Genomic DNA, 57671 nt, shown 5'->3' on the forward strand with positions numbered 1-57671 from the left:
GACCAGACGCGGTCCGTCGAGGTCGAAGGTCTGCGTGACGTCGGGGCGTACGTCGTACCCTCGGCCGTCGCCGGTGACGCAGAGGACGGTGCGGACGCCGGTCAATCTCAGGCCGTGCAGTTCCTGCTCGAGCACGATCCGGTTCCGATCGCGGCACGATAGCGTAATCCATGGCGTGACACCGCTTTCCAGCAGCAACCGACCCATCACCGTCGGAGGAAAGTCGGGCCGGTTCTGGTGTTCGCCGACCAGCACGGCGTCACACGATCTCGCCAACAAGGCCGCAGTTGCGGCAACGTCCGCCGGATCGTAGGGAGCACAGCTGAAGTCGGAGAGAATAAGAGGTGCCTCGACCAAAGGGGCGGCGACGTCGGGACCAGGCCAAGCCACGATGCCATCGAAGGAGCATGGGCCGGCACGCATTTCGCACTGCCCATCAGGTCTGACCCCTCCGCAGGGTCCGAATTCCATCCGCTTGGGGCAACTCTCGTCCATCGACTTCTCCGCCGAGTTAGGGCTTGAGGATGATCTTGACGGCGTCGTCCTGCTTCTTCTGGAAGATGTCGTACGCGTGCGGAGCGTCGTCGAGCGGGATGACGTGACTGGCGAAGGTGTCAACCCCCAGGGGGTCGTCGTCGGTGAGCAGCGGCATGATGTCGTCGACCCAGCGCTTGACGTTCGCCTGGCCCATCCTGACCTGGATCTGCTTGTCGAACATGGTCAGCAGGGGAAGCGGGTCCGCCGTGCCCCCGTAGACACCGATGATCGAGACCGTGCCACCGCGCCGGACGACGTCGATCGCCGAGTACAGCGCGTCGAGACGGTCGACGCCGGCCTTCTCCATCATCGGCTTGGCGATGGCGTCGGGGAGCAGGGCGGTCACGTCTTGGACGGCCTTGGCCACCGGCGAGCCGTGCGCCTCCATCCCGACTGCGTCGATCACGGAGTCGGTGCCCCGGCCGTCGGTCATCGAGCGGATCGCGTCGCCGACCGGGAAGTCGATCTCCCGCAGGTCGACGGTGCGGATTCCGCGCGCGGCGGTACGGGCGAGCCGCTCCGGCACCATGTCGACGCCGATGACGTCATAACCGAGGTGGTGGGCGATGCGCGCCGCCATGTCGCCGATCGGCCCGAGTCCCAGCACCGTCACCGATCCACCATCCGGAATCCCGGCGTACTGGACCGCTTGCCAAGCGGTCGGCAGCACGTCGGACAGATACACGAAGCGCGAGTCCGGCGGGCCGTCGGGCACCTTGATGTGGGTGAACTGCGCCTGGGGGACGCGCAGGAGCTCGGCCTGCCCGCCCGGAACCGCGCCGTAGAGCTCCGAGAACCCGAACAAGGCCGCACCCATTCCCTGATCGCGCACCTGCGTGGTCTCGCACTGCGTGTAGAGCTGCGCATCGCACATGAAACAGCTGCCGCACGAAATCTGGAACGGGATGACGACGCGGTCACCCACGGAGAGGTTGGACACGCCCTTTCCCACCTCGCGGACGATGCCCATTGGCTCGTGACCCAGCACGTCGCCCGGTGTCATGAAGGCGCCGAGCACCTCGTAGAGGTGCAGATCAGACCCACAGATGTTGGTGGACGTGATCTCGACGATGGCGTCGGTCGGCTCCTCGATCTTCGGATCGGGAACCTGCTCGACCCTCACATCGCGCTTGCCGTGCCAGGTGACTGCCTTCATTACCACTCCCGTTTCGTCGTCCGACACTCCCAAGGGGGTGTCCATGACTGCCACGTACCCGTGGTGAGTGAGCCAAAACGTCGGTGCGGGTGGGCAAAAACGGAATGTAGTGAACTCGGTTGCCTAGTAACGACTTTGACGAACCGCTCCGCCGCGCGGCGGGCTACTCGGCGACGAGTTTATCGCTGTCGACGAAGACGAGGTCGTCATCGTCGAGCATGACTGCCCAACGGCGTGCCGCGGGGGCAATCTGATGGCCGCCGATTTCGACGGCGACGCCGACGAAATTCCCGAAGTCGTCGACCACGACACCGTGGGCCTCACGCTCGGTACCGGGGAACACCCGTACCCGCGCGGTGATCGCGACGCCCTCGGGCGCGTTCCCATCGCCCGCCTCTGCGACTTCACTCATGACCCGTCCTGTCTGCGAAAGTTCGCTCGTCGTTCGCATTCTCGGCCAACCGGGGGCGAGTGAGGGGCACTTCGGTGGATATTGACCCCAACGCAATCCACCCGGGCATCCCACGGGGTCGATCGTCGGGCCGGGGAACGCGGGCACAGCCGGGGACGGGTGGACTCCCGCAGGCGCTGCTGCTCGGCGCCTCGACTACCACCCGCAGGGTCGATACAGGTCATCGACGTCCTCGGCCGACACGTCCAAGGCGACCCGATCGGCGGGGCCGGTCGATGGCCGGCGTCAGCTCAGGATCGAATCGGGATATGAATCGGACAGTGCGGCAGTGCCATTGGCGGACCGCAAGCTACGCATGATTCGCTGGCGCCGGAAGGCGACCCGGGGTCCGGGGGCGCCCATCGTTCGGTGCGCCCTTGGAAGCACGATTGCAGAACCGCCAAGGGCTGGAGAGTTCGCATTCCGGAATACGTTCACTCCGTGGCTGACGCTACACGGTTTCACACCGCCACGAACAGGGGCTTTGGCCCCGATCCTCCAAATACTCTGTTGGCTGGTCACTTTCACCGAGACGTCGACTGCTCGCCGATCCCTAGTTCACCGAGCCGGGCGCGATAGACGTCGACGTTGCGCAATTTGACGTCCTCGTAACCCCGGACCAGATCGGGCAGAGCGGCCACCTCGACCGCCCAGTCATAGTTCGTCGGGCCGAGATCCGCCGCCAGCGCCATGACGATGTCGACGTACTCGGCGACCAGGTGGCGCTCCACCTTGCGCACGTGCGCATACCCGAACGGATCGAAGACGGTTCCGCGCAATCGCTTCCCCTTCGCGAGCACGCGCAAGGCGATGTGTGTTCGCGGCCCGAGACCGATCTTGCTCTTCCGCCCCAGCGCCTTCAGCATCGGCGGATGCAGTTTGTAGGTCAGGTTCGCACCGTTCGGGGTCTCGGCCCGGACGTGCTCGACGAACTGCGGATCGGTCAGCAGGCGCGCCACCTCGTATTCGTCCTTGTACGCGGTGAACTTGTAGAGCCCGCGGGCGACCGCCTCGCTGAAGTCGGTGCGGTCGGACACCGCTCGTTCGACGATCCAGATCGATTGCAGGATCTCGACGTACCGTCGGGCCACCTTCTCGCTCTGAAAGGCGACCAGATTCGCGGCGCGCCGCGACACCAAGTCGTCGACTTGCCCGGTGAACGTCGTGCCGGCCAGCACGTGCTCCGGAGCCGCCACCGGTGCCCGCGGCCGTTCGGGTGAGGTCGCATCGCCGAAGCGCGCCGGGTCGGCGATGGCAACGCGGCCCCAGCGGAAGGCGGCCAGGTTGGCGTCGACGGCCACACCGTTCAGCTCGATGGCTTCTTCGATGCAGGGTGCCGGAATTCGCAGGGCCCCAGTTTGATACGCGGCGCCGATCAGCAGGAGGTTGGCGGAGGAGGTGTAGCCGAACAACGCCTGGGCGGCCGCCAACGCGTCGAAGGAGTGCACACTGCGGGAGACCTGGCTCAACCGGTTCAGCAGATACGGCGTCTCGGGATACGCGACGGACCTGTCGTACACCATCTCGCCGGTGGGCGTCTTGCTCGTCGATACGATCGACACCGTCCTGCCGGCATCGCCGTAGCCGAGGTTCTTGCCGTCCGCCGCGGTCAGCAAGTCGAACGCGACGAAGCAGTCCGCGCTGCCCGGCGTGAGCCGGTTGGCGGGATCCAGCCTGCCCGCGGCGAATCGCAAGTGCGACACCACCGGGCCAGCCTTCTGGCTGAGCCCGATCTGATCCAGGCACTCGACCTCGAAACCGGCTCGCAGGGCGGCGGTGGCCAGGATCTGGTTGGCCGTCACGATGCCGGTACCGCCGATCCCGGCGAAGAAGACGTTGTGCGTGGAGGTGATTGGTTCGACCGCAACCTCCGGCAGGGCCGGCGGCTGGGGCGGGATGCGACGGGGCGCCCTGGCCGCCGGTGAGACGTCCACGGTGACGAAGGACGGGCAGTCTCCCTCGAGACAGCTGTAGTCGGTATTGCACGAACCCTGGTCGATCCGCGTCTTGGAGCCGTACTCGGTGTCGACCGGCTGCACCGACAGGCAGTTCGACTTCACGCCGCAGTCACCGCAGCCCTCGCAGACGGCCTCGTTGATGACCACCCGGGTGGTGCGCACGGGCAGGGTGCCGCGCTTGCGTTGCCGCCGGGCATCGGCGGCGCAGTGCTGGTCGTAGATCAACACGGTCACGCCGGGGACGTCGCGCAGGCGCTTCTGCGCCTCGTCGAGTCGGTCGCGGGGCCAGACGATGACGCCCCTGGCGAGGGTCCGGCGGTCATGTCTGCCTGGTTCGTCGGCGCAGACGATGATCTGCTCGACACCTTCTGCGGTCAGCTTGTGCGTCAGCTTCGCGACGGTGAGCCCACCCTCGGCGTTCTGGGCGCCGGTCATGGCGACGACCTCGTTGAACAGCAGCTTGAAGGTGATGTCGACCCCCGCGGCGACGCAGGCCTGCACCGCGAGTTGGCCCGAGTGGAAGAACGTGCCGTCACCCATGTTCTGGAAGAGGTGACCGACGTCGGTGAACGGCGCCTGCCCGATCCACTGACTGCCCTCGCCGCCCATCTGGGTCAGCCCGACGACGGCGCTGTCGGCGCGCTGCGACATCGTCACCATCGTGTGGCAGCCGATGCCGCCCCCGGCCAGCGATCCATCGGGGACGGCCGTCGACCGATTGTGCGGGCAGCCGCTGCAGAAGTACGCCGCCCTGCTCGCCGGAAGCACGTCGAGCGTCAGGGCCGACGGCGGGGTGGGCTTCAACTCGAGCCGGTGCGTGAGGATGCGGCGCAGCGGCGTCAGCAGACGGCCGGCAGTGAGTTCACCGCCCGCGGGGATCAGCGGCCGTCCTTCGGCGTCCATCTTGCCGAGGATGCGTGGCGCACCCGTCCGGCCGTACAGGATGTCGCGCATCTGCGACTCCACGAACGCCGTCTTGTCCTCCACGACCAGCACGTCGTCGAGTCCCTCGGCGAAGGACCGCACCGTGTCCGGCCCCAGTGGGGTGGGCATGCCGATGCGGAGCAGCCGGACGCCGGCGCGGTGCAGCGCGGCGTCGTCGGCGCCGAGATCGCTGAGGGCCTGGCGCACCGCGTCGTAGGTCGGCCCCGTCGCGGCGATACCCATCGTCGCATCGGGCGGATCGAGTTCGACGGCATCGAGACCGTTGACCGACCCGTAGGCGCGGACCACCTCCGCGCGGGGCCCGAAGAGGTCCTCCTCGGCGGCGAGGCTGGCGGCGGGGGCGGCCATCGGTCGCTGCCGGTAGACGAAAGGTCTTCCCTCCCAATGCACCTCGGGAACGATGATGTCGACGTCGGCCACGCTACTGTCGACCGACCACGCGCCGTCGGCCACGTCGGCGACGATCTTGAGCGCGACGACGCAGCCCGAGGCACGCGACATCGCCACGCCGTGCATGGCCATCGCGACGATCTCGCGGGCATTGCGCGGAAAGAGCACCGGGATCCCCAGCGCGGCCAACGACCGTTCGCTGACGGCCGGGACGGTCGAGGACTTGGACCCCGGGTCATCACCCACCAGCAGCAGCACCCCGCCACGCGGATTGACGCCGTACATGTTCGCGTGCCGCAGCGCGTCGGTCGCCCTGTCCAGCCCCGGCCCCTTGCCGTACCAGACGCCCACCACTCCGTCGTGAGTCGGCGTCCCGGCAGGGAGCTCGGCCTGACTGCCCCACACCGAGGTCGCCGCCAGCTCCTCGTTGAAACCCGGGACGAAGGTGATGTCGTGGGCCTGCAACACGTCGGGCATGTCGGCCAACATCCGGTCCACGCCACCGAGGGGGCTGCCCTGATACCCGGAGATGAACGTGGCCACCCGCGCGCCTGCGCGGGCATCTCGCTCGTGTTGTTCGACCAGCGCCCTCGCAATGGCCTGCACACCGGTGAGCAGTACGGGACCCGATCCCGGCCGGTACCGGTCGCCCAGCGCATAGGGCAACCGGTCCGGTCTACGAACGTCGAGCTCCGTCAGGGGACTCACCACCTCGATCTACGAATGCGCGTAATGCTCCCTCCAGGGAAGCATCGGGACGCAGATCGAGCAAGCAACGGTAGTTGTGTTGAGCAAGTCGCGCAGTTTCGCCGGGGTGTGACGTGCGATACTGGGCGACATGACGAGGCTCGACCGCACTGACGCGCGACTCCTTCTCGCGATGTGCGACGCACCGCGCGCGACCGGGGTGCAGTTGGCTGCCACTCTCGGTCTCGCGCGAAACACCGTGCAGGCTCGACTGTCGCGGTGGGACCAGGAGAAGGTCCTGGCACCCATCGACCGATGCGTGTCACCGCGTGATCTCGGCTATCCCCTGAAGGCGTTCATCACCGCGGTGGTCGACCAGCACCGCCTCGAGGAAGTCATCGGCGCACTGGCGACGATCGCCCAGATCACGCAGGTGACCGGGCTCTCGGGGGCAGCCGACCTGATGATCGGTGTCGTCGCCACCGATGCCGATGACCTGTACCGCATCGCCGGACTGGTTCTCGCGGTGCCCGGAGTGGAACGCACGACGATGTCGGTGGCGATGCACGAGGTGGTCGCCTACCGGACTCGGCCCCTGCTCGAAGAACTGGCGCGGTCGCCTCGAGCGTGACTAGCCCGCGGCCAAGCGCTCGATGCGCTTGAGTGCTACGGCGCAGACGGTCAGATAGACCGGCGCCCAGATCGGTACGCCGAACGACACGCGGCACCCGCCGGGCAACGGTGTCACCGAGTGGCGGGTCGCAGGAACCCCGGCGACCTTCCACGCCCACGCCCGCCCGTCGTCGAACTCGGTGATCTCGAACGGCAACGCCACCCCGATCGGGGTCCACACCTTGCCGCGCGATCCGAGCCGCAACGGACCGGGGTCGACCAGCTCGGCACCGCTGACCGTCGGACCCCACTGCGGCCACGCCGCCAGGTCGGTCAAGACGCCCCAGGCCGCCGAGGCGTCGACGGCCATGGTGCGCGCGGTCGTCAGCATCCGTCGCCGTTCGGGGTCATGGCTGTCCAGTATCCCCGGGCGCCCGTCGACCAAACCCGTGGACCGAACTCGTCAGCCGTACCGCTGCTCCGGGCACAGCTGGCAGACACCCGCGTCGTGCCGTTCGTCCAGGTACCGGCTGACCCACTCCGAAGACACGAACTCGCCGAACCGTCGCGGATTGTCGATCACGTGACTTTCCCGGTGCCCTACTCCATCCCGGCTGGTCATGACCACCGAGCCCACGAAGATGTTTCCCACGAACGTGAGGCGCCGGGTGCCGCCGTCGCAGCCCGTCGTCTCCACGTGATAGCGCACCTGTCCCGCCTCACCCGCCGTCCGTTCGATGTGACCGCATGTCGAATCATCCGACCCAGGCAATCGTCTTCCCCTCGTCACATCCCCTTGCCACTAGAATTGGCGATCCTCGGGTGGTCGTCAACAGTGTTGACTTAAGGAGTGATTTACGCGTGACCGAACCTCCGAGACAGCAGGCGACGGGACGCCGACGGCGACGCACCCGAACCGGTACCGACCTCTCGCAGGAGGTCTACGTCGACGCGGCGGTCAACCTGATCGAGCGTCGGGGCGCCGCCGTGCTCAGCGCGCGAACCCTTGGCGCAGCCGTGGGCGCCCACCCGTCGGCGCTCTACCGGTACTTCGCCGGAGTCGACGACGTGTTGCGCGCAGTCGCGGACCGGATGATCGGCATCGGCTTGCAGCGATGGTCCCCCGCCGAGGATTGGCTATCGTCGCTGGCCAACCTCGCCCGTGCTCTCCACGGTGTCTACGTCTACGACTTCCCGCGCGCCGGCTATGCCTTGGCGAATCGAACCACCGGTCTGCCCAACGAGATTCGTGCCGTGGAGCTCACGCTCGGGTTACTGGCCGACGGCGGTTTCGACAACGCGGCCGCCACGAAGTGCTTCGTGGTGATGTCCGACTTCCTGCTCGGTCAGGCGATGCTCGGGAGCGCCGTCGTCACGCTGCCGTCCGAGATCCGGGACGCCGACGACGGATCCTGGGTGGACTTGACGAAGCGACTGCCCGCCACCACCCCCCATACCGAGGCCGCGGCCCCGCACCTGCGCTCGATGATGGTGCAATCGTCGTTCGAGGCGTCGCTCCAAATGATGCTCAGGGGCCTGGCCGCGTCGCCGCGCACCTGAGCGGTCACACCGCGGTGGCGGCCCGTCGGTCGGCGTGGCGGTCTCGCACCTCGGCCAGGAACCGCGAGACCTCGACCGCGCAACGCCGCGCATGCGACGAATCCACGAGGTCGAACGCATGTCCGGCGCGGGGTATCTCGCAGTACGTCACCGAATTGTGCGAGACGGCGCTCAGTGCGTCGTGGAACTGCCGCGCTTCGTCGACCGGGATGATCGCGTCATTCGCGCCGTGCATCAAGAAGAACGGCGGTGCCTCTGGGTGGATTCGTGCCATCGGAGATGCCGCGGCGAAGATCTCCGGGTGACGGGACTGGCTGCGCCGCACCACGACCCGTTCCAGGAAGCCCTGAAAGTTGCGGCGGCTCGGCGTCGAGCGGTCCTGCCAGTCGTAGCGTCCGTAGATTCCGACGACCGCGTCCACCGACGTATCGGCATCCTCGGCGAGCTCCCCGCGGAACTCGGGGTCACCGGGGGTGAGACCGGCTAGTGCCGCGAGGTGTCCACCGGCGGAACAGCCTGCGATGGAGACGAATTCGCGATCCCCGCCGTACTGGTCGATGTTCGCTCGCGTCCACGCGATCGCAGCGTTGACGTCGGCGATGTGTCGTGGCCAGCGGTTCACCGGGGACACCCGGTAGTCCATCGTCACGCATACCCAGCCCTGTTCGACCAGATAAGACAACAGCGTATGTCCCTGCAGCACACGCGTGCCCTGCACCCAGGCGCCGCCCGGCACGAACAGCAGCACCGGCGCGTCGGGTGCCAAGTCGGGCCGCCGCCAGACGTCGAGCAGCTGTGCTGGGTGAGTGCCGTATTGAATCACGCTGCGGTACAAACACTTCCGACGTTGACCACGGGCCCGCAGGTAAGGCGGGACGCGACCGACAGTGGCATCCGCCTGCGGAAGCTCCGCGTCCAGTGCGGCGCGCCGGTCGATCGCGGCACGCACCGCCGCGGGTGCGTAGTGACCGCCCCACAGCGCCAACGCAGTCAGCCCGGCGAACGGTTCGAGGTGCTTGCCCACGACGGGCAGGGCCGAATACATCCTGGTGGAGGCCAGGAGGAGGTCGACGGGATGAAGTCGCGCGATCAGACTTCGCGACACCGCTCTACCCCTTCGCCGCGTCGAGCGAGACGGTCGCCTCCGCTGGGCATGACGAGCAGTCGGCGGAATCGACGTTGAACTGGCCACAGGCCGGGCAGATGAAGGGAATCACGACGAAGGTCCTTCGCTGGCAGGAGTCGGACGCCGACCTGGCTGCAGCGTTGGCTGCCCTTTACCCGAATCCCCGCTGGGACAAACCCGCGTCGTGCGTAGGCTCGACGGGGTGACGAACGTTCGAACGAAGGTGCTGGTCATCGGGGGTGGGTTCGGTGGACTCTTCTGCTCGCGCCGACTGGGTGACGTCGACGTCGACGTCACCCTCCTCGACCGTGCCGCCTGCCATGTCTTCCAGCCCCTGCTGTATCAGTGCGCCACCGGCACGCTGAGCATCGGGCAGATCAGTCGCTCGCTTCGAGAGGAACTGGCGGGGCACCGCAACGTCACCACCCTGCTCGGCGAGGCGGTCGACCTGGATCCCGAGGCGCGCCGCGTCACCGCCCGTCGGCCCGATGACAGCACCTTCGTGCTCGACTACGACGTGCTGATCCTCGCGGCGGGCATGCGGCAGTCGTACTACGGCCACGAGGAGTTCGCCGCCTGGGCGCCGGGGATGAAGACACTCGACGACGCCCTCAGCATCCGGCGCCGCCTGTTCGCGGCCTTCGAGATCGCCGAGACGCTGCCCCCCGGCCCCGAACGGGACGGCTGGCTCACCTTCGCGATCGCCGGTGGGGGCCCGACCGGCGTGGAGCTGGCCGGCCAGATCCGCGAGATGGCCACCCGCACACTGGCACACGAATTTCACAGCATCGAACCCGAGGACGCCAGGGTGCTGCTGTTCGACGGGGGCGAGGTCGTCCTGGGCGGCTTCGCGCCGGGCCTGTCGGCCAAGGCCGCCACGATCCTGGAACGTCTTGGCGTGGAACTGCACATGGGCGTGCACGTCACCGACGTCCGACGCGAAGGCATCACCGTGACGGCGAAGGCGGGCGGCGCGATCGAGGAGTACGCGGCGCGGACGGTGCTGTGGACGGCCGGGGTGGAGGCGGTGCCGTTCGCCCGACGGGTCGCCGAGGTCCTGGGCGCGAAGACCGACCATGCGGGCCGCATCGCGGTCGACGCTGACCTATCGGTCCCCGGCCATCGAGAGATCTTCGTCATCGGCGATCTGGTCGGTCGCGACCACCTGCCTGGCGTGGCCGAGAACGCGATGCAGGGCGGCCTGCACGCCGCCTCCTGCATTCGCCGCGAACTCGAAGGCAAGGCGCGCAAGGACTTCCGCTACCGCGACGTCGGCTCGGCGGCCTACATCAGTCGCGGGCACGCCCTCCTCGAGGTCGGCCCCGTCAAGCTGTCGGGTTTCTTCGGCTGGCTGGCATGGGGATTCATCCACATCGCGTTCCTCACCGGGGTGCAGAACAGGGCCAGTACCGTCGCGACCTGGCTGTCAGCGATCGCGCGTGCGCAACGTACCGACCGCACCTTCATGCTCGGCAGTCCCACCACCCACGAGCAGCCCTACACGTGGTCGGCCTGCGGTCCAGTGCTCAGGCCCGGCCAAGAAGCCCGTCCCGTCGCGGATTAGCCGCAGTTCAAAGCGGGTATCCCGGCGTCACGGGCGGGGAGAACCGGCCATGACGGAAGGCTTCGACGATGGGCGTGATTGTCGAGCGTGGCACGGCCCGGTGTCCCCGGTGCATGGCCCAAACGCCGTACTGCTTCCGCGAGGATGACGGCGGACTGCTGCGCTACGAAGTGTCGTGCGCGCCGTGCGGTTTCGACTACGTCGAGGATTGCGCCCCATCGCTGGTGAGCGCACCCGCGGCGTAACACTGAAAATGGCGCGCCCGGGTGACGCTAGTGGGGCGTGGCCTTCACGGCTGGTTTGGCGACCACCGGAGCGATCGTCCCCGAGTTGGTGAGGGTCGTGGTCTCACCCGTCGACATCGAGCCGCCCGATACCAGCGCCGTGGGTCCGTCGCCCCCACCACCGGCAGCTACGCCCATGACTCCCATTGCGAGCAGGGCCGCTCCGCCGAGCAGCGCGGCCTGCGTCTTGCGTTCCATCTGCCTCATGTCCAGCCTCCAGTCGTCGCGTCCGATATACGACGATTAGGCGCCTCGAAGACGACCCGTGGGCGACGTCCAAGCAGGTTCACAGGACACCTGCACGCGAGGCTCAGCGTTCAGTCGCCCCGGCCGCGCAGGCTTCTGGCGGCTGAGGACACCGCGGCGGTGACGGCGTCGACCGTGGGACTGTCGATCTTCCAGCACTGCCAGAACAGCGGTACGTCGAGGTGGTCGTCCGCGATCAGGGCGAACGATCCGTCGGACAGCATCGGCGCGGCCGCCTGCTCCGGGTACATCGCCCACCCCAGTCCGGCCAGCACCGCTGCACGAAACCCCTCGGCGGTGGGCACGTGGTGCACCGGGCGGCCGACATCGCGCCGAAACACTTTGTGCAGCAACATGTCCTGCAGCGCATCAGCGCGGTTCCACGCCAGTGAGGGCGCCACCGCCGCGGCCTGCACGGTGAACCCCTCCGACAGGTGACCTGCGATGAAGTCCGGGCTGGCCACCGGTAGATACCGCATCACCCCGAGGGCTTGCGTCCGGCAGCCGGAGACCGGAGCGCGCTCGGTGGTGACCGCGCCCATCACGGCGCCCTCGCGGAGCAGGCGGGCCGAATGGTCCTGATCCTCGATCGAGACGTCGAAGAGCACCCCCGAAAGGCCGGTAAGGACTGCGGTGAACCAGGTGGACATCGAGTCGGCATTGACCGCGAGTGCGACCCTGGTGCGTTCGGTCTGACCGCCACCCATCTCGGCGAGTGCCTCGGACTCCAGCAGCGCCGTTTGCGCCGCCAACTTCAGCAGCGGAATCCCCACAGCCGTTGCGGTGCAGGGCTTCTCCCGTCTGACCAGCACCTGGCCGACGTCGCGCTCGAGGGTCTTGATGCGCTGACTGATCGCCGACGGCGTCACGTGCAGCCGCGACGCCGCGGCATCGAAGGAACCCAGGTCGACGACGGCCGCCAGGGCAGCCAGCTGCTGGGCGTCCAAAGTCACCTGAAGGATTCTAATGTACTCACAGAATGATTAGCTGTACTGCATCAGCGCCCACGCTTACCGTCGCGGAATGACCTCACCGCTCGTCATGGGATTCCTGGCGTCCTTCGCGCTGATCGCCGCCATCGGCGCCCAGAACGCGTTCGTCCTCCGGCAGGGCATCCGGCGCGAGCACGTCCTGCCCGTGGTGGCGCTGTGCACGGTTTCCGACATGGTGCTGATCGCCGCGGGCATCGCCGGCGTCGGCGCACTGATCGGCGCCCATCCCGGCGCCATGAACGTCGCCAAGTTCGGCGGTGCGGCGTTCCTCATCGGCTACGGCCTGATGGCGGCCAAGCGCGCATGGCGGCCCGCCGCGCTGATGCCATCGGATGCCGCCCCCGCCCGGCTCGCCGAAGTGCTCGTCACCTGCGCCGCGCTGACGTTCCTCAACCCGCACGTGTACCTCGACACCGTCGTCCTGCTCGGCACCCTGGCCAACGAACACCGCGAGGAACGCTGGCTGTTCGGCATCGGCGCGGTCACCGCGAGCGCGGTGTGGTTCGTCGGCCTCGGGCTCGGCGCACACCGACTGTCGGGTCTGTTCTCGACCCGCAACACGTGGCGGGTGCTGGACTGCCTGATCGCCGTGACGATGATCGGGCTCGGCATCACGCTCGCGGTGTCCTGAGAGGTGCGCGCTACGGCCGCCCGACGACGACACCGAAGAGGTCGCCGGGGAAGCAGACGTTGCCGTTGCACCACGTGCCGTAAGACCCCAGATCGGGCCTGGCGGGGGGCGGCGCGTCCGTTCCGCGGATATCGCCCTGGGCGCAGACGACGGTCCCGCTCGAGTCGTTGCAGCCGGCGAGGGCCGCCGGTGCGCCGACGAGGGCGGCCACGCCGAACGAGGCCACCGCACACATGGTGAGACCGAGGGATGGGGTCAGGTACCGGCGTCTGCGCATGATCACTCCTCGGGGGTGCACCCCAAGCATGCACCCCGACGAGACACCGCGGTCGCGGTCAGCCGATTAGGCCGCGCGAACCGCACCCCGGGTGTGGTCGTCATTCTTGGCGACGCGGCGGCGGAGGAACCCCGACGCCGACACCAGCGCTCGCGAGATCCTGGTGTGCTCGCCACCGTTGCGGCGCTGCAGGAAACCGCCGACCTTGCTCAGCAAGAACGCGATGGCAGGCACCAGGAGGGTGATCAGGAGGAACCGGCGTACCGGGCTGCTCAGTAGAGCCAACATGTCGCTTCTCCCTACCTGGTGCGTCCGGCGCTGCTGCGACGGCCGACGATGCCGAGGTACCCGGCGATCAGTACGACGGCGAAGATGACCCCGACGAGGAACGGGATGATCTTGAATCCACCGTTCTGGTTGGAGTAGCCGAGCTTGTAGGACACCCAGGTGCCCAGGAACGAGCCGAGGGCGCCCAGCACGATCGTGACGAGCACGCCGATGTTCTGCTTGCCCGGCATGACCAATCTGGCGAGGCCGCCGACGATGAGGCCGACGACGATGGCGCCGAGGATGGTTGCGATCACGGTTCAAATCCTTTGTTCGAAGCACCGAGGTGGTGCTCGTCTCCGTTACCCGCCCCGGGCACGGTTCAACCTCCGCCACGTGGGATTCATCCACGGTTGGTCTCCGCGCCCGCCACGAGTCGATCGCGACGGATGGACTGGTCCCCACGACAACTGTGGAAGGAACCGACATGCCAGATCACGACACCACCCCCGATCACGACACCCTCGACCACGACACCATCTCCGCTCAGGACGTCATCTCCGCTCAGGACGCCGCACCCGTCCCCGAGGCGACGGCGCTGGAGCCCACCCGGGGCGCCGTCATCCGCCAGGTCCTGGAACGCCAGCTCGTCGCTGGCCAGGGGCTGGGCACCCAACTCGTCGGCGCCTCCACCGAGCTCACCGTCGCGCTGGTGCACGCACCCGTTGCCGTGATCGACGAAATCCGCACTGGCGCAACATTGCCCGCAGCACTGGCGCACACCCGCGCGGAGACCCGAGGGGTCGTCGCCGAAACGGGCACCCGGGTCCGCACCGCGATCGGCGAATACGTCACGAGCCAGGCCACCCTGCCGAACGCCGTCGTGTGTGGTGCCGCGGATGTCGCCGAGGCCGTCCTGCGGGGGCAGGGCATCGTGGCAGGCTCGGCCCTCGACTCGGTCTTCACCGTCGCGACCATCGCCGCCCGCGGTGGTGCCGTCAGGGAAGCGCTGGGCCGCGAACGACGTGACGTCGCCGCGCACGCCGACGCTGCCCGTGCCGCCGTCGCCGAATCCTGGGACCGCGCCTTCGAGGAAATTCGCGACGCGGTCGAGGTTTACGACGACGAGTACCTCGAGGACTTCTCCGACGAGGACTGACCCACCGCGGCCCGTTACCGTTTACGCTCTGCCAGTGCCACCGACCTGCTCCCGACGAAGTTTCCTGGCCGTCACGGCGGGTCTCGCAATGTTGACCGTGGCCTGCGGTTCGGACGAACCGGGAACGGTTGCCGGCGACGGGTCCGTCACCATCAAGCACGTCTTCGGGGAGACGAAGATCCCGTCGGCGCCCACCCGGGTCGTCAGTGCCGGGTTCACCGAGCAGGACGACCTGCTGGCGCTGGGGGTCGTGCCGATCGCGGTCACCGACTGGTTCGGCGGGGAACCGTTCGGTGTGTGGCCATGGGCCCGGGCCAGACTCGGCACCGCCCAACCCGTCGTACTGAACCTGTACGACGGCATCCAGGTCGACCAAATCGCGTCTCTGAAACCAGATCTCATCGTCGCCACCAACGCCGGTCTCGACCAGGACACCTACACGAAGCTGTCCGCCATCGCCCCCACCATCGCGCAGTCGGGCCAGAGCGCGTTCTTCGAACCGTGGAAGGACCAGGCGAACACCATCGGTCAGGCCGTGTTCAAGTTCGACGAGATGACCAAGCTGATCGCCGACGTGGACGCCAAGTTCACCGAGGTCGGCAAGAACAACCCGACGTTCAACGGCAAGAAGGTCGTGGTGGTGAGCGCCACGGCGTACCAGGACGCCTACGACGTCACCCCGCCCGGCTGGCGCACGGACTTCCTCGGGCAGATGGGCTTCGCCGTGCCCGACAGCGTCGACGCCTTCGTGGAGGACGACCGCGCGCAGGTGCCGCGCGCCAAGTTGGCGTCGGTGCTCGACGCCGCCGACGTGGTCGTCTGGAAGACCGAGAGCGACGAGGAACGGGCCGCCCTGCTCGCCGATCCGACGTTCGCCACCCTCACGTCGACGAAGAACGACAGAAACGTCTTCACCGGCAAGGAGCTGGCGGGCGCACTGGCATTCACATCGGTGTTGTCCTACCCCGTCGTGGCGGACCAGTTACCGCCGATGATCTCGCGGGTGCTCACCTGACAAGATGACCGGGTGACCAGCCAGACGCCCGAGAAGTCCGACCTCCGCACAGCATTCGCACAGGTGGGTTCGGCCTACTACCCCATGCTCGTCGCCGTGTTCACGGCGCTGGTGATCATCTCGAACGTCACCGCCACCAAGGGTGTGGCCTTTGGACCGATCATCACCGACGGCGGCTTCATCGTCTTTCCGCTGACCTACGTGATCGGCGACGTCCTGTCGGAGGTATACGGATTCAAGGCGGCGCGACGGGCAATCATCCTTGGGTTCTCGATGAACGTGTTGGCCGCGTTGGCCTTCTGGGTCACCATCTATCTGCCCGCCGCCGACTTCTACGAGAATCAGGCAGCGTTCGAGAACGTCGTGCACGCGTACACCCAGCTCATCATCGCCGGGCTCGCTGGCTTCATCGTCGGTCAGACCATCAATGCCTGGGTCGTCGTGGCGATCAAGGAGCGCACCAAGGAGAAGCACCTGTGGGCCCGCCTCGTCGGGTCCACGTTCGCCGGCCAACTCGGCGACACCCTGGTGTTCTGCAGCATCGCGGCCAGTGCGATCGGCATCAGCACGTTCCGCGACTTCGCCGTCTACGCCGTGCTGGGCTGGCTCTACAAGACCGCGGTCGAGATCGTCCTGTTGCCCATCACGTACCGCGTGATCGCCTACGTCAAGCGCCACGAGCCGACGTACGAGCCCGCGGAGTGAGGCGCTGATGTCCCTGCGCGCGGTGCACGACTACGGCGACCGGGCGCTGCTGCTCGACCTGGACGACACCGCCGACGTGCTGGCGTGGTGCGATGCCCTGCGGGTGGCCGACGCGGGCGGCGTCGTCGACATCGTGCCGGCGTCTCGCACGGTGTTGCTCCTGCTCGCCGGCCCGGAGTATCAGGCGACGACCCGGGCGCACCTGCATCGGTTGCGCGAGCAATCGGTGGGGGCAGCGGCCGCGACGCCGGCGACGGGTGCCGACGTCACGATCGACGTCGTCTACGACGGCGAGGATCTCGCCGACGTGGCGCGCCTGACCGGTCTGTCCCCCGATCAGGTGGTGGCGGCCCACACGGCCGCGCCGATGCGCGTCGGGTTCATCGGTTTCGTGCCGGGCTTCGCGTACCTGGTCGGTGGCGACGAGCGCCTTCACGTGCCGCGTCGACCCGAGCCCCGAACCAGGGTCCCCGTCGGATCCGTTGGCCTGGCAGGCGAATTCAGCGGTGTCTATCCGCGGGAGAGCCCCGGCGGATGGCAGCTGATCGGACGCACCGATGCAGTCCTCTGGGACATCGACCGCGACCCGCCCGCGCTCCTGACACCCGGCACCCTGGTTCGATTCCGGGCGATCGGCGGGGGGTCGACGTGACATCGCTCGAGATCCTCGCGACCGGCCCGCTGGCCCTGCTGGAAGACCTGGGCCGGCCGGGGCTCGCGCACCTGGGCGTCACCCGGTCGGGCGCGGCCGACCGTCGTTCCCACACGCTGGCCAACAGGCTGGTCGCCAACCCGCCCGATCGCGCCACCGTCGAGGTCACGTTCGGTGGGTTCTCGGCCCGCGTGCGTGGCGGTGACGTCACCATCGCGGTCACCGGCGCCGATGCGGGTCCGACGGTGGATGGAATCCCGTTCGGCATCAACGGCATTCACCATGTTCACGACGGTGCGGTCCTGACCTTCGGCACGCCGCGCGCGGGTGTTCGCAGCTACCTCGCCGTCCGCGGCGGCATCGACGTCGAGCCGGTGCTGGGGTCCAGAAGCCATGACGTGTTGTCGGCGATCGGGCCGCGGCCGCTCTCCCCGGGTGACGTGCTGCCCATCGGCGAGCACACCGCCGAGTTCCCCGAGGTCGACCAGGCACCGGTCGCCACGATCGGGGGCGGGGTGGTCGAGTTCCTCGTCGTGCCGGGACCGCGCGACGACTGGTTCAGCGACCCGGACGCCCTGGTGCACACCGATTGGGTCGCCTCAGACCGCAGTGACCGCGTCGGGATGCGCCTGTCGGGCCGCGCCATCGAGCACCGCCGAACCGACCGCCAGCTCCCCAGCGAGGGCACCGACCGCGGCGCAATCCAGGTGCCGCCCAACGGTTTACCCGTCATCTTCGGCCCCGACCATCCTGTCACCGGTGGCTACCCGGTGATCGGTGTGGTGGCGGATCGCGACGTCGACCGGGTGGCTCAGGTGCGACCAGGACAGCACGTGCGATTGCACTGGTCGCGTCCCCGCGAACGGTAGTCATCGGCGTCGGCCCCTGGTAGGAACGAGGGGTGCTCCACACAGCGCGGCTGGTTCACACGTCCGACCTCGACGGTGAGATGCGCGAGGACGCCCGCAGGATGCTCGTCGACGCCTTCGCCGACGGCGAGACCGACTTCACCGACGCCGACTGGGAGCACGCCCTCGGCGGGATGCACGCGCTGATCTGCGTGCGTGGTGCACTCGTCGCACACGGCGCGGTCGTGCAACGTCGGCTGCTGCATCGAGGCGACGCGCTGCGCTGCGGCTATCTCGAGGCCGTGGCGGTGCGGGAGGACTGGCGCGGGCAGGGCCTCGCGACCGCCGTGATGGACGCCCTCGAGCAGGTGTTGCGCGGCGCCTACCAGTTGGGTGCGCTCAGCGCGTCGGAGGCCGGACGGCACATCTACGCCGACCGCGGCTGGTTGCCGTGGCGAGGAACGACGGCCGTGCTGGCCCCCTCCGGGGCGACCCCCACCCCCGACGACGACGGGTCGCTGTTCGTGCTCCCACTGGGCGTCGACCTCGACACCACCGGCGAGATCGCGTGCGACTACCGCGACGGCGACGTCTGGTGATCGGCCCCTGGCGCCTCACGGCACCGTCGGGGCCAGGGTGAGCAGACGTTCACCCCGCAAACACGACACGAGAGCCGCGACTCCCGGGGGCAACGGCCACGTAACCATCCGGAAACACGCGATGCCTTGACTAGGGGTATGCCTGACCCCGACTGGGCGCCACTGACCGGGTTTCGGGTGGCGGTGACCTCCGCCCGGCGCGCCGACGAGCTGTGCACCCTGCTACGCCGCCGGGGCGCGTCGGTCACCAGCGCCGCGGCGATCGCCATGGTGCCCCTACCCGACGACGACGAGCTGCACGACCACACCCGGGCGCTGATCGCCACCCCGCCCGACGTGGTCGTCGCCACGACCGGTATCGGCCTGCGTGGGTGGATCGCCGCCGCCGACGGCTGGGGGTTGGCCGCGGAGTTGACCACCGCACTGGCCAAGGCCCGCATCGTCTCTCGCGGACCCAAGGCCACCGGCGCCCTGCGGGCGGCCGGGTTGCCCGAGGAGTGGTCCCCGGAGTCGGAGTCCTCCCGCGAGGTGCTGCAGTACCTACGCGCGGGCGGCATCTCCGGTCTGCGGATCGCCGTGCAGCTGCACGGTGCCACCGCCGAGTGGGATCCCTTCCCCGAGTTCCTCGACGAACTGCGCGCCGCAGGCGCCGAGGTCGTGCCGATCCGGGTCTACCGCTGGCACCCCGCCCCACGCGACGGGGCCTTCGACCAGCTGGTCTGCGGCGTCGCCGAGCACAAGTTCGACGCCGTCAGCTTCACCTCCGCCCCCGCGGTGGCTGCCACGCTGATGCGGGCCGTCGAGATGGGCATCGAGGACCGTGTGCTCGCGGCGCTGCGTAGCGACGTGCACGCGATGTGCGTGGGACCGGTGACCTCCCGTCCGCTGGTGCGCCTAGGCGTCCCGACCTCGGCACCCGAGCGGATGCGACTCGGCGCGCTGGCCCGCCACATCACCGACGAGTTGCCGCTACTGCAGTCCAGGACGGTCACCGTCGCTGGTCACGTGCTGGAGATCCGCGGTACCTGCGTCCTGGTCGATGGCGTCGTCAAGGATCTGCCCCCCGCCGGCATGGCGACCATCCGGGCGCTGGCGCACAGCCCGGGCAACGTCGTGTCCCGCGCTGACCTGCTCAACGCGCTGCCCGGCGGCGGGACCGACACGCACGCCGTCGAAACGGCGGTGCTGCGGCTGCGGACGGCACTGGGCGACAAGCACATCGTGTCGACGGTGGTGAAGCGCGGCTACCGCCTGGCCGTCGACGACCATCCCGTGGGCTCGCCGACGCTACGGTAGTTGCGCGGATCGGCCGTGAAATCGCGCAACGACCGTAGGCTCGGCGCTGATGGTGATGAGCGGCAGTGCGGTCCTGGACACCTACCGTTATCTGCGCGGCGGCATGGCGGTGATGATCGTCATGCTCGGCGCGGCGGTGGTGATAGAACGCCTGCGGGCCACCTGCTGGCAGACCTCCATCAGCGAGTACTACTTCACGTCCGCGCACGCCGTGTTCATCGCGGCGCTCTGCGCCATCGGGGCGATGCTCATCGTCTACAAGGGAAGCAGTGACACCGAAGACGTCCTGCTGAACCTTGCCGGCATCCTGGCCTTCGTCGTCGCGATGGTTCCGACGTCGCGACCCGGACTAGCTTGCGGGGGTGCGCGATTGGACATCGGCAGCCAGTCGGCGATCGCGAACGCCTGGGCCGTCGTCATCGCGCTGGTGGTGTCCCGGGCCGCGTCGTGGTGGATGTACCACCGCACGGGGACCATGCCACGGCGCAGCGTGCTCGGCACCTGGGCGGTGTGGGGGCAGCGCGTGCTGCTCGCGACGGGTGTCGTCACCCTGGCCGCGGCACCCGACTGGTTCCGCGCGAATGCCCACGGCGTCGCCGCGGTGGCCATGTTCGCCTCGATCATCCTGACGGTGGTGATCACCGCGTTCGTCGCGGGCAACCAGGATGCCGAGAAGTGTCCGCATCGCAGGCGTTACCAGCTGATCTATCAAACGATCTCGGTGGCCATGGGGCTGACGCTGGTGGCGGCCGTGTGCCTGCACCAGCTCTTGGACGGGTTCAACCACGCGACCATCGTCGTCGAGGTGGCCCTGATCGCGGGCTTCGCGGCGTACTGGCTGATCCAGACCGTCGAACTGTGGGGCACCTCGACCCGGGTCGGCCTCGTCGAGCAGGACGCAAGCCGGCTCATGCGCGCGCTCTAGGAGCCCACCTCGACGCGTCCGTCATCGGTGATCCTGGTCCGGTAGACGGGCAGCACGACGTCGGGGGTGTCGAGACAGCTGCCGTCATCCAGCGCGAACGCCTGCTTCTTGAGTGGCGACTGCACACATCGCCGTCCGGCACGGTCTCCGACGATGCCGCGCGACATCACCGCCGCACCCGAGAACGGGTCGACGTTCCCGATCGCCCAGAGCGAACCGTCGTCGAGACGGAACACCGCCACCTGGACCCCGCCGGGCAGCAGCACGCCCGCGCCGCGGCCCGGCAGCAGGCGGTCGTAGTCGCACGCCGAGGTCCATACCCGGACCTCCCTGGCATCGTCGAGCAGTGTCATGGTTCTCCCCTCACCGGACCGTCGGCATGCCGATGGGCACCTTCCGGCCGGATCGCTTGGTGAATTCGATTGTGGGATCGACGACTTCGGGCGCGTTGACGAACGATACGAACCGCGACAACTTGTCGGGATCGTCGAGCACCCCCTTCCATTCGCAGCCGTAGCCGTCGACGTGCCTGGCGACGGCGTCCTCGAACTCCGCGGCCAAGCCGAGCGAGTCGTGGCACACCACGTCGCGCAGATGATCCAGGCCGCCCTCCAGGCCCTCCACCCACGGCGCGGTGCGTTGGAGTCGGTCCGCGGTGCGGATGTAGAACATCAGGAAGCGGTCGACGTAGCGGATCAGCGTCTCGTCGTCGAGATCGCCGGCCAGCAGCTGCGCGTGTCGTGGTGTCGCGCCGCCGTTTCCGCCGACGTAGAGGTTCCACCCGGTCTCGGTGGCGATGACCCCGACGTCCTTGCCCCGCGCCTCGGCGCATTCCCGCGCACAGCCGGACACGCCCATCTTGATCTTGTGCGGGGCGCGCAGTCCGCGGTACCGCAGCTCGAGGTCGATCGCCATCTGCACCGAATCCTGTTGGCCGTAGCGGCACCAGTCGCTGCCGACACAGCTCTTCACGGTGCGCAACGCCTTGCCGTAGGCGTGGCCGGACTCCATGCCGCCGTCGACGAGCCGGCGCCAGATCAGGGGCAGCTGGTCGACGGTCGCGCCGAACATGTCGATGCGCTGCCCGCCGGTGATCTTGGTGTACAGGCCGAAGTCGCGGGCGATCTCGCCGATCAGGATCAGCTGCTCGGCGGTGATGTCCCCGCCAGGCACCCTTGGCACCACCGAGTAGCTGCCGTTGCGCTGGATGTTCGCCAGGAAGTGGTCGTTGGAATCCTGCAGCGAGGCCTGCTCGCCGTCGAGGATGTGCTCCGAGCTCGTCGACGCCAGGATGGAGGCGACCACGGGTTTGCAGATGTCGCAACCACTTCCGTTGCCGTAGCGTGCGACGAGGCCCGAGAACGTACGGACGCCCGACGCGGCGACGATCTCGAACAGCTCGGCGCGCGACTGCGCGAAGTGCTCGCACAGCGCCTTCGACTGCACCACGCCGTGCGACTCCAGCAGTTGTTTCAGAAGTGGGACACAGGATCCGCACGACGTGCCCGCCTTGGTGCAGTTCTTCAAGGCGGGCACATCCGTGCAGCCGTCGGTGATCGCGTCGGTGAGATCACCCTTGCTGACGTTGTTGCAGGAGCAGATCTGGGCCGCGGCTGGCAGGGCACCGAGGCCGAGTGTCGCTCCCTCTGAATCGGATCCGGCCGGCGCGATGATAGCGAGCGGGTCGCCCGGCAGTTGCTCGCCGACCATCGGCCGCAGCATGCCGTAGGCGGACGCATCACCCACCAGGATGCCGCCGAGCAGAGTGCGGGCGTCATCGGAGAGCACCAGTTTGGCGTAGGTCTGCTTGACGGCGTCGTTGACCACGACCTCGAGACAGTCGGGGGTGACACCCATCGCGTCGCCGAAGCTCGCCACGTCGACACCAAGAAGCTTCAGCTTGGTGGACATGTCGGCGACGCCGAACTCCGCGGAGCCGCCGAGCAGCCCGTCGGCGACGACCTCCGCGCTGGTGTAGCCCGGGCCCACCAGCCCGTAGCAGCGGCCCTCGATCGCAGCCACCTCACCGATCGCATACACATCGGAATAGCCGGTGGCACAACGGGCGTCGGTGAGCACCCCGCCGCGGTCGGCCACCGGGATACCTGCAGCGCGCGCGAGTTCGTCTCGCGGCCGCACACCCGCCGCGAAGATCACCACCCCCGCGTCGATCGCGGAACCGTCGGTCAGGTTGACGCGGACACCGCCGTCGGCCGCCTCGATGGAGGTGGTACCGACGTCGGAGTGCACGCTGATGCCGAGTTCCCCGACCATCCGCTGCAGCAACGCGCCACCGGCCTCGTCGAGCTGCTGGCTCATCAGTCGCGGTGAGCGTTCGACGACGTGTGGCGTCAACCCGAACTGGCGCAACGCATTCGCGGCCTCCAGACCGAGCAGCCCCCCGCCGACCACCACCCCCGCCGCGGCGTCACCAGCTCGCCGCGCCCCGTCGCGGATCCCGTCGAGGTCGTCCAGAGTGCGGTAGACGTGACAGTGGGGCAGGTCATGACCGGGGACGGGCGGCACGAAGGCATACGAGCCGGTGGCTAATACCAGTGCGTCGTAAGCGATTCTGCGGCCCAACACCGTCGTGACGTAACGACCAGCCGGGTCGATCCTGGTGGCCCGGTCCCGCAGGATCAGCTCGACGTGGTCGTCACCGGCATAGTCGTTGCCCGCGAGCGCCATCCGACCGCGGTCCCAGTGCTCGGTGTAACCGGTCAGGCCGACGCGGTCGTAGGCGGCCTCGCGCTCCTCGGCCAGGACGGTCACCCACCAGACATCCGAGACGTCGCGCGCCCGCAGGGCCTCCACGAACCGGTGGCCGACCATGCCGTGCCCGATGACGACGACCCGCTTCTGCAAAGGCATGCCGTCACGCTAGAGAGCCGACGTTGCCGTCATGTCGCCTCGCGTGAAGCACCCGTCACGGTGTGCTCACCCACCGCCGGACCGGGCTGTGAGCACTCAGACGTGGCCGGCGTTCGTGGGTGTCGTCGTGCCGTACGGATTGGAGATGGTCGCCGGTGCCGACGGGGTCGACTCGTCGCCCGGCGCCGGCCCGGCGTCGGGCGCCCCGGTGATCGGCGGTACACCCGAATCCTGGCTCGTCTGGACGCTGGGGACCGCATAGCTCTCCCGCGTCGACGACGACGTGGTGTACGGCGCCGCCGACGTCGTGTCCACGTACGGGGCAGGTGGAACGAACGCGGGCGCGTGTGAGGAGTCCGAGGTCCGGATCACCGCCACCACCAGGATCGCGACCAGCGCTACGGCCGCGGCCGCCGCGGCCCAGATCACGGCGGGGTGATCACGGCCCGTCTCCCGGTCGTCCTCGTCATCCACGGCCGGCATGGTAGAGCCACCGGCCGAACATCGGGGAAACTCGTTCAGTCGTCCAGCAGGGTGAACTCGTGCCGGTAGGTGCCGTCGCCGTTGCGAGTCGTCGCCACCTGACCGCGCGACCCGATGAAGGTGCCGGTGCCCCCGACGACCGCCCGCAACTGTGGTGCGCTTGGCGTCATCTCGACGGCCTCGCCGCGGTAGGTCGACTCGCCAATCACCGCCAGCATGTTGCCTCCGCCGAGGTCGAAGGACAGCTGGCCGAGCCGGTCGGCGTCGACGTCACCGGTCTCGGCGTCGGGAACGTCCGCGGTGATGAGGAAGCCGGTCAACAGGCCGTTCTCGCCGTGGTCCCCGGTGATGACGGACTCATACAGCACCGCATCGGCCACACTCGCTCCTGGCATGTCCGCGTCGACGGGATGCAGGGCGGGCGGCTGCTGGGTCAGCACGAACGTGTGGGTTCGACCCTCGGCCTGCGCCGGCGGCAGGGCCCCGACACCGACGCACGCGAAGCCGATCGCTGCGACGGCCGTCAGGGCGCGCATTCCTGCGTGAACGTGCATCGCACTACCTCCGGTCGAACCGCCGAACGGTGACGACTCACAGGCGGTTGCGGTGAACCTAGCGCGCGTCAGCGCCAGCGGGCCAGCAGCGTCTCCGCATGACCGGACAGCACCCGCTGGAAGAACGGGCCGAAGCTGATGCGCCCGACCCCGAGCGGGCCGAACGACGCGGGATCATCGGTGTCGGGTATCGCGATGGCGTTCACCGGCAGCGGCAGTTCGGACGTCAGGCGTCGCATGGTGTCGTCATCGTGGCGCCCGACGGGGTACAGGCTGTCGGCACCGGCGTCGGCCGCCAGCGTCAGGCGGGCGATGGCGCGATCGACGCGATCGGACTCGTCGCCGTCCCCCCTGATGAAGAGGTCGGTCCTGGCGTTGAGGACCACGTGCACGCCCGCCGCATCCGAGGCCGCGCGCAATTCGCCGACCAGCGCGGCATGCTCCTCGGGCGTGCGCAGCCGCTTGTTCTCCTTGTGCACGGTGTCTTCGATGTTCAGCCCCACCGCACCCGCCGCGAGGAGCCCGTCGATCAGGCGCTCGGCCGTTTCGCCGTACCCCGATTCGACGTCCACCGAGATGGGCACGTCGACCGCGCCGGTGATCTGTGCGACGCGCGCCGTCAGATCGTCGAATGACATGCCCTCACCGTCGGCCTTGCCCACCGAGTCCGCCACGGGGTGACTGCCGACGGTCAGCGCGGCAAATCCGGCGCCGACCGCGATCGTGGCCGACCACGCGTCCCATACCGTCGGCAAGACCACCGGGTTGCCTGACACGTGCAGCGCCTTCAGCGCCGCCGCCCGCTCTTGAAGAACCTCTTTCGACACTTCTTCGACCTCCGCTGTTTCGACGTGACCCGTCTCACTCTTATCTCTGTCTGTGACTAGCATCGATTGTCGTACTGTGATCCGTGACACCCTTCAGCCCAAGGAGGTCAACTCCGTTGTCCACTACCACCGAACTCGACCAGCTACACGAGTTGATCGGCGGCCTCCGCCGTTGCGTCTCGTCGTTGGCTTCACGCTACGGCGACACCGCTGCGATGCGCCGCATCGTCAACGATGCCGAACGCATTCAGAACGACATCGACCGGCTCGACATCGATGCCGAGGAGTTGAACCTTGCGCGAGGGGTAAGCCACCACCACCACATCGGGGAGAAGATCGGAATCCCCGACACCCAGTACGCCAGCGACTTCTGGCAGGACGTGGACGACGACGGTCCCGTCAGCCCGTCGCCGTTCGATTGACCGTTCCACCCCGGATTTCACGACGAAGTGAGGAACAACCCTTGAGCGCACCCACCGCCGGCCGCCCCGGCACCGGTGTCTTCTCGCCGACGCGCGCGCAGATCAAACAGCGCACGCTTCGCACCGACAACTGGTGGAAGTCGCCGGTGGTCACCGACCTCGGCTTCGCGGCATTCGTCATCTATGCGACCGTGCGGGCGTTCCAGCAGGACCACTTCTTCGTGCCGCAGTACCACTACCTGACCCCGTTCTACTCACCGTGCATCAGCACGGGATGCGGGGAGGCCAGCGGCTTCTGGCCGCAGATCCTGCCCGACGTGTGGTGGCTGCCCTATGCGGCGGCGTCCCTGCCGTTCCTTCTGCTCTTCCGGTTGACCTGCTACTACTACCGCGGCGCCTACTACCGCTCGGTGTGGCAGTCGCCGACCGCCTGCGCCGTCGCCGAACCGCGGGCGAAGTACACCGGCGAGACCCGGCTCCCGCTGGTCATCCAGAACACGCACCGGTACTTCTTCTACATCGCCGGGATCATCTCGTTGATCAACACCTATGACGCGATCGAGGCGTTCCAGTCACCGTCCGGCTTCGGATTCGGCCTGGGCAACATCGTCCTGCTCGTGAACGTCGTGATGCTGTGGGTCTACACGTTGTCCTGCCACTCCTGCCGCCACGTCGTCGGCGGACGGCTCAAGCACTTCTCCAAGCACCCCGTCCGGTACTGGATGTGGGGCCAGGTGAGCAGGCTCAACACCCGGCACAAGCTGTATGCGTGGATCACGCTCGGCACCCTGATGCTCACCGACTTCTACGTCATGCTGGTCGCCAGCGGCACGATCTCGGACCTGAGATTCGTTGGCTGACAAGATCATTCAAGAACTAGTAAGGATCACCCATGACTGAGTTAGAACGGCACGAATACGACGTGGTCGTGATCGGCGCCGGCGGTGCAGGGCTGCGCGCAGTGATCGAGGCCCGCGAACGCGGCCAACGCGTTGCGGTGGTGACCAAATCACTGTTCGGCAAGGCGCACACCGTGATGGCCGAGGGTGGGTGCGCCGCGGCGATGCGCAACGTCAACTCCAAGGACTCCTGGCAGGTGCACTTCGGTGACACCATGCGCGGCGGCAAGTTCCTCAACAACTGGCGGATGGCCGAACTGCACGCGCAGGAAGCCCCCGACCGGGTGTGGGAGCTGGAGACCTACGGTGCGCTGTTCGACCGCACCAAGGACGGCAAGATCAGCCAGCGCAACTTCGGCGGGCACACCTACCCGCGGCTGGCGCACGTCGGCGACCGGACCGGGCTGGAGATCATCCGCACCCTGCAGCAGAAGATCGTCTCGCTGCAGCAGGAGGACATGCGGGAACTCGGCGACTACGAAGCCCGGATCAAGGTCTTCCACGAATGCTCGATCACCGACCTGATCCTCGACAAGGGCCCCCGCGAGAACGCGAGCGCCGAGCACGAGGCGACCGGTTCCACCGGCGGCCCCACCGGCAAGATCGCCGGTGCCTTCGGCTACTGGCGCGAGACCGGCAACTTCATCCTGTTCGAGGCGCCCGCGGTGGTGCTGGCGACGGGCGGCATCGGCAAGTCGTTCAAGGTGTCGTCGAACTCGTGGGAGTACACCGGCGACGGCCACGCCCTGGCACTGCGCGCCGGTTCCAGCCTGGTCAACATGGAGTTCATCCAGTTCCACCCGACGGGCATGGTCTGGCCGCTGTCGGTGAAGGGCATCCTCGTCACCGAGGGCGTCCGCGGGGACGGCGGAGTGCTGAAGAACTCCGAGGGCAAGCGGTTCATGTTCGACTACATCCCCCCGGTGTTCAAGGGCCAGTACGCCGAGACCGCGGAGGAAGCCGATCAATGGCTCAAGGACAACGACTCCGCCCGTCGCACCCCTGACCTGCTGCCCCGCGACGAGGTGGCCCGAGCCATCGTGGCCGAGGTCAAGGCGGGCCGCGGCACCCCGCACGGCGGGGTCTACCTCGACATCGCCTCGCGCATGCCGACCGAGGAGATCAAGCGCCGACTCCCGTCGATGTATCACCAGTTCATCGAGCTGGCCGAGGTCGACATCACCAAGGACGAGATGGAGGTCGGGCCGACCTGTCACTACGTGATGGGCGGAATCGAGGTCGATCCCGACACCGGTGGGGCAGCCACCCCGGGTCTGTTCGCCGCGGGCGAGTGCTCCGGTGGCATGCACGGCTCGAATCGTCTCGGCGGCAACTCGCTGTCCGACCTGCTCGTGTTCGGCCGCCGCGCCGGGCTCGGGGCGGCGGACTACGTGCGGGCGCTGCCCGAGCGGCCGAAGATCTCGCAGGACTCGCTCGACGAGGCCGAGAAGATGGCGCTGGCGCCGTACGAGCCGCACGACAATCCCGAGAACCCGTACACGCTGCACGCCGAGCTTCAGCAGTCGATGAACGATCTCGTCGGCATCATCCGCAAGGAAGAGGAGATCCACGAGGCGCTCGCCAAGCTCGACGAGCTCAGGGGCCGGCTGCAGAACGTCGCCGTCGAGGGTGGCCGGGTGTACAACCCGGGCTGGCACCTGGCGATCGACATGCGCAACATGCTCCTGGTCAGCGAGTGCGTGGCGAAGGCCGCGCTGCAGCGCACCGAGAGCCGCGGCGGACACACCCGTGATGACCATCCGGCGATGGACGCCGACTGGCGCAACAAGCTGCTGGTGTGCCGCACGACGGAGGCGGCGACCGCCGAGGCCATGGTTCCGGGCGTCACCGTCGCCCCGGAGGAGCAGGTCCCGATGCGACCGGATCTGCTCGAGGTCTTCGAGCTCTCCGAACTCGAGAAGTACTACACCGACGCCGAATTGACCGAACACCCAGAACGGAAGGGCTGACATGGCTGCCTACAACGCGAGTCTTCGGGTCTGGCGCGGCGACGACGCGGGCGGCGAGCTGAAGGACTACACCGTCGAGGTCAACGAAGGCGAGGTCGTGCTCGACATCATCCACCGGCTGCAGGCCACCCAGGCCAACGACCTCGCGGTGCGCTGGAACTGCAAGGCGGGCAAGTGCGGGTCGTGTTCGGCGGAGGTCAACGGCCGGCCCCGGCTGATGTGCATGACGCGGATGTCGACGTTCGGTGAGGACGAGACGGTCACCGTCACGCCGCTGCGTGCCTTCCCCGTCATGCGCGATCTGGTGACCGACGTGTCGTTCAACTACGAGAAGGCACGCGAGATCCCGTCGTTCACCCCGCCGAAGGATCTGCAGCCGGGCGAATACCGCATGCAGCAGGAGGACGTGAACCGGAGCCAGGAGTTCCGCAAGTGCATCGAGTGCTTCCTGTGTCAGAACGTCTGCCACGTGGTGCGTGACCACGAGGACAACAAGGAGTCGTTCTCCGGGCCGCGGTATCTGATGCGGGTGGCCGAGCTCGACATGCATCCGCTGGACACCGTGGACCGCAAGGACATGGCGCAGGAGGACTTCGGGCTGGGCTACTGCAACATCACCAAGTGCTGCACCGAGGTCTGCCCCGAGCACATCAAGATCACCGACAACGCGTTGATCCCGATGAAGGAACGCGTCGCCGATCGCAAGTACGACCCGATCGTGTGGCTGGGGGACAAGCTCTTCAAGCGATAGCGTCCGCGTCCTCTCGCGAACGTGAAGTGGCTGCGAAATTCCTTCGGGAGTCTCGCAGCCACTTCACGTTGGGCGTAGGCTCGTGACAGCGGCCAGTCAACGACGAAAGGCAGCAGACTCATGCGAGAAACGATCAGCGTCAACGACATTCGCACCGCGATCCGCGAACTCTCCCTGCGCGCTCAGCTCGCCCGCAAGGAGGGCAGACCGCAGGACGCCGCCGAACTCGAGCGACGCGTCGACGGGTACCGCGACGAGTTGGCTCAGCGCCCCTGAACCTGCCGCTCAGCCGCCGAGGCGGCGGAACGCGCTGCGATGGAAGACGATCGGCGCGACGTCGTCGTGCACGGTGATGTCGTGCACCCGCAGGACCACGATCGTGTGATCACCGGCCACCACTTCCTGCTCGATCGCGCTCTCCAGCCACACGCTGGTGCCGTGGATGAACACCGCGCCGCGGTCGGACGAGCTGGTCTCCAGCCCGGCGAAGCGGTCACCGGTCTTGGCAGCCAGCGTCTTCGCCGCGGCGTCATGCGCCTCGCCAAGCACGCTGATCCCGAGGAACGGCAGATCCTTCAGCTTCGGCCACGTGGTCGAGGTGTTCTGCACGCAGAACGACACCAGGGGCGGGTCCAGGGACACCGGGACGAAGGTGCTGGCGGCCAGCCCCACCCGAATGCCGTCCAACTGGGCGGCGATGGCAATCACACCCGACGGGAAGTGCCCGAAGGCTTCGCGCAGGGACGTCGGACTCAGATCGGTGCCGGTCATAACACCTCCATCTTCACATGTAACGGCGCGCGGCGGCAGGACACAGTAGAACCCATCTTCGTCGTGCGGGCAGACCGGGGGCAGGGTCTCAATCCTGGTGAATCCAACGCGCCGACGGGCGGTAACCTGTCGCGCATGCCGACGCAGTCGCACCCGTTCTAGCCGGACGTCGTCGACCGCCATGTGGCCCACGCTCTTGATGATGGCCGTCGCCGTCAGCCTGGAGCCGTTCCGGGTCGGGATGACGGTGCTGATGCTGAACCGCCGACGACCGCAACTGCAGCTGCTCGTGTTCCTGTGCGGCGGGTTCGCCATGGGCACGACGGTCGGCCTGGTGGTGCTGTTCGTCCTCCGCCAGCGGCTGATGGAGTCCAATCACTTCACGCTGCCCAAGGTGCAGCTGGCGATCGGCGGACTGGCGCTGGTGGTCGCGGTCTATCTCGCGCTGCGACCCCGACCCGCCGACGCTGGTGAGGGCTGGACGTCGACGTTGGCACTCCGGCTGACCCATGGCGGCTCGCTGTGGGCCGCGGCGGTGGCCGGGCTCGCGATCGCGCTACCGTCGGTGGACTTCCTCGCCGTGCTCGCGGTCATCCTGGCGTCGGGGATCGGCGCCGCGACGCAGGTGGCGGCGCTGATGCTCTTCCAGGTCGTGGCATTCATGCTCGTCGAAATCCCGCTGATCGCGTATCTCATTGCACCGCAACGCACATTGGCGGCGATGACGTCACTCAACGAGTGGGTACGATCGCGGCGCCGCCGCGAGGTGGCCGCGACGCTGGGCACCGTCGGAGCCGTCCTCGTCACCGTCGGGTTGGTGACGCTGTAGATCCGTCGCTAGGGCTTCGGCTGGTGGCTCGTCACGTACTGCAGTCCGGCGAGGAGTTGCGACACGGGATCGGAGCCGCCGCCGAAGGCCGCCTTGGTGGCCGGCGCAGTGACCTCGGCCGGGTCGTAGCCGTTCAGCGGATCCACCGTGATCGGCGCGCTCAGCGGATCGTCGTTGCGTGAGTACCCCGCGTCGACCATGGGCTGCAGCACCGCGTCGAGCCGGTTCAGCGTCTCCGTCGGCACCCCGAGGTACTTGAACGGCAGCACCAACGGAAGGTGCTGCTCGGGAATCATGATCGTCGTGTTCTTGGCGCCCCGGGAGTTGACCGTCGTCACGATGTTCTTCGCCGGCACCATGCTCGGGTTGGTGAAGGCCACCGCGGTGTGACCGGTCGCCAGACCCACGATCGCGTTGGCGACGCTCATCCAGTTGTCCGGCCGGTCCGGCCAGTCGGCGATGCTGTCGTAGGCGGAGACGAACTGGTAGGTGTCGTACTGGCTATCGACCCTGGGCGCGATGCGGTAGTCGAGGGACGGGACCACGCTGCCTACGGGGAACATCTGGGTCAGGAAGCTCTCGCCGAAGGCGTGCTTGCCCACGGGGTTGCCGTACATGGCGAAGCTCAGCTGATCCGGTGGCGGGGCGGCCGGGTCGTACGCCAGCTCGTTCTGCACGTCGTTGAGCACCATCGCGCCCTCGGACAGCCCGATCGCCGTGCCTTGACCGCCCGCGTTGATCGCGTTGATCACGTTGGGTGTGCCCTCGTCGACCGACTCGCCGACGCTGGGACCGTCGATGCCGAGGCCCGGGAAGTTCTCCTCGAGCCGCCCGATGCCGGGGAACAGCCGTTCCAGCGTGTGACCCTGCACCTGTCCCGCCGGGTAGTCGACGATTTGCCGATCCAGCCCGGGGAACCAGTCCGCGCCCGTCCTCATGATGTATTCGTCGTAGGGGATGCCCAGCACGTGAGCGCCGCCGAGCGCGTACGCCCGGCCCGGCGTTCCCAGCGGTGTCGGTGTTCCGTTGGCCGGCGGGTTGGGGGGCGGCGGCGGATCGTCGGCCGCCGCGCTGCCGGCACCGAAACACCCTGCGGCGCCGACGGTTACCACAGCGGTGACCGTCGCAACGATTTTCCGCATTCCCACTCCCATGCTCGATGACGCGTCTGCCGTGCAAGCCGAGCCCACTAGGCGTCCAACCGCGCGAATTGATCCTGCAGGTACTGCTCGGCGCTGGCGGCACGCCGAACCTTGCCGCTCGTCGTGGTGGGGATCGACCCCGGCGGCACCAGCACCAGATCCGCGACGTTCAGACCGTGCACATTGGATATCGCGGAGGTGACGTCGCTCCTGATCCCGCTGAGCCAGGTCGTCACTCCTGCGTCGGGGTCGGCGGGCTCCTTGAGTTCGATCACGGTCACCAACTCCTCGGTGCCCTTGACCGAGACCGCCAGCGCCGCGACCCGGCCGCGCGTGATCTCCTGGACCGTCGCCTCGATGTCCTCGGGATAGTGATTGCGTCCGCGAACGATGAGCAGGTCCTTGATGCGCCCGACGATGAACAACCCGCCCTCGTGGACGAAGCCGAGGTCGCCGGTGCGCAGCCACGGCGTGGCGGGCGTGCCGGGCGAGGCATCGGCGAGCGTCGCGCCGAAGCCCAGTTGCTCCTCCGGCGGCCTGCTCCAGTAACCGGCAGCGGCGTTGTCACCATGCACCCAGATCTCGCCGACCACGTCCGGTGCGCACTCCCGGTTCGTGTCGACGTCGACTATCCGCACCAGGGGTGACTGCCGCATTTCGTATCGCACCAGCGCCGAGCCCGCTCCGGCCGCGCACCGCTGGGCGCGGCCCGCGGACAGTTCGTCGACGTCGAAGTGGACGGCCTGCGACGAATCGCTCCAGAGGCCAGCTGCCACGAACACCGTCGCCTCTGCCAGCCCGTACGACGGACGCAGCATGTGACCTCGAAACCCGAAGTGCGCAAACCGATCTGCGAATCGTTCCAGGCTGGCCGGCTCGACGCGTTCGGCACCGTTGATAATGCCGTGCACCCCGCCGAGATCGAGCCCGGCGAGGTCGCCTTCGGTGGTCTTGCGGACGGCCAGGTCGAAGGCGAAGTTGGGTGCCGCCGAGAAGGCGCGGGGACTGCCAGCGAGCGCCTGCAGCCATCTGGCCGGTCTCTCCAAGAACGCCGTCGGGCTGGACAGCTCGACGGGAAACCCGCTCAGGATGGGTGCGCAGACCCCCAGCACCAGGCCCATGTCGTGGTAGAAGGGCAACCACGAGACGAATGTGGCACCGGTGACGGGTCTGCCCTGCGCATCGACGAAGAAGGCGCGCATGATCTGATCGAAATTCGCCCTGGAGGTTGCGGTGCGAGATCATGACGCCGGTCGGCAGCCGCGTCGAACCCGAGCTGTATTGCAGATACGCGGTGCCGGGAAAGTCAACCGTCGCGACGTCCATGCCGCCGTCGAACTCGAGGTTCAGCGAATCAATGTCGAGGATCCTCGGTGCGGTGTCCAGACGTGACTGGTCGACGTAGTCGCCGACGTCGTCGGCGACTGCGGACGTCGTCAGCACGACCGCGGGCGACGTGTCCTCGAAGACGGTGCTCACGCGCTCGTGGGTCGAGCCGCGATGCGGCAGCGGGAGCGGAACCGCGACCAACCCGGCCTGCATCGAACCCAGGAAGGCGGCGACGTAGTCGAGGCTCTGCGGCGCCAGAATCACCGCCCGGTCCCCGACCGACGCATGCTGGCCGAGTTCGCGTGCCACGTTCATCGTGCGGCGGGACAGCTGCGACCACGTGAGGCTCTCCCGGACACCCGCGGGGTCGCGCGTGTAGTCGGTGAACGTCATCGCCACGTCGTTCGGGCGCATACTGGCCCGCCCGTGCAGCATCGCGAGTATCGAGGAGCTTGGTATCGACGTCACGCTATTTCCATACTCAGTCGTCCCATTCGACGGCGGCAGCCTTCATGCATCACCATGAGCCCGCTCGAGTTCATTCAGTGTCACATAACTCACGAGCGGCGTCTCATTCCGCCGCGACCGTCGGCGCCCGCTGCGTCGACTCCCGGTCGCCCACCCGGGACGGCCACCAATTCGCCCGCCCGACCAGCGTCGCGATGGCCGGCACCGTGATGGTGCGCACCACGAAGGTGTCCAGCAGAATCCCGACCCCGATCACGAAACCGCTCTGGACCACGATGCCGATGCTGGAGAACAGCAGCCCGGCCATCGACGCGGCGAAGATGAGTCCCGCCGCGGTGATGACGCCACCCGTGGACCGCAGCGTACGGATGATCCCGTAGCGCACGCTGCGCTGAGATTCCTCCCGCATCCGCGATACGAAGAGCATGTTGTAGTCGGCACCGACCGCGACCAGCACCACGAACGCCAACGGCGGCACGCTCCAGTGCAGCTGCTGCCCGAGGATCAGTTGGAACGCCAGAACGCCGACGCCGATGGCCGCGAAGTACGAGATCACCACCGAGCCGACGAGATAGAGCGGCGCGATGAGCGACCGCAGCACCACCATCAAGGTCAGCAGGACGACGATGAGCGTCGCGGCGATGATGAACCGGATGTCCTGCTCGTAGTAGTCACGGGTGTCCCGCAGCGCGACGGGGAAGCCACCCATCGAGATCGTGGCATCGGACAGCGCGGTGTTCGGTTGAGCGCCGCGGGCGACGTCGGAGATCTGGTTGACCTGATCCATCGCCTCGGAGCTGAACGGGTTCAGCTTCGTCTGGACGAGGTAGCGCACCGAGTGTCCGTCGGGTGAGATGTACGCCGCGGAGGCCTTCTTGAAGTCCGCCAGACCGAGCACCTCGGGTGGGATGTTGAAGCCCGCCATCGACGGGTTGGCGGCGTCGGACCGCATCGACAGCAGGAACGCCGACGCCTGGTCGAGTCCGTCGGCCATCACCGCGACCTGATCGACGAGCTGGTCGACGCCGCCCGCGACGTCCTTGCTGCCGCCGGCCAAGCGGTTGGCACCCTGTTGCAGCTGGGTCAGGCTGCTCTGAGGACCGCCGGGCTTGTCCAGCCCCGCTGCCTTCGCCGCCTTGGAGAAGCTCGCCAACGCGCCGTTGAGCTTGTTCACCGTCGCCGACAGCGTCTCCTTGTCACCGGTGCTCGCCAACTGCTGTACGGCGGCGTTTACCTCGTCGAGGGCTCCCGAGTCCCGCTCCGCGGCGAGCCGCTCGAACTGGTTGCGCGTGTCCGTGCAGGAGGGATCGGCGTTGCACACCGGATTGCCCTGTAGCGCAACCAGAACCGGGCCGATCCAGCCGAACATGTCCCTGGCGGTCGCGAAGTTCACGCCCATGGAGTTGCCGAGCCGGTTGAGGGCCTTGACCAGCCTGGCGGCGGACTCGACGTCCCGCACCAGCTTGTCGCCACCGTCCTTGCTCTTCATGGCGGAGAACGCGTCGAGCAGACTCTGGATGCTCGGCGCCATCTGGTTGACCTGGGCGCGCACGGTCCCGAGGCTGTCGGCCAACGTGTTGGCTCCCGCAGCGAGCCGCTTGAGGTCACCGCCGCGCTGGCCGATCTCGGCCGAGCCCGTGGCCAGCCGATCACCCACGATGCCCGCCTGATAGGTGGCCCTGAACTCGCGCGGAACCTCCCCAAGGGGCCGGGTGATACCGCTGACCAGTCCGACGTTCGGGAGCTGGGCGACGCGTGAGGCCATCTGCTCGAGATCCGCGAGCGCCTGCGGTGAGCGCAGGTCGTGCGGTGACTGGACGAGGATGTACTCGGGGATGGCCTGGCTGATCGGGAAGTGCCGTTCCAGGGCGGTGTAACCGATCGAACTCGGCGCGGACGACGCCACCACCTTGCGATCGTCGTAGTTGAAGTGCGCGACCGTCGCGAGGCTGGCCAGGATTGCCAACACGAGCAGGCTGACCACCAGGTGCGGCACCGGCTTGCGCACGATCCGGATCCCGGATCGCTGCCAGAACCGCGTGGTCAGTTCACGACGCGGCTTGACCCACCCGCGTGGTCCGGCGAGCACCAGAATCGCCGGCAGCAGCGTCACCCCGGCCAGGTAGGCGACACCGATCCCGATCGCCGAGGACACCCCGACGGTCTTGAACACGCCCATCTTGGCGAAGCTCAGGCAGAGGAAGGTCAGACCGACCGTGGCCGCCGACGCGGTGATCACCTTGCCGATCGACGTCATCGCGGCCTTGACGGCCTGTTCGGGCTCGGCGCCGGACCGAATGTAGTCGTGATAGCGACTGATCAGGAAGACCGCGTAGTCCGTTCCGGCGCCCGCCATGATCGCGCTCAGGAAGACGATGGACTGATTGGATACGCCCGACCCCGTGAGTTCGGAGTAGCCCGCCACCAGCGCCTGCGCGATCACCAGTGAGCCCCCGATGGTGACCAGCGGCAGCAGCATCGTGACCGCGCTGCGGTAGACCAGCAGTAGCACCAGGAGGACCAGGACGGCGATCGCGATTTCGATGGGAAGGCGGTCCGTCTCACCGGCGACCGTGAGGTCTGCGACGGTGGCGGCTGGGCCGGTGATCTGTACGGACAGTCCGTCGCCGGCTCCGGAACCACCGTTGGGGACGTTGTGCTCGACGATGTCGGCGACGCGGGTGAAGGACTCGAAGGCCCGCGGCGTGCCCAGCTCACCCTCGAGAGTGACCGGCAACACCCAGGTGGTCTTGTCCTCGCTCGTCATGAAACCCCGCAGCTGCGGTGTGCTGACGAAGTCCTGCACCGTCACGACGTCTCTGACGTCATCGCGGATCGCGTCCACCAGCGATCGGTAGACCGTCTCGTCGGCGCGCGTCAAACCCGTTTCGTTGATGAGGGCGATGACGAGGAGGTTGCCCGAACCGGGCTCCTTGAACGCCTCGGTCATCTTCTGCGCGGTGACGCTCGACGGTGCATCACCGGGAAGGATGACCAGCGGATGCTTCTGGGCCATCTCGCCAAGGGACGGGACCGACAGCGGAAGGGCGATCGCCATCGCGATCCACAGCCCGATCACCGCCAGTGGCCACCGCACCACCAGATCGGTCAGCCGACGCATATCGGCCTCATCGTCACGCGACGCGTCCCCAGTGACCGCTGTCGGCGACCCGCCCGGTGACGGAGCTCATCGCCGTCATGTAGCGGGTGACCGACTTCTTGGCGACCGGGTTGTCGGGATGCATGATCGCCATGACCGTGCCCTCCCCGTACCGGAAGATGTAGATGGTCAACTGGTAGGAGAACCGCCCGTCGGGGTAGATGCCGATGTTGTTGGCGAGGCCCATGGCGCTCGCCGCGAGGACGGCGTTGAGCGGCGCCGCGCCCCCGTGCAGGAAGTTCGACACCGGAAAGTTCGGCCGTGGCCAGCTCAACCACGGCGCCAGCTCGAGTACGCGGTAGTACGGCACGCGCACCATGTCCAGGCTCGAGTCGAAACACGCCTGCGCTGCCGCCGCGGCTTCGGTGAACGAGGTCGCCGCCACCGGGACGACGATCGGTATCAACCCGGTGAACCAACCCTGGGTCATGAAGTTGTCACCGGCGGTTCTGGAATCCCGTGGGGTGAGTCCGTAGTAGGTCAGGGCACCGGTGAGTTCGTGTTCGACCAATCCCAGACAGGCGAACAACCCGCCGACGAAGCGCGCACCCGAGGCAGCGCAGGCCGCTTCGAAACGTTCCGTCTGCGCCGCGTCCATCAAGACGTGGCTGGTCATATCGCTGGCGGTCGCCTCGTTCGGGTTGCCGAGCGGCAGCGGGAACTCCGGAAAGCCATCACCGTTGTTCTCGGCGAAGTCGATCCACCTGCGGACACCGGGTGAACCCGGCGTCAGCCCCGACGTGTACTCCCGCTCGCGGATGCAGAAGTCGTCGAAGCTACCGGCATCCGGGAGCGCCAGGGCCGCACCGCCTGCGCTCAGCGCCGAATACATCCCGTTGGCTTCCATCATGGTCGTGCCGATCAGCGTCGCATCCCCGTGGACGTGGTCCATGGCGGCGAAGAAGTTGAAGTGGTCGTCGTACTGAACGATTCCGAAGGTGAAGCAACCCCACTCCAGCGGATTCGGGATGTTCGTGGCGTGCGCTCGGATCTCGTCGGCCGTCATGTGCCCCTGATCGATCGGCACGAACTCGATATCGGCCGGATCGTCGATGGCACGGCGGGTGAACTCACCGGCATCGGTCTGTTCGAACCAGCTCCGGAAGGTGTCGTGCCGACGCAGGTAGGCGTTGACGGCGTGATCCATGGCGGCGACGTCGCAGTGCCCGGCGATGTCACAGCTGGCGATGATCTGCCGGGAGAAGTTCGATCCCGCGGCCTCGCGTTCGCAGTAGTTGCGCAGGTGCTGGCTCTGCATGTAGCTGACCGGAACCGGGCTAACCGCTGCTCGACGGGCCTTGTCCGCCGACGCCGCCGTCGGATGCCACGACGTCACCGCACCAGAATCCACCGCCCATTCGTGCAGAGCGCCAATCGTGATATCACCGATCCGCAAACTTCGTCCTCCCAGGTTGGCCGGTTGCCGGCCCCAGTCCGGCAGCACCGTGGCGGGGCCCAACATACCCTCGTCGAGGCCCCCGGGACTGACCGCGACGGTGCGCGCGCGACGTCACAAACATGTCATAGTGGCGCCCGACGCCTGATCTTGGCACGGGAGGACAGCTACATGGGAACCGCCGAAGGACCGATCGACTCGGCCCCTCGATTCGCCATCGTCGGCTATGCGGCGCGTTTTCCGGGCGCCTCGGACGCCGACGCGTACTGGGACCTGCTGCGCGAGGGTCGCGAGGCAATATCGGAGGTACCGGGGGACCGGTGGAACGCCGACGACTTCTTCGATCCGGAACCAGGCGTGCCAGGCAAGATCGTCACCCGTCGGGCCGGTTTCGTCGACGACGTGACCGGGTTCGACGCGCCGTTCTTCGGCATGTCGACCCGCGAGGTCCGGCTGATGGACCCCCAGCACCGCATCCTGCTGGAGACCGCGTGGCGTGCCGTCGAGCATTCGGGCACGGCGCCAACGGCTTTGGCGAACACCAACACCGGCGTCTTCGTGGGTTTGGCCACCCACGACTACCTCGGAATGGCCTCCGACGAACTGACCTACCCCGAGATCGAGGCCTATCTGGCCATCGGGACGTCGAGCGCCGCGGCAGCGGGCCGGATCAGCTACCGACTGGGGCTCCAAGGCCCCGCCGTGGCCGTCGATACGGCGTGCAGCTCGTCCCTGGTGGCGATCCATCAGGCCTGCCAGGCATTGCGCTTGGGCGAATGCGACCTCGCACTGGCCGGCGGGGCGAACGTCCTGCTCAGCCCGGCCACCATGATCACGTTCTCCAGCGCGCACATGCTCGCGCCCGACGGCCGGTGCAAGACGTTCGACGCGGCCGCCGACGGCTACGTTCGGGGTGAGGGATGTGGCGTCATCCTCATCAAACGCCTCGATGACGCGATCGCCGACGGCGACCGCATTCGAGCCGTGATCCGCGGCAGCGCGGTCAACCAGGACGGCGCATCGGGTGGCTTGACCGTGCCGAACGGCGTCGCCCAGCAACGGGTCATCGCGGATGCGCTGACGCGCGCCGGCGTCCAGCCACGTGACGTCAGCTACCTCGAAGCCCACGGCACGGGGACAGCGCTCGGCGACCCGATCGAAGCCCAGGCCGCCGGCGCGGTCCTCGGCGCCGGACGCGAACCCGGCCAGCCGCTGTTGATCGGTTCGGCGAAGACGAACATCGGGCATCTGGAGGCCGCCGCGGGGATCGCGGGCGTCATCAAGGTCATCTTGTCGCTCGAGCACGAGACCCTGCCGAAGCATCTCAACTTCGAGAATCCCTCACCGCACATCCCGTGGGACCGCCTTCCGGTGGAGGTGGTGAGGGAGACCATCCCGTGGACGCGCGGCGAACGACCACGCATCGCCGGCGTCAGCTCGTTCGGGTTCGCCGGCACCAACGCGCACGTCGTCCTCGAAGAGGCGCCGGTGGCGTGCCAGCCCACCGAGGAGCCTGCTCCGGCCGAGCGGTTCAGCATCCTTCCGCTCTCCGCGCGGACGCCTGCCGCATTGACGCAGCTTGCCGCCCAGTACCGCGACTGGCTCAGCGCGCACCCCGAGGCCGCCCTGGCGGACGTGTGCTTCACCGCAGGCACCGGACGCGCGCACCAGGAGCACCGGGCCGCCCTGGTGGTCGATTCGCGAGAATCCGCCATCGAGCTACTCGGCGCGCTCGCCGACGACCGCCCGGCATCGGGGCTGGTCCGCGGAGAATCTCGGGAGACCCCGAAGACGGCGTGGCTCTTCACCGGTCAAGGCAGCCAGTACGCGGGCATGGCCAAGGAGTTGTACGACACCGAGCCGGTATTCGCCGAGACGCTGGACCGGTGCGCGGCGACGGTCGCCGACGTTCTCGCCGAACCGCTGCTGTCGGTGATCTTCGACCTCGATGACCCGGACCGGGGAGAGGCGCTGCGGCAGACCGCCTACGCCCAGCCCGCCCTGTTCGCGGTGGAGCTCGGGTTGGCCCGTCTCTGGCAGTCCTGGGGTCTCGAGCCGGACGTGGTCCTCGGCCACAGCGTCGGCCAGTACTCGGCGGCCTGCGTCGCCGGGGTGCTGAGCCTGGAGGACGGCGTGCGGCTGATGGCCGAGCGCGGTCGCCTGTTTGGCAGTCTGCCCGCGGGCGGCCGGATGGTGGCCGTGTTCACCGGCGCCCAGCGCGTGGAGAGCCTCACCGACGAGTACCCCACCCTGTCGGTCGCCGCGTACAACGGCGCCAACACCGTCCTGTCGGGACCCGTCGGGGATCTGCAGCAGGCGGTGGCCGCCTTGACTGCCGACGGTGTGCGCTGCGATTGGCTGGACACCAGCCATGCGTTCCACTCGGCGTTGCTGGACCCGATCCTCGATGAGTTCGAGTCATATGCCCAGAAATTCGATTACGCTGCGCCACAACGTGTTCTGATCGACAACCGCACCGGCCAGCAGCTCGGCTGGAGCGCGCGACTCGATGGCGCATATTGGCGTCGGCACGCGCGCCAACCGGTCCAGTTCGCGAAGAGCTTGCAGACCCTCGCCGCGCTGAACTGCAAGGTCCTCATCGAGATCGGCCCGCAACCGGTGCTCACCGCCACTGCGCTTCGGGCTTGGCCCGAGCCGACCACCGCACCTCGGGCGATCGCCTCGCTGCGCCAACGGGTCGCCGACCACCGACAGATCACCGAGGCCATCGCCGACGCCTACGTTCTCGGCCATCTGCCCAACTTCGGCGCATTGCAGCACGCCCCCGCGCGAAAGCTCGACCTCCCGACCTACCCGTTCGAACACCGGCACTACTCGTTCCGGGACGACCGCGAGCGCGTCGAGCGCCCCCAGTCCCTCGGCGGATCGAGCACCCGGTCGATCCGACTCCTCGAGGACGGCCGGATCGAAGAACTCGCGAATCTGCTGGGCGGTGCCGGTGACGACCCGCGCGTCCTGCAGGTGCTGACCGAGCTTGCGGCACAACACAACCAACAACGCGCGACCAAGGCGACGGCCGACGACCGCTACGAGATCCGCTGGGATGAGTCCCCCGCCCCGCTCTCCAGCGCGGGCGCTGGGGCGGGATCAACCGTCCTCCTCGTCGGCGAACGCTCCCCGGCACTGCAGCCACTGGTCGACCTGCTCACCGCGCGTAGGCAACGGCATCGGTTCGTCGGGTTGCCGACGTCCGACGCCGACGAGGACTCGCTCGCGGACACGCTGCGCGCTGCGGCAGACGACGATCCGACGATGCGCATCCTGCTCGTCGCCGCGGTGGATGCGGACCCGGAAACGGACCCCGCGCAATCACTGTCGCGGATGCAACACCACGTCCTGAGCGGGACCCGGCGACTGTTCCGCGCGGCGATGGCCGCCGCCCTGCGCACGCCCATCTGGCTGGTGACCCGTGGCGCACAGCACGTCACCGACACGGATACCGTCGTCCCCGAACAGAGTTCACTCTGGGGGTTCGGCCGCGCCGCGGCGCTGGAACTTCCGCAGGCATGGGGCGGGCTGGCAGATCTGGCGGACGGCGGCACCGACGAATGGTCTCGGCTCCTCGACCGGATCGTCATGCCGCAGGGCACCGCGCCGCGGGAAGATCAGATCGCCCTGCGCAAGCACACGGTCTACGTACCCCGACTGGTTCGGCGGGCCGGCCAGCCGACCGGTACGCCGCTGCACCTGCGAAGCGACGCAACGTATCTGGTGAGCGGTGGACTCGGCGCCATCGGCATGGAGATCGCCGACCATCTGGCCGCGCACGGCGCCGGACATCTGGTCCTGACCAGCCGACGCGCACCGGATGACGCCGTCCAACGGCGCATCGACGCGATGGCCGCGCGGCACGGTTGCGAGATCCGCGTGGTCCCCGCCGACGTGGCCGATGCCGATGACGTCGCCCGCCTGGCAGCAGACATGCAGGCCGAGCTGCCGCCGCTGGCCGGCATCGTGCACGCCGCGGGCGAGATCGGCATCACCCCGCTGAACACTCCGGACTTCACCGCCCAGCAAGCCGAGATGGACCGGCTGTTCACTGGAAAGGTCTGGGGTGCAATGCATCTGGGTGATCTCGCGGCAAATCTGAAACTTGACTTCTTCATCAGCACGTCCTCGATCGCCTCGGTGTGGGGCGGATTCGGGCAGACCGCCTACGCGGCGGCCAATGCGTTCCTCGACGGGCTGGCCGCACGCCTGCGCGAGCAGGGCGTCACCGCGACCAGCGTCAACTTCGGCCCCTGGTCGGCGGGTATGGCCGACGCGGAATCGCTTGCGCGACTCGAACAGCGCGGCGTCCGGGCCCTGTCGCCCACCGATGCGCTGGCAGGTCTCGCCGACGTGGTGTCGGCCTCCGCGGCAGGCGGGCCGGCGCACGCCGTGGTGGCCCGGATCGACTGGGCCCGCTTCCTGCCCCTGTACCAGCAGGCTGGCCGGCGAGCCTTCATGGCCGAGGTGGAGCGCGACGTTCCCGCCGAGCCGGCGGCCGTGGCGCCGTCAACGACCGGCTCCGGGAGGACGCAGCTGGTCGAACGGCTGGTGAACGCCCCCGTGCAGCAGCGCAAGCGACTTCTGACCGACTATCTCCGGGATGCGGTCGCAGAGATCACCCTGGTCGACGCCTCGGAGATCCGCGAGGACGCAGGCTTCTTCGACCTCGGCATGGATTCGCTGATGGCCGTGGAGATGCGGCGCCGCATCGAGGCGGGTGTCGGCAAGGAGGTTCCCATCACCGTGGTGATGGACCACCCCCGACTGTCCGACGTGGCCGACTACCTGCTCGGCGATGTGCTCGGACTTAGCGAGACCAGCGACGAGGCCGACCCCGGATCGATGTCCCCCGTGCCGACTCGCGCTGACGAACCGATCGCGATCGTCGCGGTGTCATGCCGCTTTCCCGGCGCACCCGACCCGGAGGCGTTCTGGGAGGTGCTGTTCGGTGGTGTCGACGCGATCCGCGAAGTGCCCGAGGACCGCTTCGACATCGACGAGTTCTACGACCCCGATCCCGACAGCCCGGGCAAGACCTACACGCGCTTCGGTGGATTCCTCGACGGGATAGACGGATTCGATCCGGAGTTCTTCGGCATCTCACCCCGCGAGGCGGTGTGGATCGAACCGCAGCAGCGCCTGACGCTCGAAACCGTCTGGGAGGGCCTCGAAAGGGCCGGGTACGCGCCGGCCTCGTTACGCGGCAGCCGCACCGGCATCTTCATGGGGGTGGCGGCCAACGAGTACGCGCATCTGCTGTCGGCCGGCTCGATCGACGAGATCGAACCACACTTCATCACGGGCAATGCGCTCAATGCCATCTCGGGCCGGGTCGCCTTCGCACTCGGTCTCGAGGGGCCGGCTGTCGCCGTCGACACCGCATGCAGCTCGGCGCTGGTCGCGGTACATCAGGCCGCCCAGGCGTTGCGCTTCGGCGATTGCGACATGGCGTTGGCTGGCGGGGTGAACGTCCTGCTCAGCCCGGTGACCATGGTTGCCGCATCGCGGGCGCGGATGCTCTCCCCCGTCGGGCGATGCAAGACCTTCGACGCCTCCGCCGACGGTTACGTGCGCAGTGAGGGCTGCGGCGTGCTGGTGCTGAAGAGGCTGAGCGACGCCGAGCGCGACGGTGATCGGATCTGTGCCGTCATCGCGAGCAGCGCGGTGAACCAGGATGGCGCCTCCAGCGGTCTGACGGTGCCCAACGGCGGTGCACAACAACGGCTCATCGGGACGGCGCTGGCCCGCGCCGGCCTGACCGGTGGTGACGTCGACTACCTCGAGGCGCACGGTACGGGAACTCCGCTCGGGGATCCGATCGAGGTTCGGGCGGCCGCGGCGGCCTACGGCGGCTCGCGCGACGCGGACCGACCGCTGCTGATGGGATCGGTGAAGTCCAACATCGGTCACACCGAGGCCGCCTCAGGGGCAGCGGGTCTGATCAAGGTCGTGTTATCGCTACAGCACGAGATGCTGCCGCAGAGCCTGCACTTCGAGAACCCGTCACCACACATTCCGTGGGACTCGCTGCCGGTGCGGGTGGTGGACGAGGCGCTTCCGTGGCATGCCAACGGCAGGCCACGGCGCGCCGGCGTCAGCTCCTTCGGCTTCACCGGGACCAACGCGCACGTGCTGATCGAGGAGGCCCCGACCCGGACGGTGGTGGCTACCGAGCCTGCGCCGGAGGCGCCGATCAACGTGCTGGCCCTGTCCGCGCGCTCACCAGAAGCACTGGCGGCGTTGGCACGTCGCTACGACACCTGGTTGAGCGTCCACCAGGACGTCGACCTCGCCGATGTGTGCAGTACCGCTGGGGCGGGCCGCTCGCATTTCGAGCATCGCGCCGCGCTGGTGGTGGATTCGGTTGCGACGGCCTGCGACGGCTTGGCCGAGCTGGCGGAGAATCGATTGCGCCCAGGTGTCGTCCGTGGCGAGCACGTGAACCATCCGACGACGGCGTGGTTGTTCACGGGTCAGGGCAGCCAGTACGCGGGCATGGCCCGTGAATTGTTCGACTCAGAACCGGTCTTCGCCGAGACGGTGACGCGCTGCGCGGAAGCGGTCGCGGACATCGTGTCGCGTCCCTTGCTCGAGGTGATGTTCTCCACCGATCAGGAGAACGGCGCCAAGGCCGGTGAGGCGTTGCGACACACGTCGTTCGCCCAGCCGGCCCTGTTCGCCGTCGAGATGGGTCTGGCCCGGCTGTGGCAGTCCTGGGGCATGGAACCCGATGTGGTGCTGGGGCACAGCGTCGGTCAGTATGCCGCGGCATGTGTGGCTGGAGTATTCAGCCTCACCGACGGCGCCCGCTTGATCGCCCAGCGCGGCAGGTTGTTCGGCAGCCTCCCCCCAGGCGGGCGAATGGTGGCGGTGTTCACCGACGCCGCGCAGGTCGAGCAGATCGCCGGTGAGTACCCACGGGTGTCGGTCGCCGCGTACAACGGGCCCAACACCGTGCTGTCGGGTCCGGGCGAGGACCTAGAAGGCGTCGTCGCCAGATTCTCCGACGAGGGAATCCGCTGTACGTGGCTGCAGACGAGTCACGCCTTCCACTCCGAACTGCTGGAGCCGGTGCTCGACGAATTCGAGTCCTACGCAGCGCAGCTGCGATTCGCGGCACCCACGTTGCCGTTGGTGTGCAACCGCACCGGGGCCGTGCTGTCGCCCCAGACCCCGCTCGACGCCCCGTATTGGCGTCGCCATTCGCGCCAGCCGGTGCAGTTCGCCGAGAGCGTGCGCACCGTGGCGGCGCTGGGCTGCTCGGTGTTGGTGGAGATCGGTCCGCAGCCGGTGTTGACCGCGGCCGCGGTACAGGTCTGGCCAGAGCACCTGGCGGCGCCGCGAGCGGTCCTGTCGCTGCGCAAGGGCGTCGGCGACCGCCGTCAGATCGCCGATGCCGTGGCTGCCGCCTACGTCGGCGGCCACCAACTCGACTTCGCCGCACTGAATCGTCGGCCCGATGGCAGACGACTCGAGTTGCCCACCTATCCGTTCCAGCGCCGCCGCTTCTGGCCCAAGTCGTCCGGACTCGCCGGATCCCACGCCAACGGTGCCTCGGTGTCCGGAATCCTTGGCAGTGCCAAGGATCTCGCGTCCGGTGACTCCGTCTACACGAGTCGGCTCTCGGTGAAGTCGCAGCCATGGCTCTCCGACCACGTCATCTATGGCACCGTCGTCGTCCCCGGCGCGACGTATGCGGCGATGGCGCTGGCTGCGGTCGGTACCCCGGCACGGGCGAAGGACGTCTTCTTCTACGAGCCGATCATTCTGCCCGAGAAGGCTTCTCGCGAGGTGCAGCTGACCCTGCATCCATTACAGGGCGGCGAGTCTCGGTTCCAAGTGCACAGTCGCGCCTACGGTGAACGCGATGCCGAGTGGTCGTTGAACGCCGAGGGCGTCGTGGCCACCGGTATCTCCGACGAGCAGGCCGACGAGTCACCCGAGCCCGTCGACGAGGCGATCGAGCGCCTTGACCGCATGCGTCCGCAGGACCTGTTCGAGACCTTCGCCGACCTCGAGCTGGCATGGGGGCCGAACTGGTCGGGTTCGCTGAAGTCGCTGTGGCTCGGCGAAGGCGAAGCGATCGGCGACATCCTGGTCGGCGACGAACTCGCCGAACACCTCGGCACCGAGCCGATGCACCCGGTGCTGATGGACCTGTGCACCGGTGTCGCCTTCCCCGCCTTCCCGGCCCTGCTCGCAGCAGAGCAGGGGATCAACGATCTTTTCCTGCCCCTGCGGTACGGCGAGGTGACGCTGCGGGAGAAGATGCCGCGACGGTTCTACTGCCGCGCCCGGTGGCACCGCGGCGGTCTCGACAGTGAGACCCAGGTGTTCGACCTCGACTTCCTCGACCGAGATGGCCGTCAGCTTGGCGGGATTCGCGACTTCACCGTCAAGCGCGCACCCCGCGAGGCATTGCTACGCGGCCTCGGCGGCGATGCCACCCGACTGCTCTACACCCTCGGCTGGCACGAGGTGCCTGCGTCGAGCGGTGACGGCGGCAGCGTCGGGACAGGGAACGGCACCTGGCTGATCGCCGGGTTCGACGAACTGGCCGCCAAGGTGCCCGGGTGCATTGCGTTGGATCGCGACGTCGACCCGACGCTCCTGGGCCAGGTGTTGACGCAGGCACACGAACGCGGATGCGGGTTCTCCGGAGTCGTCTGGCGGAGCGCGCCAGCGGGGGCGAGCACCGATGTCTCGGCGCGCCTCGAGACCGAGATCGCCAACCTGCTCAGCGCCGTACACACCGTGCAGGGCGGTCAGGTGAAGCTGCCCGGCGGGCTGTGGATCGTCACCGAGCAGGCGGTCGCCACCGAATCCGGCGAGCCGGTCGACCCGGTGCAGGCGGCGCTGTGGGGATTCGGCCGCACCGCGATCAACGAGGAGCCGACGCTACGCTGCAGACTGCTCGACTGCGATGGCTCCGACGAGGCCGCCGACGCGGTGGCCAGCCTGTTGGCCAACCCGGTCGACGAGCCGGAACTCGCTCTGCGGCAAGGAAAGCTGTTGGCCTCGCGGATGTTGCCATGGGCCCGCAGCGGTCATCTCACCGTCCCGCGGGCGGGCGATTACGTGCTCGCGCCCACCGAGCGCGGAGCGATCGACAACCTGCGGCTGACCGAAGCGGACGTGCCGCCGCCCGGTGAGGGTTACGTGCAGGTCCGGGTCGAGGCCGCTGGCCTCAACTTCCGTGACGTCCTCAACGTCCTCGGTCTCTACCCCGGCGATCCGGGCCCGATCGGCGGGGACTTCGCGGGCGTCGTCACACAGGTCGGTGATGAGACCTCCGGACTCGAGGTGGGCCAGCGCGTCTACGGTTCCATGCAGGGCGCGTTCGCCACGCGATTCAACGTGCCCGCCCCGTTCCTGGCGCCGATCCCGGACGGGGTCAGCGCGGTGGAGGCCGCGACGATTCCCGCTGCGGCGCTGACCGTTCGACTGTCGTTCGACTGGGCTCGGCTGAAGCCGGGCGACAAGGTGCTGATCCACGCCGCCAGCGGTGGCGTCGGTCTGGCGGCCGTGCAGATGGCGCAGCAGTGCGGTGCCACGGTCTTCGCCACGGCCAGCACTTTCAAGCGTGCGACGCTACGCAAGCTGGGCGTGAAGTACGTATATGACTCGCGCTCAACCGATTTCGCCGACCAGATCCTCGCCGACACCGACGGGGTCGGCGTAGACGTGGTGCTGAACAGCCTCACCAGTGAGGGCTTCATCGACGCGACGCTGAAGGCCACCGCCCCGAACGGCCGCTTCGCCGAGATCGCCAAACGTGACATCTGGACCCACCAGCGGATGGCCGAAGCTCGTCCCGACATCGCCTACGAGATCGTGGCGTTGGACACGGTGATGCTCACCGAACCCGAGCGCATCCGCGCACTGTTGACCGAGGTGTCCGACGGTTTGGCCGCAGCTGTCGACTCCTCGCGCAAGCGCTCGTCGGTGGCCGAGTGGACGCCACTGCCCGCCGAGATCTACCCGCTGACCGAGGCGAGGGCCGCGTTCCGCCGCATGCAGCAGGCGCGACACATCGGGAAGATCGTGGTGCAGATACCGACTCCGCTCTCACCGCGGCCGGATCGCAGCTACTTGATCACGGGCGGACTCGGCGCGATCGGCCTGCACACGGCGTCGTATCTGGCTCAACTTGGCGCCGGTGACATCGTGCTGACCAGCCGACGCGCTCCCGATGCCGACGCCCAGCAGGCAATCGCGCAGATCACCGAGCGCCACGGGTGCCGCGTCCACGTGTTCGCGGCCGACGTCGGCGACGAGTCCGAGGTGGCGGAGCTGCTGGTGCGCATCCGGGCGGAGTCGTCGCCACTGGCCGGAGTGGTGCATCTCGCGGGCGTGCTCGACGATGCGCTGCTATCGCAACAGAGCCTGGAGCGGTTCCGAACGACGTTGACGCCCAAGGCCTTCGGCGCGTGCCACCTGGATCGTTTGACCAAGGATGACGAGTTGGACTTCTTCGTCGTGTCGTCCTCGGTGTCCGCCCTGTTCGGTTCGCCAGGGCAGTCGAACTACGCGACGGCCAACGCGATGCTCGATGGCCTGGTTGCGCAGCGACGGTCCAGGGGCCTGCCCGCCACCGGCGTGAACTTCGGGCCGTGGGCTCAGGGCGGCATGGCCTCGTCGGCGGCCGCAACCGCCAACATCGGTGCCCAAGGCCTGATTCCGCTGGAGCCCTCGGCGGCGCTGAGCGCCCTCGCCGAGGTCGTCGCGAACGGCACCGGCCAGGCCACCGTCATCAAGGCCAACTGGCAGCGTGCCGCCAAGGTGCTCGGCAGCACGAGGCCACCGATCCTCGACCTCATCCTGCCGAGGGCCGCCGGCGAGGTGAACGGTGACAGCGAGTTGCTCAAGCAGCTTCACGAGATACCGGCGGCCCAGCGCGCCGGTTTCGTGACCGAGTTCCTCCAGCAGGAGGTGCAGACCTTCCTTCGGCTCGCGGCACCTCCGGTGGCGACCAGTCGTTTCCTCGACCTCGGCACGGACTCGTTGATGGCGATCGAACTCCGCAACCGGTTGCACAGCCAGTTCGGCGGTGCGTTCACGATCGAAGCGACGGCGGTATTCGACTACCCGACCATCGGGGGACTCGCCGACTACCTCGTCGGACAGCTGCCCGACGCGGAGCCGACCGCCTAGGCCCAGCGGGTCGCCTCGACCGCGTCGGCCAGCGGGGTGTGCAGCGGCACGTCGAGACCGTCGTAGATGCCGGCCTTCTGCGTCGCCAGCCATTCGATCGCGCCGAGCAACCGGTTGGCGGCCGTGGTGTTGCCCCCATCTGCGCGGGTGCCGCCGGGAACGTCGGCCCGGCTGACGATCGTCAGTTGCGGGTCGCCATCGATGACTACGCGATGATCCCCTACCCCCTCATCGGGCTGCGGCCAGTGCGGGGCACACGCCGGATCGATCCGGGTGATGTGGTCGACGACGATGCGCTGCTTGCCGTCGGCCCAGCCGATGATCTTGAGCCAGAACGCACCCTGCGTGCCCTGCGCGAAGTGACCCATCACGTTGTCCACCGACGCCTCGAGCGGCAGTCGTTCGACGGTCTCGGTGATGTCGTCGATCTCCAGGCCCAGCCCACGGCCGATCAAGCGGATGTTGCCGCCCCAGACCATGGTCGGCACCGACGGCAGCAGCATCATCGGAACGTCGTCCATCGAGCCCCCAAACCCGCAGCTCACCCGCACGGCGTGGGGTTGGTCGTAGGTCGAGTAGTCGAAGATCTCCTGGCAGTAGATCGTCTTGATGCGCGTACACAGCCCGGCGGCCATCACCGCGAGGGCGTCGTTGGCCCAGCCCGGGTCGACGCCACTGACCAACAGGGTGGAAGCCCCTTCCTCGGCGGCTGCAGTCAGGCGCTCAACCCACTCCTGCGGCGCCGACCGGGGGTCGTAGAGGGAGTAGAGCGAAGGGGTCACGACGTGGGCGCCTGCGCGCAGGCAGCGCTCGATGTCGGCCAGTGCGTCGTCGGGACGGATGTCGCCGGATGCCATGTAGGCCACCGCGTCGCAGGACGCCAACGCCGCGTCCACGTCCCTGGTCGCGACGATGCCGGTGTCGGCATCGAGGCCGGCGAACGTCGCCGCGTCCCGGCCCGCCTTGTCCTCCGAGGACGTGATGATGCCGACCAGGCTCAGCCCGGGAAACGCCAGTGCCGACCGGATCGCCGTGGCCCCCATGTTGCCCGTTCCCCATACCACCACACGTCTCATTGGCCCCACCCTAATGGCATGCTGAGCCCACTCGTGGCAGACATCACAAACCTGCAAAAGGGCAGCTCAGAATATGTGGGCGACGGCCAATCGCGGCCCAATCAACCGTCGGGTTGGTTAGCCAGCACAAATTTGCTCGACACCGCTATGCGATCAAGTTACCAGCCGGTATAGTTGGCTGCAGTTACTGGTGGGTAACTTAGCCCAAGTACCCAACCGAAGACGGAATCTCATCGAGGAGACATCGTGAGCCATTACAAGAGCAACGTCCGTGACCAGGAATTCAACCTGTTCGAGGTCTTCGGCTTGGACAAGGTGCTCGGCGAAGGCGCGTACAGCGATCTCGACGCCGATACCGCCCGCGAGATGCTGGCCGAGATCACCCGGTTGGCCGAGGGCCCGATCGCCGAGTCGTTCGCCGACAGCGACCGCAACCCGCCCGTCTTCGACCCCGAAACGCACACGGTGCACCTGCCGGAGCCCTTCAAGAAGTCCGTACGCACCATCATCGATGGCGGCTGGGACAAGATCGGCCTCGCCGAGGAGCTCGGCGGCATGCCGATGCCCCGCGCGCTGCAGTGGGCCCTGATGGAGCACGTCCTCGGCGCCAACCCGGCCGTGTACATGTACTCGATGGGTGCGGGCTTCGCCAGCATCTTCTACAACCAGGCCACCGAAGAGCAGAAGAAGTGGGCCATCCTGGCCTCCGAGCGCGGCTGGACCTCGACGATGGTGCTCACCGAGCCCGACGCCGGGTCCGACGTCGGCGCCGGCCGCACCAAGGCCACCCAGCAGCCCGACGGCACGTGGCACATCGACGGCGTCAAGCGCTTCATCACCTCCGGTGACGCCGACGACATCGGCGAGAACATCCTGCACCTGGTGCTGGCCCGCCCCGAGGGCGCAGGCCCCGGCACCAAGGGTCTGTCGCTGTTCTTCGTGCCGAAGTACCACTTCGACTTCGAGACCGGCGAGCCCGGCGAGCGCAACGGCGCCTTCGTCACCAACGTCGAGCACAAGATGGGCCTCAAGGTCTCCGCGACGTGCGAGCTGTCGCTCGGCCAGCACGGCGTCCCCGCCGTCGGTTGGCTCGTCGGTGAGGTGCACAACGGCATCGCGCAGATGTTCGAGGTCATCGAGCAGGCCCGAATGATGGTGGGCACCAAGGCCATCGCCACGCTGTCGACCGGTTACCTCAACGCACTCGAGTACGCCAAGACCCGCGTCCAGGGTGCCGACCTGACCCAGATGACCGACAAGGCCGCGCCGCGCGTGACCATCACGCACCACCCCGACGTGCGCCGGTCTCTCATGACCCAGAAGGGCTACGCCGAGTCGCTTCGTGCGCTGTACCTGTACACCGCGACGTTCCAGGACGCCGAAGTGGCCAAGGCCGTCCACGGGGTGGACCCCGAACTGGCCGGCAAGATCAACGATCTGCTTCTGCCGATCGTCAAGGGTGTCGGCTCCGAGCAGGCCTACGCCAAGCTCACCGAGAGCCTGCAGACCTTCGGTGGATCCGGCTTCCTGCAGGACTACCCGGTCGAGCAGTACATCCGCGATGCCAAGATCGACTCGCTGTACGAAGGCACCACCGCCATCCAGGCGCAGGACTTCTTCTTCCGGAAGATCGTCCGCGACAAGGGTGTTGCGCTGGGCTACATCGCGAACGAGATCGAGCAGTTCGTCAAGAACGAGTCGGGCAACGGCCGGCTCAAGGCCGAGCGCGAGCTCCTCGCGACCGCCTTGGCGGACGTGCAGGGCATGGCTGCCACGCTGACCGGCTACCTGATGTCGGCACAGGAGGATTCGGCCAGCATCTACAAGGTCGGCCTCGGCTCGGTGCGCTTCCTCATGAGCGTCGGCGACCTGGTCCTCGGCTGGCTGCTGCAGAAGCAGGCTGCCGTCGCCATCGCCGCCCTCGACCAGGGTGCCAGCGCCGCGGACAAGTCCTTCTACGAGGGCAAGATCGCCGTCGCGTCGTTCTTCGCGAAGAGCTTCCTGCCGCTGTTGACCAGCACCCGCGTGGTGCTAGACAACATCGACACCGAGGTGATGGAGCTCGACGAAGCTTCCTTCTAAGTCTCTCCCCGCCGACTGGCCACTTGTCACACGTGAATCGCGAATTTGCGTGAGGTAAGTGGCCATTCGCGTGTTCAGCCGTCGAGGCTGCGCAGCACCGCGCGGGTGCGGGCCCGGCCCTCGGCCGACGCGTCGAAGGTGGCGGCGACGTACTCGTCGACTCCGGCCGCACGCAATTCGGCCAAGCGGTCCTTCACCGTCGCCTCGTCGCCGATGATCGCCGCGTCCTCGGGCCCGGCATAGCCCTCGCGGTCGAGCATGGCGCGGTAGGACGGAAGCATCCCGTACATCGCGAACTGTTCGGCTGCCTGCTTGCGGGCGTCGTCTACGTCGTCGGTGACGCTCACGGGAAGCGCTGCCACCACCCGCACCTCGTCCTCCCGGCGGCCCGCATCCGCGGCCGCCTGGCGCAGCGTCGGGCCGACGTGGTCCTCGAGGGTCTTGGGCCCCGTCATCCAGGTGCACGTGCCCGCCGTGCGACGACCCGCGATCCTGAGCAACTGCGGCCCGAGCGCCGCGACGTAGACGTCGGGTCGCGGCGCACCGGCGATCACCAACGCGCCGCGGGTGGTGAGGATCTCGCCTTCCGCGGACGCGGGCTCACCCGCCAGGAGCGGCAGCAGGCCGTCGAGGAATTCGTTCAGTCTGCGCACCGGCCGGTCCCACGGGATGCCCCACATGCCCTCGGTGACGGCCTGATGCGTCATGCCGAGACCGAGGATCAACCGGCCGTGCGAGACGAGGCTGACGGTCAGCGCTCGCTGCGCCATCTGCATCGGGTGCTGATTCTGAATGGGGACGACCCCGGTGGCCACCTCGATGTCGCCGACCTCGCGCAGGGCGACCGCCAGGACGGTGAGAAGGTCTGGCTCGTAGGGCAATTGGCTCATCCACAGCCGCCCGAAGCCCTCCTCGCGCAACTGTGCGAGGTTCTGCACGCAGGCCTCGACGGGATCTCCGATACCTGGGCCACTGAGTTGGCCGAACATGCTGATCTGCATGGTCACATCGAACCATGCGCCGATCCCGTTCCACGTCCTGTTCAATGACGGGCATGACCACCGAGGCAGCCCGACTCCAGAACTTCGGGCCCAACTGGTTCGCGTCTGTGATGGGCACCGGGATCGTGGCGACCGCGGGGGTCACGCTGCCGGTCCACGTGCCCGGGCTGCACGTGTTCACCAGGATCGTGTGGGTCGCGGCCGCCGTGCTCCTGGTCATCCTGCTGGTGGCGGTGACCGTGCAGTGGTTCCGCCACCCGACCGTGGCCCGGGCCCATTCGCGGAACCCGCAGATGGCGCACTTCTACGGCGCGGCGCCGATGGCGTTGATGACGGTCGGGTCGGGAGCCATCCTGATCGGCAAGGACCTGATCGGTGAACGGCTCGCCGTCGACCTGGACTGGATCCTCTGGACGGCGGGCACCCTCGGCGGCCTATTCACGGCGCTGACCATTCCGTTCCTGATGTTCACCCAGCTCAACGTCGAACCCGACGCGGCCTTCGGCGGCTGGCTGATGCCCATCGTGCCGCCGATGGTGTCCGCGGCCTCCGGCGCACTGCTGATCCCGCACATGGCGCCAGGTACCGGCCGCACCACGATGCTCTACGGCTGCTACGCGCTGTTCGGGCTGTCGCTGATCGCGGCGCTGATCATCATCAGCATGATCTGGAGTCGGTTGGCGCTGTACGGCACCTCGGGCACGGCGCGGGTGCCGACGCTGTGGATCGTGTTGGGCCCCTTGGGCCAGGGCATCACGGCCGCCGGGCTGCTGGGAACCCAGGCGGCCCTCGCGGTGTCACCGGAGCTGGCGTCGGGCATGGCGGTATTCGCCGTCCTGTTCGGGGTGCCCGTGTGGGGTTTTGCCGTGCTGTGGATCGCGTTGGCCACCGCGCTCACGGTCCGCACGCTGCGCCGCGGCATGCCGTTCGCGCTGACGTGGTGGAGCCTGACGTTCCCCGTCGGCACCTTCGTGACGGGGACGACGCAGCTGGCGGTACACACCGGTCTGCCCGCGTTCCAATGGGCGGCGGTGATGGCCTTCGTCGGCCTGCTGTGCACCTGGGGCCTCGTCGCCACGCGAACCGCCCGCGGCAGCGTCGGCGGCAGCCTGTTCGTGCCGCCGCCCAACGCCGGGCCGGTGAAGGCGGTGAAGGATCCGCCTGCGGCCAGACCCTAAGCCGCCTGGTGTGCGTACAGATCGCGAAAATCCGCGTAGACCGATGTGAACACGATCTCACCGCACACTAGGCGCCGACCGGCAACGAGGACGCCCCGTGTTGCCGTCGGGTCGGGGGGTCAGACGGCAACACGGAGCTACCCGAATATCGACGCTCCGCGAGGGACCGTTACACCCGGGACTCAGGCCTCCAGAATCGCCGTCACACCCTGGCCGCCGGCCGCGCAGATCGAGATGAGACCGCGGACCGGCCGGCCCGTCTCCGCCTTCTTCTCGGCGAGCTGCTTGGCCAGCTGCGCGACGATGCGCCCACCGGTCGCGGCGAACGGGTGACCCGCGGCCAGCGATGAACCGTTGACGTTCAGCTTGGCGCGGTCGATGGAGCCCAGGGCGGAATCCAAGCCGAGTCGCTCCTTGCAGTACTCGTCGGACTCCCATGCCGCGAGCGTGGCGAGCACGACCGACGCGAAGGCCTCGTGGATCTCGTAGAGGTCGAAGTCCTGCAGCGTCAACCCGTTTCGGGCCAGCAGCCGCGGCACCGCGTACGTCGGAGCCATCAGCAGGCCGTCGTCACCGTTGACGTAGTCGACCGCGGCCGTTTCGCCGTCGACGAAGTAGGCCAGCACCGGGAGCTTGCGTTCGGCCGCCCACTCCTCGGTCGAGAGCAGCGCCACCGACGCACCATCGGTCAACGGGGTCGAGTTGCCCGCCGTCATGGTCGCGTCGCCGTTCTTGACGCCGAAGACCGGCTTCAGCTTGGCGAGTTTCTCGGCCGTGGAGTCGGCACGGAGGTTGTTGTCGCGGTACACACCGAGGAACGGACTGACGAGATCGTCGAAGAAACCGCGGTCGTAGGCGGCGGCCATGTTCTGGTGGCTGGCCGCGGCGAGGACGTCCTGGTCGACACGCTTGACGCCCATCTCCTTGGCGGTCACGGCCGCGTGCTCGCCCATCGACATGCCGGTCCGGGGTTCACCGTTGGTGGGGATCTCGACGCCGATCGCGGCGGGCAGCTTCCCGACGAGCTTCAGCCGGTCGACGTTGGACTTGGCGCGGCGCAGCCCCAGCAGCACGCGGCGGAGGTCGTCGCCGAAGGCGATGGGCGCGTCCGAGGTGGTGTCCACGCCGCCTGCGATGCCGGACTCGTACTGGCCGAGTGCGATGCCGTTGGCCACGGCGATGGTCGACTGAAGACCGGTGCCGCACGCCTGCTGCAGGTCGTAGGCCGGCGTGTAGGGCGACAACGCGCTGCCCAGCACGCATTCACGCATCAGGTTGAAGTCACGGCTGTGCTTGAGCACCGCGCCTCCGACGACGGCGCCCATGCGCTCGCCCTCGAGGCCGAACCTCTCGACGAGGCCCCCGAGTGCGGCGGTGAACATGTCCTGATTCGACGCGTTGGCGTACGCGCCGTCGGAACGCGCGAAGGGAATCCTGTTGCCGCCGAGGATGGCGACTCGACGGGTTGCCTTGTTGGGGGACTGCGTGTCGGCCACGTTCATCTCCGTTGCTTGAATGTGGTTGGTCGGTGTCGGGGGTCATACTACCCACGGTTCTTACTCTCGAGTAAGTTCGTAACCGATGTGACAGCGTCACCCCATAAATGGGGTACCCCTCGTCCGAACGCATTACCCGTTTCGTCTCGAAAGGCAGCTCAGTGGCTTCCGACCTGTTCTCCCAAGTGGTCAATTCCGGTCCCGGGTCATTCCTGGCCAAGCAACTCGGCGTTCCGCAGCCGGAAACGCTGCGCCGCTACCGCGAGGGTGAACCGCCGCTCGCGGGGCCGCTGCTGATCGGCGGTGAGGGCCGCGTCGCCGAGCCGCTGCGCACCGCCCTCGCTGAGGACTACGACCTGGTCGGGGACAACCTCGGGGGCCGCTGGGCCGACTCCTTCGGCGGACTGGTCTTCGACGCCACCGGCATCACCACCCCCGAGGGCCTCAAGGCGCTGCGCGACTTCTTCACCCCGCTGCTGCGCAACGTCGGTCACAGCGGCCGCATCGTCGTCATCGGCACCACTCCCGATCAGACCGGCAGTGTCGATGAGCGCATCGCCCAGCGCGCGCTGGAGGGTTTCACCCGATCACTGGGCAAGGAACTGCAGCACGGCGCCACCGTCGGCCTGGTCTACCTGGCGGCCGATGCCAAGCCCGCCGCGACGGGTATCGAGTCGACCGTGCGCTTCCTGCTGTCGGCGAAGTCCGCGTATGTGGACGCGCAGGTGTTCTACGTCGACGGCCAGGACTCGGCGCCGCCGGCCGACTGGGACAAGCCGCTGGCGGGCAAGGTCGCGCTGGTGACCGGCGCGGCCAGGGGCATCGGCGCCGAGATCGCGAGGGTGTTCGCCCGCGACGGCGCCAAGGTGGTCGCCATCGACGTCGACGGGGCAGCGGAGGCGCTGGCGGAGACGGCGA

General features: G+C 68.0%; 47 protein-coding genes and 1 pseudogene (2 of these 48 only partly in view). 23 read left to right on the forward strand and 25 right to left on the reverse strand.

Annotated features, from left to right (window positions below):
• From QUE68_RS26615 to QUE68_RS26630, 4 genes are all read right to left on the reverse strand, one after another.
• A protein-coding gene (locus tag QUE68_RS26615) for a methylenetetrahydrofolate reductase (RefSeq protein ID WP_284234762.1) crosses the window boundary here: on the reverse strand, nucleotides 1-495 show its 5' portion. The gene continues 480 nt to the left of window position 1, outside the view; the window shows 495 of its 975 coding nt (coding positions 1-495); the start codon lies at nucleotides 493-495; its stop codon lies off the left edge, out of view.
• 16 nt (nucleotides 496-511) lie between these two features.
• Nucleotides 512-1693, reverse strand: a complete 1182-nt coding sequence (locus QUE68_RS26620; RefSeq protein ID WP_284236105.1) for a zinc-dependent alcohol dehydrogenase — start codon at nucleotides 1691-1693, stop codon at nucleotides 512-514.
• Nucleotides 1694-1856: 163 nt separating this feature from the next.
• Nucleotides 1857-2105: a hypothetical protein gene (locus tag QUE68_RS26625; protein ID WP_284234761.1), complete on the reverse strand. Its 249-nt coding sequence runs from the start codon at nucleotides 2103-2105 to the stop codon at nucleotides 1857-1859.
• Between the two features lie 563 nt (nucleotides 2106-2668).
• A complete protein-coding gene (locus QUE68_RS26630) occupies nucleotides 2669-6136 on the reverse strand; it encodes an indolepyruvate ferredoxin oxidoreductase family protein (RefSeq protein WP_284236104.1) in 3468 nt (1155 codons plus the stop codon).
• A 139-nt stretch (nucleotides 6137-6275) separates the two neighbouring features.
• On the opposite strand from QUE68_RS26630, the gene QUE68_RS26635 reads away from it, so the two are divergent.
• Nucleotides 6276-6755, forward strand: a complete 480-nt coding sequence (locus QUE68_RS26635; RefSeq protein WP_284229621.1) for an Lrp/AsnC family transcriptional regulator — start codon at nucleotides 6276-6278, stop codon at nucleotides 6753-6755.
• Here QUE68_RS26635 and QUE68_RS26640 read toward each other — a convergent pair whose 3' ends face one another.
• Both QUE68_RS26640 and QUE68_RS26645 read right to left on the reverse strand, forming a co-directional pair.
• Nucleotides 6756-7127: an SRPBCC family protein gene (locus tag QUE68_RS26640; RefSeq protein ID WP_284229623.1), complete on the reverse strand. Its 372-nt coding sequence runs from the start codon at nucleotides 7125-7127 to the stop codon at nucleotides 6756-6758.
• A 72-nt stretch (nucleotides 7128-7199) separates the two neighbouring features.
• Nucleotides 7200-7445, reverse strand: coding sequence for a hypothetical protein (locus tag QUE68_RS26645; protein ID WP_284234760.1), 246 nt, complete (start codon nucleotides 7443-7445; stop codon nucleotides 7200-7202).
• A gap of 152 nt (nucleotides 7446-7597) precedes the next feature.
• On the opposite strand from QUE68_RS26645, the gene QUE68_RS26650 reads away from it, so the two are divergent.
• A complete protein-coding gene (locus QUE68_RS26650; protein WP_284234759.1) occupies nucleotides 7598-8296 on the forward strand; it encodes a TetR/AcrR family transcriptional regulator in 699 nt (232 codons plus the stop codon).
• A gap of 4 nt (nucleotides 8297-8300) precedes the next feature.
• Here the strand turns inward: QUE68_RS26650 and QUE68_RS26655 are convergent, their stop codons facing one another.
• Nucleotides 8301-9341: an alpha/beta hydrolase gene (locus QUE68_RS26655; protein WP_284236102.1), complete on the reverse strand. Its 1041-nt coding sequence runs from the start codon at nucleotides 9339-9341 to the stop codon at nucleotides 8301-8303.
• Between the two features lie 283 nt (nucleotides 9342-9624).
• Here QUE68_RS26655 and QUE68_RS26660 point away from each other — a divergent pair, with 283 nt between their 5' ends.
• Both QUE68_RS26660 and QUE68_RS26665 read left to right on the forward strand, forming a co-directional pair.
• Entirely contained in the window at nucleotides 9625-10986 is a 1362-nt protein-coding gene (locus QUE68_RS26660; RefSeq protein ID WP_284234758.1) for an NAD(P)/FAD-dependent oxidoreductase, read from the forward strand.
• Nucleotides 10987-11099: 113 nt separating this feature from the next.
• Entirely contained in the window at nucleotides 11100-11231 is a 132-nt protein-coding gene (locus QUE68_RS26665; RefSeq protein ID WP_286274694.1) for a hypothetical protein, read from the forward strand.
• Nucleotides 11232-11258: 27 nt separating this feature from the next.
• On the opposite strand, the gene QUE68_RS26670 is transcribed toward QUE68_RS26665, so the two are convergent.
• Both QUE68_RS26670 and QUE68_RS26675 read right to left on the reverse strand, forming a co-directional pair.
• Entirely contained in the window at nucleotides 11259-11477 is a 219-nt protein-coding gene (locus QUE68_RS26670; protein ID WP_284234756.1) for a hypothetical protein, read from the reverse strand.
• Between the two features lie 110 nt (nucleotides 11478-11587).
• The gene (locus QUE68_RS26675) at nucleotides 11588-12469 is read right to left on the reverse strand and encodes a LysR family transcriptional regulator ArgP (protein ID WP_284234755.1); all 882 of its coding nucleotides are present in this window, start codon (nucleotides 12467-12469) and stop codon (nucleotides 11588-11590) included.
• 70 nt (nucleotides 12470-12539) lie between these two features.
• Between QUE68_RS26675 and lysE the strand changes: the two genes are divergently transcribed.
• The gene (gene lysE / locus QUE68_RS26680) at nucleotides 12540-13139 is read left to right on the forward strand and encodes an L-lysine exporter (RefSeq protein WP_284234754.1); all 600 of its coding nucleotides are present in this window, start codon (nucleotides 12540-12542) and stop codon (nucleotides 13137-13139) included.
• A 10-nt stretch (nucleotides 13140-13149) separates the two neighbouring features.
• Here lysE and QUE68_RS26685 read toward each other — a convergent pair whose 3' ends face one another.
• From QUE68_RS26685 to QUE68_RS26695, 3 genes are all read right to left on the reverse strand, one after another.
• Nucleotides 13150-13416, reverse strand: a complete 267-nt coding sequence (locus tag QUE68_RS26685) for a hypothetical protein (RefSeq protein ID WP_284229635.1) — start codon at nucleotides 13414-13416, stop codon at nucleotides 13150-13152.
• 66 nt (nucleotides 13417-13482) lie between these two features.
• Nucleotides 13483-13704 carry a hypothetical protein gene (locus QUE68_RS26690; RefSeq protein ID WP_284234753.1) on the reverse strand — a complete coding sequence of 74 codons (222 nt, stop codon included), beginning with the start codon at nucleotides 13702-13704 and terminating at the stop codon, nucleotides 13483-13485.
• 11 nt (nucleotides 13705-13715) lie between these two features.
• The gene (locus QUE68_RS26695) at nucleotides 13716-14000 is read right to left on the reverse strand and encodes a GlsB/YeaQ/YmgE family stress response membrane protein (protein WP_284229639.1); all 285 of its coding nucleotides are present in this window, start codon (nucleotides 13998-14000) and stop codon (nucleotides 13716-13718) included.
• 170 nt (nucleotides 14001-14170) lie between these two features.
• Between QUE68_RS26695 and QUE68_RS26700 the strand changes: the two genes are divergently transcribed.
• From QUE68_RS26700 to QUE68_RS26735, 8 genes are all read left to right on the forward strand, one after another.
• Nucleotides 14171-14842: a hypothetical protein gene (locus QUE68_RS26700; RefSeq protein ID WP_284229641.1), complete on the forward strand. Its 672-nt coding sequence runs from the start codon at nucleotides 14171-14173 to the stop codon at nucleotides 14840-14842.
• A gap of 34 nt (nucleotides 14843-14876) precedes the next feature.
• Complete coding sequence (locus QUE68_RS26705) at nucleotides 14877-15857, forward strand: ABC transporter substrate-binding protein (RefSeq protein ID WP_284229643.1); 981 nt, start codon at nucleotides 14877-14879, stop codon at nucleotides 15855-15857.
• 84 nt (nucleotides 15858-15941) lie between these two features.
• Nucleotides 15942-16562, forward strand: a complete 621-nt coding sequence (locus QUE68_RS26710) for a queuosine precursor transporter (protein ID WP_284231411.1) — start codon at nucleotides 15942-15944, stop codon at nucleotides 16560-16562.
• Nucleotides 16563-16569: 7 nt separating this feature from the next.
• Complete coding sequence (locus QUE68_RS26715; RefSeq protein ID WP_284229646.1) at nucleotides 16570-17214, forward strand: 5-oxoprolinase subunit B family protein; 645 nt, start codon at nucleotides 16570-16572, stop codon at nucleotides 17212-17214.
• Nucleotides 17211-18083: a 5-oxoprolinase/urea amidolyase family protein gene (locus QUE68_RS26720; RefSeq protein WP_284229648.1), complete on the forward strand. Its 873-nt coding sequence runs from the start codon at nucleotides 17211-17213 to the stop codon at nucleotides 18081-18083. The genes QUE68_RS26715 and QUE68_RS26720 overlap by 4 nt, the downstream gene beginning before the upstream one ends.
• Before the next feature lie 80 nt (nucleotides 18084-18163).
• Nucleotides 18164-18661, forward strand: a complete 498-nt coding sequence (locus QUE68_RS26725; RefSeq protein WP_284231413.1) for a GNAT family N-acetyltransferase — start codon at nucleotides 18164-18166, stop codon at nucleotides 18659-18661.
• A 138-nt stretch (nucleotides 18662-18799) separates the two neighbouring features.
• Entirely contained in the window at nucleotides 18800-19957 is a 1158-nt protein-coding gene (locus QUE68_RS26730) for a uroporphyrinogen-III synthase (RefSeq protein ID WP_284229650.1), read from the forward strand.
• Between the two features lie 49 nt (nucleotides 19958-20006).
• On the forward strand, nucleotides 20007-20882 hold the full coding sequence (locus tag QUE68_RS26735) for a hypothetical protein (protein WP_284229652.1): 876 nt from the start codon (nucleotides 20007-20009) through the stop codon (nucleotides 20880-20882).
• On the opposite strand, the gene nirD is transcribed toward QUE68_RS26735, so the two are convergent.
• From nirD to QUE68_RS26760, 5 genes are all read right to left on the reverse strand, one after another.
• Nucleotides 20879-21235, reverse strand: a complete 357-nt coding sequence (nirD, locus tag QUE68_RS26740; RefSeq protein WP_284229654.1) for a nitrite reductase small subunit NirD — start codon at nucleotides 21233-21235, stop codon at nucleotides 20879-20881. The two genes, QUE68_RS26735 and nirD, sit on opposite strands and share 4 nt — an antisense overlap.
• Before the next feature lie 10 nt (nucleotides 21236-21245).
• Nucleotides 21246-23753 carry a nitrite reductase large subunit NirB gene (gene nirB / locus QUE68_RS26745; RefSeq protein WP_284229656.1) on the reverse strand — a complete coding sequence of 836 codons (2508 nt, stop codon included), beginning with the start codon at nucleotides 23751-23753 and terminating at the stop codon, nucleotides 21246-21248.
• Between the two features lie 96 nt (nucleotides 23754-23849).
• Nucleotides 23850-24227 (reverse strand): hypothetical protein, encoded by a 378-nt coding sequence (locus QUE68_RS26750; RefSeq protein WP_284229658.1) that lies wholly within the window; start codon nucleotides 24225-24227, stop codon nucleotides 23850-23852.
• 44 nt (nucleotides 24228-24271) lie between these two features.
• Nucleotides 24272-24790, reverse strand: coding sequence for a hypothetical protein (locus tag QUE68_RS26755; RefSeq protein WP_284229660.1), 519 nt, complete (start codon nucleotides 24788-24790; stop codon nucleotides 24272-24274).
• 68 nt (nucleotides 24791-24858) lie between these two features.
• Nucleotides 24859-25617, reverse strand: coding sequence for an isocitrate lyase/PEP mutase family protein (locus QUE68_RS26760; RefSeq protein WP_284229662.1), 759 nt, complete (start codon nucleotides 25615-25617; stop codon nucleotides 24859-24861).
• A gap of 116 nt (nucleotides 25618-25733) precedes the next feature.
• Between QUE68_RS26760 and QUE68_RS26765 the strand changes: the two genes are divergently transcribed.
• The 5 genes from QUE68_RS26765 to QUE68_RS26785 all read left to right on the forward strand — a co-directional run bounded on the left by QUE68_RS26765 (nucleotide 25734) and on the right by QUE68_RS26785 (nucleotide 29935).
• The gene (locus QUE68_RS26765; RefSeq protein ID WP_284229664.1) at nucleotides 25734-26039 is read left to right on the forward strand and encodes a hypothetical protein; all 306 of its coding nucleotides are present in this window, start codon (nucleotides 25734-25736) and stop codon (nucleotides 26037-26039) included.
• A gap of 41 nt (nucleotides 26040-26080) precedes the next feature.
• Nucleotides 26081-26899 (forward strand): hypothetical protein, encoded by an 819-nt coding sequence (locus tag QUE68_RS26770; protein ID WP_284229666.1) that lies wholly within the window; start codon nucleotides 26081-26083, stop codon nucleotides 26897-26899.
• Nucleotides 26900-26931: 32 nt separating this feature from the next.
• Complete coding sequence (locus QUE68_RS26775) at nucleotides 26932-28908, forward strand: fumarate reductase/succinate dehydrogenase flavoprotein subunit (protein WP_284229668.1); 1977 nt, start codon at nucleotides 26932-26934, stop codon at nucleotides 28906-28908.
• A gap of 1 nt (nucleotide 28909) precedes the next feature.
• Nucleotides 28910-29659 (forward strand): succinate dehydrogenase/fumarate reductase iron-sulfur subunit, encoded by a 750-nt coding sequence (locus QUE68_RS26780; protein WP_284229670.1) that lies wholly within the window; start codon nucleotides 28910-28912, stop codon nucleotides 29657-29659.
• 120 nt (nucleotides 29660-29779) lie between these two features.
• Nucleotides 29780-29935, forward strand: a complete 156-nt coding sequence (locus QUE68_RS26785) for a hypothetical protein (RefSeq protein ID WP_284229672.1) — start codon at nucleotides 29780-29782, stop codon at nucleotides 29933-29935.
• A 9-nt stretch (nucleotides 29936-29944) separates the two neighbouring features.
• On the opposite strand, the gene QUE68_RS26790 is transcribed toward QUE68_RS26785, so the two are convergent.
• Complete coding sequence (locus tag QUE68_RS26790; protein ID WP_284229674.1) at nucleotides 29945-30430, reverse strand: flavin reductase family protein; 486 nt, start codon at nucleotides 30428-30430, stop codon at nucleotides 29945-29947.
• Nucleotides 30431-30611: 181 nt separating this feature from the next.
• Here QUE68_RS26790 and QUE68_RS26795 point away from each other — a divergent pair, with 181 nt between their 5' ends.
• Nucleotides 30612-31259 (forward strand): GAP family protein, encoded by a 648-nt coding sequence (locus QUE68_RS26795; protein ID WP_284229676.1) that lies wholly within the window; start codon nucleotides 30612-30614, stop codon nucleotides 31257-31259.
• An 8-nt stretch (nucleotides 31260-31267) separates the two neighbouring features.
• On the opposite strand, the gene pe is transcribed toward QUE68_RS26795, so the two are convergent.
• The 4 genes and pseudogenes from pe to QUE68_RS26815 form a co-directional block, all read right to left on the reverse strand.
• Nucleotides 31268-32401 (reverse strand): acyltransferase PE, encoded by a 1134-nt coding sequence (gene pe / locus QUE68_RS26800; RefSeq protein WP_284234174.1) that lies wholly within the window; start codon nucleotides 32399-32401, stop codon nucleotides 31268-31270.
• A 47-nt stretch (nucleotides 32402-32448) separates the two neighbouring features.
• Nucleotides 32449-34189, reverse strand: a pseudogene (locus QUE68_RS26805) (AMP-binding protein).
• A gap of 112 nt (nucleotides 34190-34301) precedes the next feature.
• A complete protein-coding gene (locus tag QUE68_RS26810; RefSeq protein ID WP_284234176.1) occupies nucleotides 34302-37319 on the reverse strand; it encodes an MMPL/RND family transporter in 3018 nt (1005 codons plus the stop codon).
• 13 nt (nucleotides 37320-37332) lie between these two features.
• Entirely contained in the window at nucleotides 37333-38754 is a 1422-nt protein-coding gene (locus QUE68_RS26815) for a condensation domain-containing protein (RefSeq protein ID WP_286274695.1), read from the reverse strand.
• A gap of 171 nt (nucleotides 38755-38925) precedes the next feature.
• On the opposite strand from QUE68_RS26815, the gene QUE68_RS26820 reads away from it, so the two are divergent.
• On the forward strand, nucleotides 38926-49920 hold the full coding sequence (locus QUE68_RS26820; RefSeq protein ID WP_286274696.1) for a type I polyketide synthase: 10995 nt from the start codon (nucleotides 38926-38928) through the stop codon (nucleotides 49918-49920).
• On the opposite strand, the gene QUE68_RS26825 is transcribed toward QUE68_RS26820, so the two are convergent.
• Nucleotides 49917-50996 carry an NAD(P)H-dependent amine dehydrogenase family protein gene (locus tag QUE68_RS26825; protein WP_284229685.1) on the reverse strand — a complete coding sequence of 360 codons (1080 nt, stop codon included), beginning with the start codon at nucleotides 50994-50996 and terminating at the stop codon, nucleotides 49917-49919. The two genes, QUE68_RS26820 and QUE68_RS26825, sit on opposite strands and share 4 nt — an antisense overlap.
• A gap of 246 nt (nucleotides 50997-51242) precedes the next feature.
• Between QUE68_RS26825 and QUE68_RS26830 the strand changes: the two genes are divergently transcribed.
• Entirely contained in the window at nucleotides 51243-53078 is a 1836-nt protein-coding gene (locus QUE68_RS26830) for an acyl-CoA dehydrogenase (protein WP_284229686.1), read from the forward strand.
• 74 nt (nucleotides 53079-53152) lie between these two features.
• Here QUE68_RS26830 and QUE68_RS26835 read toward each other — a convergent pair whose 3' ends face one another.
• On the reverse strand, nucleotides 53153-54079 hold the full coding sequence (locus tag QUE68_RS26835; protein ID WP_284234181.1) for a TIGR03564 family F420-dependent LLM class oxidoreductase: 927 nt from the start codon (nucleotides 54077-54079) through the stop codon (nucleotides 53153-53155).
• Nucleotides 54080-54123: 44 nt separating this feature from the next.
• Between QUE68_RS26835 and QUE68_RS26840 the strand changes: the two genes are divergently transcribed.
• A complete protein-coding gene (locus QUE68_RS26840; protein WP_455012597.1) occupies nucleotides 54124-55257 on the forward strand; it encodes a TDT family transporter in 1134 nt (377 codons plus the stop codon).
• 182 nt (nucleotides 55258-55439) lie between these two features.
• Here the strand turns inward: QUE68_RS26840 and QUE68_RS26845 are convergent, their stop codons facing one another.
• A complete protein-coding gene (locus QUE68_RS26845; RefSeq protein WP_286274698.1) occupies nucleotides 55440-56759 on the reverse strand; it encodes an acetyl-CoA C-acetyltransferase in 1320 nt (439 codons plus the stop codon).
• Nucleotides 56760-56860: 101 nt separating this feature from the next.
• On the opposite strand from QUE68_RS26845, the gene QUE68_RS26850 reads away from it, so the two are divergent.
• On the forward strand, nucleotides 56861-57671 hold the 5' portion of the coding sequence (locus QUE68_RS26850; RefSeq protein WP_284229693.1) for a 3-oxoacyl-ACP reductase. It continues 596 nt past the right edge of the window; the window shows 811 of its 1407 coding nt (coding positions 1-811); its start codon is at nucleotides 56861-56863; the stop codon falls past the right edge of the window.

Origin of the sequence: Mycolicibacterium sp. TUM20985 (assembly GCF_030295745.1) — a bacterium.
In the GTDB taxonomy this organism is placed as follows: domain Bacteria; phylum Actinomycetota; class Actinomycetes; order Mycobacteriales; family Mycobacteriaceae; genus Mycobacterium.

Coding starts and splice junctions, on each gene's coding strand:
- QUE68_RS26620 (WP_284236105.1), bottom strand. CDS start 1,693: ATGAAGGCAGTCACCTGGCACGGCAAGCGCGATGTGAGGGTCGAGCAG.
- QUE68_RS26625 (WP_284234761.1), bottom strand. CDS start 2,105: ATGAGTGAAGTCGCAGAGGCGGGCGATGGGAACGCGCCCGAGGGCGTC.
- QUE68_RS26635 (WP_284229621.1), top strand. CDS start 6,276: ATGACGAGGCTCGACCGCACTGACGCGCGACTCCTTCTCGCGATGTGC.
- QUE68_RS26640 (WP_284229623.1), bottom strand. CDS start 7,127: ATGCTGACGACCGCGCGCACCATGGCCGTCGACGCCTCGGCGGCCTGG.
- QUE68_RS26655 (WP_284236102.1), bottom strand. CDS start 9,341: ATGTATTCGGCCCTGCCCGTCGTGGGCAAGCACCTCGAACCGTTCGCC.
- QUE68_RS26665 (WP_286274694.1), top strand. CDS start 11,100: ATGGCCCAAACGCCGTACTGCTTCCGCGAGGATGACGGCGGACTGCTG.
- QUE68_RS26670 (WP_284234756.1), bottom strand. CDS start 11,477: ATGAGGCAGATGGAACGCAAGACGCAGGCCGCGCTGCTCGGCGGAGCG.
- lysE (WP_284234754.1), top strand. CDS start 12,540: ATGACCTCACCGCTCGTCATGGGATTCCTGGCGTCCTTCGCGCTGATC.
- QUE68_RS26685 (WP_284229635.1), bottom strand. CDS start 13,416: ATGCGCAGACGCCGGTACCTGACCCCATCCCTCGGTCTCACCATGTGT.
- QUE68_RS26690 (WP_284234753.1), bottom strand. CDS start 13,704: ATGTTGGCTCTACTGAGCAGCCCGGTACGCCGGTTCCTCCTGATCACC.
- QUE68_RS26700 (WP_284229641.1), top strand. CDS start 14,171: ATGCCAGATCACGACACCACCCCCGATCACGACACCCTCGACCACGAC.
- QUE68_RS26710 (WP_284231411.1), top strand. CDS start 15,942: ATGCTCGTCGCCGTGTTCACGGCGCTGGTGATCATCTCGAACGTCACC.
- QUE68_RS26715 (WP_284229646.1), top strand. CDS start 16,570: ATGTCCCTGCGCGCGGTGCACGACTACGGCGACCGGGCGCTGCTGCTC.
- QUE68_RS26725 (WP_284231413.1), top strand. CDS start 18,164: ATGCGCGAGGACGCCCGCAGGATGCTCGTCGACGCCTTCGCCGACGGC.
- QUE68_RS26730 (WP_284229650.1), top strand. CDS start 18,800: ATGCCTGACCCCGACTGGGCGCCACTGACCGGGTTTCGGGTGGCGGTG.
- QUE68_RS26735 (WP_284229652.1), top strand. CDS start 20,007: ATGGTGATGAGCGGCAGTGCGGTCCTGGACACCTACCGTTATCTGCGC.
- nirD (WP_284229654.1), bottom strand. CDS start 21,235: ATGACACTGCTCGACGATGCCAGGGAGGTCCGGGTATGGACCTCGGCG.
- nirB (WP_284229656.1), bottom strand. CDS start 23,753: ATGCCTTTGCAGAAGCGGGTCGTCGTCATCGGGCACGGCATGGTCGGC.
- QUE68_RS26755 (WP_284229660.1), bottom strand. CDS start 24,790: ATGCACGTTCACGCAGGAATGCGCGCCCTGACGGCCGTCGCAGCGATC.
- QUE68_RS26775 (WP_284229668.1), top strand. CDS start 26,932: ATGACTGAGTTAGAACGGCACGAATACGACGTGGTCGTGATCGGCGCC.
- QUE68_RS26780 (WP_284229670.1), top strand. CDS start 28,910: ATGGCTGCCTACAACGCGAGTCTTCGGGTCTGGCGCGGCGACGACGCG.
- QUE68_RS26785 (WP_284229672.1), top strand. CDS start 29,780: ATGCGAGAAACGATCAGCGTCAACGACATTCGCACCGCGATCCGCGAA.
- QUE68_RS26790 (WP_284229674.1), bottom strand. CDS start 30,430: ATGACCGGCACCGATCTGAGTCCGACGTCCCTGCGCGAAGCCTTCGGG.
- QUE68_RS26795 (WP_284229676.1), top strand. CDS start 30,612: ATGTGGCCCACGCTCTTGATGATGGCCGTCGCCGTCAGCCTGGAGCCG.
- pe (WP_284234174.1), bottom strand. CDS start 32,401: ATGCGGAAAATCGTTGCGACGGTCACCGCTGTGGTAACCGTCGGCGCC.
- QUE68_RS26810 (WP_284234176.1), bottom strand. CDS start 37,319: ATGCGTCGGCTGACCGATCTGGTGGTGCGGTGGCCACTGGCGGTGATC.
- QUE68_RS26820 (WP_286274696.1), top strand. CDS start 38,926: ATGGGAACCGCCGAAGGACCGATCGACTCGGCCCCTCGATTCGCCATC.
- QUE68_RS26825 (WP_284229685.1), bottom strand. CDS start 50,996: ATGAGACGTGTGGTGGTATGGGGAACGGGCAACATGGGGGCCACGGCG.
- QUE68_RS26835 (WP_284234181.1), bottom strand. CDS start 54,079: ATGCAGATCAGCATGTTCGGCCAACTCAGTGGCCCAGGTATCGGAGAT.
- QUE68_RS26840 (WP_455012597.1), top strand. CDS start 54,124: ATGACGGGCATGACCACCGAGGCAGCCCGACTCCAGAACTTCGGGCCC.
- QUE68_RS26845 (WP_286274698.1), bottom strand. CDS start 56,759: ATGAACGTGGCCGACACGCAGTCCCCCAACAAGGCAACCCGTCGAGTC.